56 protein-coding genes (1 of these 56 running past the window's edge) are annotated in these 55856 nt (G+C 69.1%); 21 read left to right on the forward strand and 35 right to left on the reverse strand.

Annotated features, from left to right (window positions below):
* Positions 1–606 precede the first annotated feature (606 nt).
* The 4 genes from AB0395_RS00005 (at position 607) to AB0395_RS00020 (ending at position 2941) form a co-directional block, all read left to right on the forward strand.
* Complete coding sequence (locus AB0395_RS00005) at positions 607–990, forward strand: helix-turn-helix domain-containing protein (protein WP_366275499.1); 384 nt, start codon at positions 607–609, stop codon at positions 988–990.
* A gap of 150 nt (positions 991–1140) precedes the next feature.
* Entirely contained in the window at positions 1141–1920 is a 780-nt protein-coding gene (locus tag AB0395_RS00010) for a Bax inhibitor-1/YccA family protein (protein ID WP_366275501.1), read from the forward strand.
* Between the two features lie 308 nt (positions 1921–2228).
* Entirely contained in the window at positions 2229–2456 is a 228-nt protein-coding gene (locus AB0395_RS00015; RefSeq protein ID WP_366275894.1) for a DUF4287 domain-containing protein, read from the forward strand.
* A 74-nt stretch (positions 2457–2530) separates the two neighbouring features.
* Positions 2531–2941, forward strand: coding sequence for a PPOX class F420-dependent oxidoreductase (locus AB0395_RS00020; RefSeq protein WP_366275502.1), 411 nt, complete (start codon positions 2531–2533; stop codon positions 2939–2941).
* Positions 2942–2990: 49 nt separating this feature from the next.
* Here AB0395_RS00020 and AB0395_RS00025 read toward each other — a convergent pair whose 3' ends face one another.
* From AB0395_RS00025 to AB0395_RS00035, 3 genes are all read right to left on the reverse strand, one after another.
* Complete coding sequence (locus AB0395_RS00025; RefSeq protein WP_366275504.1) at positions 2991–4211, reverse strand: acetyl-CoA C-acetyltransferase; 1221 nt, start codon at positions 4209–4211, stop codon at positions 2991–2993.
* 117 nt (positions 4212–4328) lie between these two features.
* Positions 4329–5678: a PQQ-binding-like beta-propeller repeat protein gene (locus tag AB0395_RS00030; protein ID WP_366275506.1), complete on the reverse strand. Its 1350-nt coding sequence runs from the start codon at positions 5676–5678 to the stop codon at positions 4329–4331.
* A gap of 53 nt (positions 5679–5731) precedes the next feature.
* Positions 5732–6706, reverse strand: a complete 975-nt coding sequence (locus AB0395_RS00035; RefSeq protein WP_366275507.1) for an SGNH/GDSL hydrolase family protein — start codon at positions 6704–6706, stop codon at positions 5732–5734.
* Positions 6707–6842: 136 nt separating this feature from the next.
* Here AB0395_RS00035 and AB0395_RS00040 point away from each other — a divergent pair, with 136 nt between their 5' ends.
* Positions 6843–8213, forward strand: a complete 1371-nt coding sequence (locus AB0395_RS00040) for a cystathionine beta-synthase (protein WP_366275509.1) — start codon at positions 6843–6845, stop codon at positions 8211–8213.
* 7 nt (positions 8214–8220) lie between these two features.
* Here AB0395_RS00040 and AB0395_RS00045 read toward each other — a convergent pair whose 3' ends face one another.
* Positions 8221–9435, reverse strand: coding sequence for a histidine kinase (locus tag AB0395_RS00045; RefSeq protein WP_366275510.1), 1215 nt, complete (start codon positions 9433–9435; stop codon positions 8221–8223).
* 137 nt (positions 9436–9572) lie between these two features.
* On the opposite strand from AB0395_RS00045, the gene AB0395_RS00050 reads away from it, so the two are divergent.
* The 3 genes from AB0395_RS00050 (at position 9573) to AB0395_RS00060 (ending at position 12608) form a co-directional block, all read left to right on the forward strand.
* Positions 9573–9785, forward strand: a complete 213-nt coding sequence (locus AB0395_RS00050) for a hypothetical protein (protein WP_366275512.1) — start codon at positions 9573–9575, stop codon at positions 9783–9785.
* A 155-nt stretch (positions 9786–9940) separates the two neighbouring features.
* Positions 9941–11080, forward strand: a complete 1140-nt coding sequence (locus tag AB0395_RS00055) for a cystathionine gamma-synthase (RefSeq protein ID WP_366275514.1) — start codon at positions 9941–9943, stop codon at positions 11078–11080.
* Between the two features lie 301 nt (positions 11081–11381).
* Positions 11382–12608: an acyltransferase gene (locus AB0395_RS00060; protein WP_366275516.1), complete on the forward strand. Its 1227-nt coding sequence runs from the start codon at positions 11382–11384 to the stop codon at positions 12606–12608.
* A gap of 117 nt (positions 12609–12725) precedes the next feature.
* Here AB0395_RS00060 and AB0395_RS00065 read toward each other — a convergent pair whose 3' ends face one another.
* Entirely contained in the window at positions 12726–13151 is a 426-nt protein-coding gene (locus AB0395_RS00065) for a hypothetical protein (RefSeq protein ID WP_366275517.1), read from the reverse strand.
* A 455-nt stretch (positions 13152–13606) separates the two neighbouring features.
* Between AB0395_RS00065 and AB0395_RS00070 the strand changes: the two genes are divergently transcribed.
* Entirely contained in the window at positions 13607–14029 is a 423-nt protein-coding gene (locus AB0395_RS00070; RefSeq protein WP_366275518.1) for a DUF6292 family protein, read from the forward strand.
* Positions 14030–14056: 27 nt separating this feature from the next.
* Here AB0395_RS00070 and AB0395_RS00075 read toward each other — a convergent pair whose 3' ends face one another.
* Together AB0395_RS00075 and AB0395_RS00080 are read right to left on the reverse strand one after the other, a co-directional pair.
* A complete protein-coding gene (locus AB0395_RS00075) occupies positions 14057–16003 on the reverse strand; it encodes a hypothetical protein (RefSeq protein ID WP_366275520.1) in 1947 nt (648 codons plus the stop codon).
* A gap of 70 nt (positions 16004–16073) precedes the next feature.
* Positions 16074–17471, reverse strand: a complete 1398-nt coding sequence (locus AB0395_RS00080) for a sigma 54-interacting transcriptional regulator (protein WP_366275522.1) — start codon at positions 17469–17471, stop codon at positions 16074–16076.
* A gap of 153 nt (positions 17472–17624) precedes the next feature.
* Here AB0395_RS00080 and AB0395_RS00085 point away from each other — a divergent pair, with 153 nt between their 5' ends.
* Both AB0395_RS00085 and AB0395_RS00090 read left to right on the forward strand, forming a co-directional pair.
* Positions 17625–18824, forward strand: a complete 1200-nt coding sequence (locus AB0395_RS00085; protein WP_366275524.1) for an FIST N-terminal domain-containing protein — start codon at positions 17625–17627, stop codon at positions 18822–18824.
* Positions 18825–19835 (forward strand): ROK family protein, encoded by a 1011-nt coding sequence (locus tag AB0395_RS00090; protein WP_366275525.1) that lies wholly within the window; start codon positions 18825–18827, stop codon positions 19833–19835. It begins immediately after the preceding gene.
* Between the two features lie 18 nt (positions 19836–19853).
* On the opposite strand, the gene AB0395_RS00095 is transcribed toward AB0395_RS00090, so the two are convergent.
* A complete protein-coding gene (locus AB0395_RS00095) occupies positions 19854–20651 on the reverse strand; it encodes an alpha/beta hydrolase (protein ID WP_366275527.1) in 798 nt (265 codons plus the stop codon).
* A gap of 281 nt (positions 20652–20932) precedes the next feature.
* Here AB0395_RS00095 and AB0395_RS00100 point away from each other — a divergent pair, with 281 nt between their 5' ends.
* Positions 20933–21724 (forward strand): GNAT family N-acetyltransferase, encoded by a 792-nt coding sequence (locus AB0395_RS00100; protein WP_366275529.1) that lies wholly within the window; start codon positions 20933–20935, stop codon positions 21722–21724.
* Entirely contained in the window at positions 21721–22827 is a 1107-nt protein-coding gene (gene menC / locus AB0395_RS00105) for an o-succinylbenzoate synthase (RefSeq protein ID WP_366275531.1), read from the forward strand. The genes AB0395_RS00100 and menC overlap by 4 nt, the downstream gene beginning before the upstream one ends.
* A 51-nt stretch (positions 22828–22878) precedes the next feature.
* On the opposite strand, the gene AB0395_RS00110 is transcribed toward menC, so the two are convergent.
* From AB0395_RS00110 to AB0395_RS00125, 4 genes are all read right to left on the reverse strand, one after another.
* Entirely contained in the window at positions 22879–23412 is a 534-nt protein-coding gene (locus tag AB0395_RS00110; RefSeq protein ID WP_366275532.1) for a GNAT family N-acetyltransferase, read from the reverse strand.
* Positions 23413–23468: 56 nt separating this feature from the next.
* Positions 23469–23786 carry a DUF6204 family protein gene (locus tag AB0395_RS00115; protein WP_366275533.1) on the reverse strand — a complete coding sequence of 106 codons (318 nt, stop codon included), beginning with the start codon at positions 23784–23786 and terminating at the stop codon, positions 23469–23471.
* Positions 23768–24406, reverse strand: a complete 639-nt coding sequence (locus AB0395_RS00120) for a TetR/AcrR family transcriptional regulator (RefSeq protein ID WP_366275535.1) — start codon at positions 24404–24406, stop codon at positions 23768–23770. The genes AB0395_RS00115 and AB0395_RS00120 overlap by 19 nt, the downstream gene beginning before the upstream one ends.
* Positions 24407–24544: 138 nt before the next feature.
* Positions 24545–25237, reverse strand: a complete 693-nt coding sequence (locus tag AB0395_RS00125; protein ID WP_366275536.1) for a GntR family transcriptional regulator — start codon at positions 25235–25237, stop codon at positions 24545–24547.
* Positions 25238–25298: 61 nt separating this feature from the next.
* Here AB0395_RS00125 and AB0395_RS00130 point away from each other — a divergent pair, with 61 nt between their 5' ends.
* Together AB0395_RS00130 and AB0395_RS00135 are read left to right on the forward strand one after the other, a co-directional pair.
* Complete coding sequence (locus AB0395_RS00130) at positions 25299–26057, forward strand: sulfite exporter TauE/SafE family protein (protein WP_366275538.1); 759 nt, start codon at positions 25299–25301, stop codon at positions 26055–26057.
* Between the two features lie 179 nt (positions 26058–26236).
* The gene (locus AB0395_RS00135; protein WP_366275540.1) at positions 26237–26623 is read left to right on the forward strand and encodes a hypothetical protein; all 387 of its coding nucleotides are present in this window, start codon (positions 26237–26239) and stop codon (positions 26621–26623) included.
* A gap of 114 nt (positions 26624–26737) precedes the next feature.
* Here AB0395_RS00135 and AB0395_RS00140 read toward each other — a convergent pair whose 3' ends face one another.
* The 8 genes from AB0395_RS00140 to AB0395_RS00175 form a co-directional block, all read right to left on the reverse strand.
* Complete coding sequence (locus AB0395_RS00140) at positions 26738–27373, reverse strand: helix-turn-helix domain-containing protein (protein ID WP_366275541.1); 636 nt, start codon at positions 27371–27373, stop codon at positions 26738–26740.
* Between the two features lie 32 nt (positions 27374–27405).
* Positions 27406–28605 (reverse strand): cytochrome P450, encoded by a 1200-nt coding sequence (locus tag AB0395_RS00145; RefSeq protein WP_366275542.1) that lies wholly within the window; start codon positions 28603–28605, stop codon positions 27406–27408.
* 95 nt (positions 28606–28700) lie between these two features.
* Complete coding sequence (locus AB0395_RS00150; RefSeq protein ID WP_366275543.1) at positions 28701–31652, reverse strand: hypothetical protein; 2952 nt, start codon at positions 31650–31652, stop codon at positions 28701–28703.
* A 244-nt stretch (positions 31653–31896) separates the two neighbouring features.
* Positions 31897–32346, reverse strand: coding sequence for a hypothetical protein (locus tag AB0395_RS00155; RefSeq protein WP_366275544.1), 450 nt, complete (start codon positions 32344–32346; stop codon positions 31897–31899).
* A 182-nt stretch (positions 32347–32528) separates the two neighbouring features.
* A complete protein-coding gene (locus AB0395_RS00160) occupies positions 32529–32735 on the reverse strand; it encodes a DUF397 domain-containing protein (protein WP_366275546.1) in 207 nt (68 codons plus the stop codon).
* An 81-nt stretch (positions 32736–32816) separates the two neighbouring features.
* Positions 32817–33023, reverse strand: a complete 207-nt coding sequence (locus AB0395_RS00165; RefSeq protein WP_366275548.1) for a DUF397 domain-containing protein — start codon at positions 33021–33023, stop codon at positions 32817–32819.
* Between the two features lie 75 nt (positions 33024–33098).
* Positions 33099–33305, reverse strand: coding sequence for a DUF397 domain-containing protein (locus AB0395_RS00170; RefSeq protein ID WP_366275550.1), 207 nt, complete (start codon positions 33303–33305; stop codon positions 33099–33101).
* A complete protein-coding gene (locus tag AB0395_RS00175; RefSeq protein WP_366275551.1) occupies positions 33296–34123 on the reverse strand; it encodes a helix-turn-helix transcriptional regulator in 828 nt (275 codons plus the stop codon). The genes AB0395_RS00170 and AB0395_RS00175 overlap by 10 nt, the downstream gene beginning before the upstream one ends.
* Positions 34124–34421: 298 nt before the next feature.
* Between AB0395_RS00175 and AB0395_RS00180 the strand changes: the two genes are divergently transcribed.
* Positions 34422–34685 (forward strand): hypothetical protein, encoded by a 264-nt coding sequence (locus tag AB0395_RS00180; RefSeq protein ID WP_366275553.1) that lies wholly within the window; start codon positions 34422–34424, stop codon positions 34683–34685.
* A gap of 430 nt (positions 34686–35115) precedes the next feature.
* On the opposite strand, the gene AB0395_RS00185 is transcribed toward AB0395_RS00180, so the two are convergent.
* The 4 genes from AB0395_RS00185 to AB0395_RS00200 all read right to left on the reverse strand — a co-directional run bounded on the left by AB0395_RS00185 (position 35116) and on the right by AB0395_RS00200 (position 40197).
* Positions 35116–36630, reverse strand: coding sequence for an alpha/beta hydrolase (locus tag AB0395_RS00185; protein ID WP_366275555.1), 1515 nt, complete (start codon positions 36628–36630; stop codon positions 35116–35118).
* Positions 36631–36990: 360 nt separating this feature from the next.
* Positions 36991–37773 carry a nucleotidyltransferase domain-containing protein gene (locus AB0395_RS00190; protein ID WP_366275557.1) on the reverse strand — a complete coding sequence of 261 codons (783 nt, stop codon included), beginning with the start codon at positions 37771–37773 and terminating at the stop codon, positions 36991–36993.
* Between the two features lie 375 nt (positions 37774–38148).
* Positions 38149–38769 carry a hypothetical protein gene (locus AB0395_RS00195; RefSeq protein ID WP_366275559.1) on the reverse strand — a complete coding sequence of 207 codons (621 nt, stop codon included), beginning with the start codon at positions 38767–38769 and terminating at the stop codon, positions 38149–38151.
* A gap of 477 nt (positions 38770–39246) precedes the next feature.
* Positions 39247–40197 (reverse strand): SGNH/GDSL hydrolase family protein, encoded by a 951-nt coding sequence (locus AB0395_RS00200; RefSeq protein WP_366275560.1) that lies wholly within the window; start codon positions 40195–40197, stop codon positions 39247–39249.
* A gap of 380 nt (positions 40198–40577) precedes the next feature.
* Here AB0395_RS00200 and AB0395_RS00205 point away from each other — a divergent pair, with 380 nt between their 5' ends.
* A complete protein-coding gene (locus AB0395_RS00205) occupies positions 40578–41216 on the forward strand; it encodes a DUF899 domain-containing protein (protein WP_366275562.1) in 639 nt (212 codons plus the stop codon).
* Between the two features lie 52 nt (positions 41217–41268).
* Here the strand turns inward: AB0395_RS00205 and AB0395_RS00210 are convergent, their stop codons facing one another.
* The 8 genes from AB0395_RS00210 to AB0395_RS00245 all read right to left on the reverse strand — a co-directional run bounded on the left by AB0395_RS00210 (position 41269) and on the right by AB0395_RS00245 (position 48817).
* A complete protein-coding gene (locus AB0395_RS00210) occupies positions 41269–42450 on the reverse strand; it encodes an ABC transporter permease (protein ID WP_366275564.1) in 1182 nt (393 codons plus the stop codon).
* Positions 42451–42505: 55 nt separating this feature from the next.
* On the reverse strand, positions 42506–43180 hold the full coding sequence (locus AB0395_RS00215) for an ABC transporter ATP-binding protein (protein ID WP_366275566.1): 675 nt from the start codon (positions 43178–43180) through the stop codon (positions 42506–42508).
* Positions 43181–43210: 30 nt separating this feature from the next.
* Entirely contained in the window at positions 43211–44959 is a 1749-nt protein-coding gene (locus AB0395_RS00220) for a peptidoglycan-binding protein (RefSeq protein ID WP_366275568.1), read from the reverse strand.
* A 68-nt stretch (positions 44960–45027) separates the two neighbouring features.
* Entirely contained in the window at positions 45028–45930 is a 903-nt protein-coding gene (locus tag AB0395_RS00225; protein ID WP_366275570.1) for a hypothetical protein, read from the reverse strand.
* A gap of 140 nt (positions 45931–46070) precedes the next feature.
* Positions 46071–46955 carry a hypothetical protein gene (locus AB0395_RS00230; RefSeq protein WP_366275572.1) on the reverse strand — a complete coding sequence of 295 codons (885 nt, stop codon included), beginning with the start codon at positions 46953–46955 and terminating at the stop codon, positions 46071–46073.
* Positions 46956–47040: 85 nt separating this feature from the next.
* On the reverse strand, positions 47041–47973 hold the full coding sequence (locus AB0395_RS00235) for a hypothetical protein (protein ID WP_366275573.1): 933 nt from the start codon (positions 47971–47973) through the stop codon (positions 47041–47043).
* The gene (locus tag AB0395_RS00240; RefSeq protein WP_366275574.1) at positions 47970–48311 is read right to left on the reverse strand and encodes a PadR family transcriptional regulator; all 342 of its coding nucleotides are present in this window, start codon (positions 48309–48311) and stop codon (positions 47970–47972) included. The genes AB0395_RS00235 and AB0395_RS00240 overlap by 4 nt, the downstream gene beginning before the upstream one ends.
* A gap of 59 nt (positions 48312–48370) precedes the next feature.
* Positions 48371–48817, reverse strand: a complete 447-nt coding sequence (locus AB0395_RS00245) for a MarR family transcriptional regulator (RefSeq protein WP_366275575.1) — start codon at positions 48815–48817, stop codon at positions 48371–48373.
* Positions 48818–49017: 200 nt separating this feature from the next.
* Here AB0395_RS00245 and AB0395_RS00250 point away from each other — a divergent pair, with 200 nt between their 5' ends.
* Positions 49018–49461, forward strand: a complete 444-nt coding sequence (locus tag AB0395_RS00250) for a nuclear transport factor 2 family protein (RefSeq protein WP_366275576.1) — start codon at positions 49018–49020, stop codon at positions 49459–49461.
* Positions 49462–49563: 102 nt separating this feature from the next.
* Positions 49564–50772, forward strand: a complete 1209-nt coding sequence (ilvA, locus tag AB0395_RS00255; RefSeq protein ID WP_366275577.1) for a threonine ammonia-lyase — start codon at positions 49564–49566, stop codon at positions 50770–50772.
* Between the two features lie 33 nt (positions 50773–50805).
* Here ilvA and AB0395_RS00260 read toward each other — a convergent pair whose 3' ends face one another.
* The 3 genes from AB0395_RS00260 to hppD form a co-directional block, all read right to left on the reverse strand.
* Positions 50806–52266, reverse strand: coding sequence for a M1 family metallopeptidase (locus AB0395_RS00260; protein ID WP_366275578.1), 1461 nt, complete (start codon positions 52264–52266; stop codon positions 50806–50808).
* 85 nt (positions 52267–52351) lie between these two features.
* Positions 52352–52861 carry an RDD family protein gene (locus AB0395_RS00265; protein ID WP_366275579.1) on the reverse strand — a complete coding sequence of 170 codons (510 nt, stop codon included), beginning with the start codon at positions 52859–52861 and terminating at the stop codon, positions 52352–52354.
* A 45-nt stretch (positions 52862–52906) separates the two neighbouring features.
* Complete coding sequence (hppD, locus tag AB0395_RS00270; RefSeq protein WP_366275580.1) at positions 52907–54016, reverse strand: 4-hydroxyphenylpyruvate dioxygenase; 1110 nt, start codon at positions 54014–54016, stop codon at positions 52907–52909.
* Between the two features lie 102 nt (positions 54017–54118).
* On the opposite strand from hppD, the gene AB0395_RS00275 reads away from it, so the two are divergent.
* Together AB0395_RS00275 and AB0395_RS00280 are read left to right on the forward strand one after the other, a co-directional pair.
* Positions 54119–54598 (forward strand): Lrp/AsnC family transcriptional regulator, encoded by a 480-nt coding sequence (locus AB0395_RS00275; protein WP_366275581.1) that lies wholly within the window; start codon positions 54119–54121, stop codon positions 54596–54598.
* Between the two features lie 103 nt (positions 54599–54701).
* Positions 54702–55856: the 5' portion of a transglycosylase domain-containing protein gene (locus AB0395_RS00280; protein ID WP_366275582.1), read on the forward strand. Its footprint extends 1065 nt past the window's final position; 1155 of the gene's 2220 nt are visible here — the first part of the coding sequence; its start codon is at positions 54702–54704; its stop codon lies beyond the right edge, outside the window.

Consider the following 55856-nt stretch of genomic DNA (forward strand, 5'->3'; position numbering starts at 1 on the left):
GAGGTGCAGTCCCAGGACCCCGTGACCGGGAAAACCCGGTCACGGGCCGAATCGTTGAGGGGAAAAGCCGGTCGTGGGCTGTTCCGCGTTGCCTGGCCCTTTGCGGGGAGCGCCGATCGTATACGGTGCGCGCCGTCAAAAGCCGCTACGGCAAATCCAGCCCGCCGAGATCGCCGTCACGGCTCTAAGGGCGGCGGAGAGAGCGGCCAGGCAGCGTGACGACCTGACCATGACGACCGAAGGGAATCTCGGTATGACCGGAGATGGAGGTTCCCGGAGGAAAGAAGCCTCTTTCGCGGCGGAAGCCGTTCCGCTCTCCGAGGCAATCCCTGGATCTGGAAGAACCCGAGAACGGGTGCCGTCGGCCGTCATGTGGTTCTGAGCGTCAGGGGTCTCCGGAGTGGACGCCCAATGTTCACGGAGATCATCCCGAATGGCCGACGGAGCGCCGAGTTCTCCGCTGTCGATCGGGTTGTTTTACGAAAAACACCGGATAAATCCTGACCCGAATCACTTTCTGGAAGCCCGGCGACGCCTCGTTCCCGGCGGTGGGATTTCTCCGGACCGCGGTGGGATTTCACGCGACCTAGGTATAAAATAGTAACCATGGGTGACGAGGGAAACTTGGACGAGGTGCTGCGGGCCAACGGGGTCGCCCGGCAGGTCATCGGGCACATCGGAGACAAGTGGTCGCTCCTGGTCATCGCGGCCCTCGGAGACGAGGCTCAGCGGTTCTCCAGGCTCAAGACTCGGGTCGAGGGGATCAACCAGCGCATGCTGACCCAGACCCTGCGCGCCCTTGAGCGTGACGGCATCGTCGAGCGCAACGTCTATCCGACCTCGCCCCCCAAGGTGGAGTATGTGCTCACCGGGATCGGACGGGAGCTTTTCGTCACGGTGACCGGCATCTGCGAGTGGGCTCGGCGCAACCTCGCCGAGGTCGAGACGTCCCAGCGCCTGTTCGACCAGCGGGCTGTGATGCCCTTGTGAGGGCGGGGAACCGAGCGTGGTGGCCGTTCGTTGGAACTTTTCGGCGGTAGCCGTACGGCCGCTTGCCCAGAAAACGGATATCAACACGATACGGCCGTGTGACAACCGATCTAATACGCTGATCGCGTAGGTCGCAGCGTGGAGGCAGCGATGGAAAGCAAGAATCCCGTGTTCAGTCGGCAGACCAACGGCCGTCAGCAGGCCTGGGGAACGCCGACCCCCGAACAGCTTCGAGGAATGTACGACGCGCCGTCCTACGCGCCTCCCGCGCAGCGGGCGATGACCATCGACGACGTGGTCGTGCGCGGCTTCATCACGCTGGGCACGCTGGTCGTCTCCGCCGCGGTGGCCTGGGCGCTCAACCTCGGGGTCGCCGCGATGGCCATCGGCGCGATCGTCGGCCTGGTGCTCGCGTTGATCGTCTCGTTCAAGCAGAGCACGAACCCGGCGTTGATCCTCGGCTACTCGGTCGCGTACGGCGTGGCTGTCGGCGTCGCCAGCCACATCTACAACGACCTGTACAGCGGTGTCGTCTTCCAGGCGGTGGTCGGCACGGCCCTCGCCTTCGGCGCGATGCTGACGGTCTACGCACTGCGCATCGTCCGTGTCACGCCGAAGTTCACCAAGTTCGTCGTGGCGGCAGGTCTCGGTCTGATGGGCCTCGTGCTCGTCAACTGGGTCGCGAGCTTCTTCATCGCCGACGGCATCGGCATCCGCTCCGGCGGCCTGATGGCGTACGGCTTCAGCATCGCGGCGATCCTGGTCGGCTGCTTCTTCCTGCTCCTCGACTTCGACTCGATCGAGCAGGGTGTGCGGGCCGGTGCCCCGGAGAAGTACTCCTGGCTGATGGCCTTCGGCCTGACGGTCACCCTGGTCTGGATCTACCTGGAGATCCTGCGCTTCCTGAGCTACTTCACAAGCAACGATTAACGAAAGGCGCGCCACCGCGCGTGAGGCCCCCGCCGTGACCGGCCTCGGTCACGGCGGGGGTTTTCCTTTTCCCCGAGGGGTTCCCCGCTTCCTCACCGGGCCCGGCTCCGGCACGGTCGCGCGGCGGGCCGTACGGCTCTCACGGCGGGCGGAACGCGGGCGACTGTCGGACGGGCAGAGGGCTGGAAAGTGAACGGAAAGCTACAACAGGGCGACGAAGAATGATGGATGACCAGGTGGTAAGGACTTGCCATCTGGGAGTTCGTGAGGCACTGTCGAGCAAAGGAGCCCTATCCGTGGAGGTGCCCATGTCGTTGAGCCACTCACTGGAGACGCAGAGCAAGTTGATCGCTAGAGTCTCGGATATCACCGGCCGCGCACTCCCAGAGTGGTTCCAAGCCATCGACAACGGCCCGTCTTTCCTGCGCTGCGAAGAGCGGGCCAACTGGCTCGCCGACGAGCACGGGCTGTCCCACGGCTACGCCGCCGCCATCGTGCGCGAGCACGAGCGTCACCGTCACAGCCGTCGTCTGTAAGTCATCGCCGTCTCCGTGAGCCCGCGCCCCCGTCCGGGGGTGCGGGCTTTCACGTCCCCGGCCATGATGGGATCATGGATCTCGACAAGGCACGTGACTTCATCCGCGACAACCACCGCGCGGTCCTGCTGACCTGGCACTCCGACGGCCGGCCGCAGCTGTCCCCGGTGACGGTCGGGCTGGACGCCGAAGGAAACGCGATCATCAGCACCAGGGAGACCGCCGCGAAGGTCCGCAACCTCCGCAGGGATCCCCGAGTCGCGCTCTGCGTGACGACCGACGCCTTCTTCGGCGCCTGGATCCAGATCGAGGGCGAAGTGGAGATCGTCTCACTGCCTGAGGCGATGGAGACGCTGGTGAGCTACTACCGCGACATCTCCGGGGAGCACCCCGACTGGGACGACTATCGGGGCGCCATGGAGCGGGAGCGGCGGGTGATCCTGCGGATCGGGATCACCCGCGCGGGCCCCGACATCCACGGCTGAGCCACGCACCCAAGCCCGCCCCGCCGTCAGGCGTCGCCATCGACGCAACCTAGCTGAGGCGCTCCAGGACCATGGCCATGCCCTGGCCGCCGCCGACGCACATGGTCTCGAGACCGATCGTCCTGTCGTGGAAGCGGAGGCTGTTGATCAGCGTGGAGGTGATCCGGGCGCCGGTCATGCCGAACGGGTGGCCGACCGCGATGGCGCCGCCGTTGACGTTGAGCCGGTCGAGGTCGATGCCGAGGTCTCGGTACGACGGGATGACCTGGGCCGCGAAGGCCTCGTTGATCTCGACGAGGTCCACGTCGCCGATGGCCATGCCCGCCCGCGCCAGGGCCTGCCGTGAGGCCTCGACCGGCCCCAGTCCCATGATCTCGGGGGACAGGCCGGTCAGGCCGGTTGAGACGACCCTGGCCAGCGGGGTGATGCCCAGCTCCGCGGCCTTGGTGTCGCTCATCACGATCACCGCGGCGGCGCCGTCGTTCAGCGGGCAGCAGTTTCCGGCCGTGACGGTCCCGTCGGGGCGGAAGACCGGCTTGAGCTGGGAGACCGCCTCGTAGGTCGTCCCGGCGCGAGGGCCGTCGTCCTTGCTGACCACGGTCCCGTCCGGCAGGGTCACCGGAGTGATGTCCCGCTCCCAGAAACCGTTGGCGATCGCCTTCTCCGCGAGGTTCTGCGACCGGACGCCGAACTCGTCCTGCTCCTGGCGGGAGATGCCCTTCAAGCCGGCGAGGTTCTCCGCGGTCTGGCCCATGGCGATGTAGACGTCGGGCAGCGCGCCGTCCTCGCGGGGGTCGTGCCAGATGCCCCTGCCGCCCTCCGCCGCCCCGGCCGTACGGCCCTGGGCCTCGGCGAACAGCTCGTTGTGCGTGTCGGGCAGCGAGTCGGAGTTGCCCTTCGCGAACCGTGAGACGCACTCGACGCCCGCCGAGATGAAGACGTCGCCCTCTCCCGCCTTGATGGCGTGCAGGGCCATCCTGGTGGTCTGCAGGGACGACGAGCAGTAGCGGGTGACGGTCGTGCCCGGCACGGTGTCCAGCCCGAGCAGCGTGGCGACGACACGGCCCAGGTTGAACCCCTGCTCGCCGCCGGGAAGGCCGCAGCCGAGCATCAGGTCGTCGACGGTCGCCGGGTCCAGCTGGGGAACCTTGGCCAGGGCGGCCTTGATGATCTGGACGGTCAGGTCGTCGGGCCGGATGTCCTTGAGGGATCCCTTGAAGGCACGTCCGATGGGCGAGCGCGCGGTCGCGACGATGACTGCCTCGGGCATGTGGCTCTCCTGGATTGGTTGGTCGCTCTCCTGCGGAGGTTACTCCGTGGTAGGGCGGAAATCGCGGCCGGGGTGCCACAAAACAGAACTTTGTACGGGAGGGGGGCGTCGCTCGCGTCAGCCGTACATCCCGGGGGAGGTCCCGGTGTCGTCCTTGATCCCGTGCAGCCCGCCCGCCTCGTCGCGCCAGATCCGCCAGCCGTCCTGGCTGCCGGTGAACCAGGAGGGGGGCGCCTCGGAGCCGGTCGTCTTCCTGCCGCTCGCCAGGTCGAACTCGCAGAGGGAGGCCACCGAGTAGAACCCCGTGATCTGGCCCTTGAGCGCGAGCGGCTTGGGGTCGGTGACGCAGAAGGACCAGCCGTGTTCGTTCTTGATCTCGGCGCTCCGTCCCGTGGCCAGGTCGAAGGCGTTGCCCGGCTGGTCGTGCTTGAGAAAGCCGAGCTTGTCCATCCGGCTGGGGAAGGCGAGCCACCACCCGGAACCGGGGACCTGGGCCGCGGCGATCTGGCCGAGGACCCGTCCGTTCTCGGCGTCGAGCCGGGCGAAGCCGCCGTACTGGCCCTGCTGGTCGACGGGACGGACGACCGGCGCGAGCCCCGGGCTGCCGCTGGGGTAGACGCGCACCACCGAGGGACGCAGCCAGTTGACCGCGCCGTCGGCGAGCCTGACCGAGAACAGGCCGAAGGTGGAGACCTTCTTCGTCTCCGGGTTGGTGTAGGGGGCGATGTAACCGGTGAGGTTGTCGGCCGTCGCGCCGAACGACCACCCGCCGGACAGGTCGACACCCGAGCCGAGCGCCTGCTCGACGGGGAGCTGCCACGAGCGCTTGCCGGACTTCAGCTCGTAGGACTCCAGAACGGGATGCCGGGCCATGCGGAGGAACACGGCGTGGGAGGCGTCGGACCACTCGACCTCCGCGATGCCGGGGAGCTGCCACAGCGGTTCGCCGGTTTCCGGGTCGAGCACGGAGAGGCGGGCCTTGGCGAGCGCGGTGTGTTCGGAGACGCACACGAACGTCCCGCACCGCTGCGGCCCGAAGGTCGAGTGCAGCGGGCGGGCCCACCTCTGCGTCCCGGTTCTCGCGTCGCGGCCGATGAGCGTGGCGTTCCAGCGGTCCTTGCGCGCGGGGTCGACCGCGACGGCGACGGCGTGTCCCGAAGCGGACTCGACGATCGCCGGGGCCGGGACGCCCATCCCCGGCAGCCGTCCCGCCATGGTCGCGGGGTGGGCCCACAGTTTCCTGCCGCTGGCCAGGTCGACGGCCACCGTCTCGAGCGTGCCGTCCGGCCTCATGGAGGTCGTCATGGCGACGCCCGCGGCGGAGGTGGTGCGGCTCACCGCGTTCACCTCGCCGTTGTGCCAGGTGGGATGGGCGGGGGTGGCCGCTTCACTGCCGGAGCAGCCAGCCAGGGCGAGGACTCCGGCGAGGGCCGCAGTTACTTTCGCGTAAGGCCGGATCACGGGCATTGCACTCCAAAGGGGGCGAGGCGTCACGACTCCGCCGCGGAGGGTAACCGTGTTCAGGCGTCGTGAGGCAGCACCCCAGGCCTCCGACGGAGCAGCGTCGCCCACCGTCCGTGGGGTCCGGTTGCTCGGCCGGCGACGCGGGTTGCGGAGACTTCGGCGCCGGGTTCCTCCGCGGCCTTAGCCGCCGCGAGGTAGATCGACTCACCGCGCTCGGAGTGCGGTTCTGGCCACAGTCCAAGTGCGGTGCACACAGAAGGTAGCACTGCATAAGCAATCTGTAGATAACCTTGGACAGATGGATGGAAACGATCCGGTCCGAACATTTCGCCCGGGTTTGCATCGAATTCGGCGCCCAGCAGGTCGGCGAAGGCGACCGTACGGCCGCCCGCCTCGACCACGGCGACCGTCTGCGCCGCGGCGAGCTGACGGCTCCAGCGCCGGGTCACCCAGCGCAGCGGCTGCGCGATCGGCCTGACGGTTCCCAGGTCGGGGCAGGTGCCGACGACCACCTCCGCTCCCGCGTCGCGCAGTCGCCGCACCGCCTTCTGCAGGTGCCGCACGGCGTGCGTCGGCATCGTCTGCGTGGTGACGTCGTTGGCGCCCACGAAGACGACCGCGATCTCGGGGGCGGCTTCGAGCGCCAGGTCGACCTGGTCGTCCAGGTCGGCCGAGACCGCGCCCGACCTGCCGACCACGGTCAGTCGAACGGGGCGTTCCGCGATGACGGCCAGTCCCGTGGCGATCAGCACGCCCGGGGTCTGCGCCGCCTCCGTCGTGCCGAGCCCGACCGAGGTCGAGTCGCCCAGCATGACCATCCGGACCGGCTCACCCGCGAAGTCACCGTAGACCCCGTTCGACGGCGGTCCCTCCATGCCGTGTGGACGGCCCACGATGCGGCGGGCCAGCAGGGCCTCACCGATCAGCAGTCCGTATGTGACCGCGCCGAGAACGGTCACCCCACCTCCGCCGACGGCCGCGGCGGCCGCGATGCGCCGAGCGGCCCGCGCCGCCCCCGGTGTCCAGATCACGTGGCGATGCCCCTTCGGTACAGCGCGACGGTAGCGTTGCCTTGAAACCTAGCCGAGTCCCACCCACCCCCATGGGGGCCGCGGCGCTCTACACAACAAGCCGACCAGGCTTTGGTATTTCGAGGTGATCGTCGCGATGCGTGTGTATGACTCGCTTGTCGAGCTGATGGGAAACACCCCGCTCGTCCGGCTGCACAAAGTGGCCGCGGGAGTGCCCGCCCAGGTGCTCGCCAAGGTGGAGTACTTCAACCCGGGCGGCTCGGTGAAGGACCGGATCGCGGTTCGCATGATCGACGCCGCGGAGCAGTCGGGGGCACTGGTCCCCGGTGGCACGATCGTGGAGCCCACGTCGGGCAACACCGGGATCGGGCTGGCCATGATTGCGCAGCAGCGCGGCTACAAGTGCCTGTTCGTCGTGCCGGACAAGGTGGCACAGGACAAGATCGCGGTGTTGCGCGCCTACGGGGCCGAGGTCGTGGTCTGCCCGACCGCGGTCTCCCCCGACAATCCGAACTCCTACTACTCCGTCTCCGACCGGCTGGCCAAGGAGACGCCGAACGCCTGGAAGCCCGACCAGTACTCCAACCCGAACAACCCCGAAAGCCATTACCACTCGACGGGCCCGGAGCTCTGGGAGCAGACCGAGGGGCGGATCACCCACTTCGTGGCCGGGATCGGCACGGGCGGCACGATCAGCGGCGCGGGCCGCTATCTCAAGGAGGTCTCCGGCGGCCGGGTCAAGGTCATCGGGGCCGACCCGGAGGGCTCGGTCTACTCGGGCGGCACCGGCAGGCCGTACCTCGTCGAGGGCGTCGGCGAGGACATCTGGCCCGCCACCTACGACACGACGATCTGCGACGAGATCATCGCGGTCTCCGACAAGGACTCCTTCGGCATGACCCGCCGCCTGGCCCGCGAGGAGGCGCTCCTGGTCGGCGGCTCCTGCGGCATGGCGACGGTCGCCGCGCTGCAGGTGGCCAGGCAGGCCGGTCCCGAGGACGTGGTCGTGGTGCTGCTGCCGGACGGCGGCAGGGGCTACCTGTCGAAGATCTTCAACGACGAGTGGATGGCCGACTACGGTTTCCTGACCACCTCCTCAGAAGAGGGCCTGGTCAGGGATGTGCTGGTCCGCAAGGGTTCCGGGCTGCCCGAGTTCGTGCACACCCACCCGCACGAGTCGGTGGACACCGCCATCTCCATCATGCGGGAGTACGGCGTCTCGCAGCTCCCGGTGATGAAGGAGGAGCCGCCGGTCATGGTCGCCGAGGTCGTCGGCTCGATCCTGGAGCGCGACCTGCTCGAGGCCCTCTACCGGGGCCGCGTACGGCCGACCGACCCCCTGGCCGAGCACATGTCCCAGCCGCTGCCCATGATCGGCGCGGGCGAGCCGGTCTCCATCGCGATCGAGGCCCTGGAGAAGGCCGACGCCGCGGTCGTCCTGGAGGACGGCAAGCCCGTCGGTCTGGTCACCCGCCAGGACCTGCTGGCCTTTTTGGTCAATAACTGATGAGGGGTTAGGCGGGGAACTCGGCGATGACCTCCCAGGCGCCTTCCGGGGTATGGCCCGCGGTAAGGCGCCCGCCGAGTGCCTCGACGCGTTCGGCCATGCCGACCAGGCCGAACCCGCCGCCCAGGCGGGAGATCCTGGCGTCGACCGCCGAACCGTAGTTGCGCACGCGCAGCCACACCCGGCGTGCCCCGGGGCGCTGGTCCCGCCTGGCGCCGGGGGCCGGGTTCTCCGACCTGGCGTGCCGATCCGAGCCGTGGCTCAGCCGTAGGTCCGCCTCGACCCATCCGGTGCCGGGGGCGTGCCTGCGCACGTTGGTGAGCGACTCCTGCAGGACCCGGTGGAGAGTGGTCATCACCTCGGGGGCCAGGGTCTCGTCGGTGATGCCCTGGCCGATGTCGAAGGCGACCTGGGGACCGCCCGCGGAGAAGCGCTCGACCATCGTGCGCATGTCCATGAGCGTGGTGCCGGGGGAGCGCGCCGCCTCGTCCTGGGCGCGCAGCACGCTGACCAGGCGGCGCATCGAGGTCAGCGCGTCGGCACCGGCCCCGGCGATCGCGTCGAGCGCGGGGACGACGGCCTCTGGCTTGTGCTCGGCGACGACCTTGGCGGCCTGTGCCTGAACGACGATCCCGGTGATGTGGTGGGCGACCAGGTCGTGCAGCTCCCTGGCGAGCTCAAGGCGTTCGGCCCGCCGTACCGAGTTGACCGCCTCCTTACGGCGTTCGAGCTGGAAGCGGAGGTAGGAGCCGACCCCGGCGGCGACGGACCAGCCGATGAAGATGAGGAACCCGACGGCCAGGGACGGGGTGTCCTCGTGCAGCCGTCCCGCGGCGCTCTCCAGCACGATCACCGACGCGACGGCGAACACCACGGCTCGGCTTATCGGCTCGATCCAGCGCAGGCCCGCGATGGTCAGGATCAGCAGCGCCCCGGTCTCCGCCAGGGACGGCATCCCCCTGGAGCCGCTGAATCCGACGATCATGGAGGTGACGAAGGAGACGACGAGGAGGGTGGTGAACCCGCTGACCCGGCGGGTACGGCGCCACAGCACGGCCAGGACGCCGACGGCGCCGCATACCGGGCTGAGCCACATGAAGCCGCCGTCATCGTTCGCGATCACGGCCATTATGTCGATCAGGAGCAGCAGAAGGAGCCAGCCGATCAGCGCCAGCTCGCTGAGCCGCTGGATCCAGTAGACGATGCGATGTGTCTCCCCCACGGCCATTGAGCCTAAGCCTCTCGGCTACATGGAGCATCAGCCGATCGGCTGAGGGAGCCGCCCCCGAACCGGTCCTTCAGGGGATGCCGGGTCAGGGGCCTGCGGCCGATGCTTGAGAGGTCGAAGGGGAGAGAGAAATGACCGTCATCGGGGTTGCACTGCTGGTCGCCGGATTCGTCGTCGCGCTGGCTCTGGCGCTGGCCGACCCGGTCCTCCTGTCACGCATCAACGGGGAGCGGGCTGAGGGCGGCAGTGGCCGTTACATCCAGGCGCCACCGGTCGAGGCCGGTGGTGAGGTCGTGTGGCTGCGGGGGCGCCACTCGCCGGGCCGCGAGCGCCAGGCCGCCTGAAGGCCGTCGCAGGGGCGCGCCGGTCGGAGCTCATGGGCCCGTGGAGGGGGCGGGCCCATGAGCTCCTACCGGCGTACGGCATGGAGACGCCGATCGGTCCGCGGCCGACGCGGCGGTGGGATTGGGGCCGGCCCTTTTGCGAGTAGCGTGGCCTTATGACTGATGGATTCGAGACGCTGGCCATTCACGCAGGTCAGGAGCCTGACCCTCACACCGGGGCCGTTGTTCCGCCGATCTACGCGGTGTCCACATACAAGCAGGACGGTGTGGGCGGCCTGCGAGCCGGATATGAGTACAGCCGGTCGGCCAACCCGACCAGAACCAGCCTGGAGGAGGCCGTCGCCGCGGTCGAGGGCGGTGTCCGGGGACTGGCCTTCGCCTCAGGTCTGGCGGCCGAGGACGCGGTGTTGCGCACGGTCTGCAAGCCGGGTGATCACGTCATCATCCCGAACGACGCCTACGGCGGCACCTACCGGTTGTTCGCCAAGGTGCACCAGCCGTGGGGCCTGCACTACGACCCGGTCCCGCTTGGGAACCTCGCCGCGGTCGCGTCCGCCATGACGCAGAAAACCAAGATCGTCTGGGTGGAGACGCCCACGAACCCGCTGCTCGGCATCGCCGACATCGTAGCCCTGGCCGAGCTGGCCCACGAGAACGGCGCGCTGCTGGTCGTGGACAACACCTTCGCCTCGCCGTACCTCCAGCAGCCGCTGACGCTGGGCGCGGACATCGTCGTGCACTCGACCACGAAGTACGTCGGCGGCCACTCCGACGTGGTCGGCGGCGCCCTCGTCACGGCCGACGCCGAGCTTGGCGGCAGGCTCGCCTTCAACCAGAACGCCATGGGCGCGGTCGCGGGGCCGTTCGACGCCTGGCTGACGCTGCGCGGGCTCAAGACGCTCGCGGTGCGCATGGAGCGTCACTGCGACAACGCAGAACGGGTGGCCGACCTGTTGCTCGCCCACCCCAGGGTGACCTCGGTGCTCTACCCCGGCCTGCCGGAGCACCCCGGGCACGAGATCGCGGCCAAGCAGATGAGGCGCTTCGGCGGCATGGTCTCCTTCCGGGTCGCCGGGGGAGAGGCCGAGGCGGTCGAGATCTGCAACCGGACCAAGCTGTTCACGCTCGGTGAGTCCCTCGGCGGGGTCGAGTCGCTGATCGAGCATCCGGGGCGGATGACTCACGCCTCCGCGGCGGGCTCGCCGCTCGAGGTCCCCGCCGACCTGGTCCGCCTCTCCGTCGGCATCGAGTCGGTCGACGACCTGCTCGCCGACCTCACCCAGGCGCTGGGCTGAGGTCCGCCCTCCCCGCCGGAGGCCCGAACCGAGCCCCGCTCGACGAGCGTCCTCGTCTCGCGTGAGTGCGCGAGACGAAACGGCGGGGGTGGCCCACGGGGCAGGGAAATGTCGCTCGTCCGATCCCGTGACGTTTCCCGGCCCCGGCGCGATTCTGCGCGGGTCTGTCCTGGTGTCAGAAATCCCCGCAGGGAAAGGTGTTTTTCACCCTTCTCATACCAGGAACGGGGAAAATGCTGCCGATATCATCAGGAATCCTTTTTAGGGAGGGGTAATCCTTGAAGATCGGCGGTAGGCGACTTTGACCTCGTCCCTCTCGGTGCCCGAGGCCGTCTCCCCCCGGCACGAGGCGCCGCGTCTCGGCTGGCTGGACGCCCTGCGGGGAGTGGCCGCGGTCGCGGTCGCGGTGCATCACGCCACGTTCGTGTACACACCTCACGCGCGCCAGGCGACGCTGACGCTGTTCAACCCCGGGCTCTGGGGCGTGATGGTGTTCTTTCTGGTCAGCGGATACATCATTCCGGCGTCGCTGGAGCGGCACGGTTCGGCCAAGCGCTTCTGGATCAGCAGGCTGTTCCGGATCTACCCGCTCTGGGCCACGGGAGCCGTCGTGCTCCTGGTGCTGGCGGTGGCCGGGGTGAGCCGGCTGAGAGGCGAACTGGACCGCTTCGACCCGGTGACCGCCGCGTTGGCCCATCTGACGATGATGCAGGACCTGCTGACGGTGCCGAACGCGGTCAACGTGCTCTGGACGCTGTCTTACGAGATGGTCTTCTATCTCGTGGTCGCCGGGCTGTTCGCGGTCCGGCTGCACGGTCGCTCGATGTCCACGGTCGCCGTCTTCGTGCTCGGCGGGCTGGTCCTGGGCTTTCTCGGGCCGATGACCTTTCTCACCGGGGCGGTCGGCGCTCCGGTCACGGTCGCCGTCACGGCGCTGGTCATGGCGGTCGCGATCGGCGCGGCGTATGTCCCGAGACCGGCGCTGCGCAGGGGCGGCATGCTCGCCGGAGCCGTGTTCGCCCTGGCCCTGGTGGTGCTGAACGGCAGGCTGTCGCCGTGGTTCGGCCTCTCGGTTCTGGCGATCATGTTCACCGGCACCGTGCTGTACCGCGCGGAGCGTGGACAGCTCCGGTGGCGGACGGCCGCGCCGGTGTGCGTGGCCGTGCTCGTGGTCACGGTCGCCCAGGGCTGGTGGCATCCGGACGAGGTCGAGGGCGGTCCCGTCTCCTGGACGGTCTCGATGGTGCTCGCGGCCTGCGCGTTCGGCGTGGGCATGGCCGTACGGCACCGCGGGACGCCCCGCTCGCTGGCCCGCCTGGGGATGATGAGCTTCTCCGTCTACCTGCTGCACCCGATGCTGCTGAAGATCTCCGACGCGACCGTCGGCCGGTGGCGGGACCATGACAACCCCGTTCCCCTGGTCGTCTTTCTCCTGATCCTGCTGCCGGTGTGCTGGGTGAGCCATCGCTGGGTTGAGGAGCCACTGCAGCGAAGAGGCCGTGATCTGGCCCGCCGGTTCACCGGCTGACCTCTGCCGGCGCCTCCGCCGTTCCCGGCAGGGCCGCCGTCCCCTGGCGGGTCCGGCATCCCGGAACCGGTGGTTCCAGGATGTCCGGAGTCCGTGGTCCCTCAGGGCGACGGGAGGTCAGGACGGGTTGCCCCAGACCATCAGTGCCAGGATGACCAGCCAGATCAGGGCGACCACGCCGGAGAACGCGGCGATCCGTCCTCGCTGCGCCTTCGTGTCGTCGCCAGGGGGGTCCGTGCTGAGCACCCTGATGGCGGTCGCCTGGTCGCGGTCCACCATGACCAGGAGCACCGCGGCGACGATGAAGAGCGTCATGGAGATCGACAGGTAGGGCTTGCCGAGGAACTCGCGGCCCAGCGCCAGGCCGAACACGAACACGCCGATGGCCGCGATGGCGTAGATGCGGGTCGTTGTGTGCAGGTAGCGCAGGACGTTGACGTCCTTGGCGCGGATGAACCTCGGCGTGGACATCGTCACCGCGGTGAGCGGCCCGAGCGCGAAGATCGCGAAACCGATGTGCAGCCAGAGCAGCAGTTCTGTCATGAGATCAGACATTAGCCCTCAGTGATCTCAGCTGGGTACGGCGCGCCTTGATCCGCTCATTCGGTGGTGAAGACGTCCTGCCGGTCGCGGCCTCTGGAGGCCGCGCACACCTCGAAACAGGTGCATGCGATGAGCAGGAGCACTCCGAGGAGCAGCGCGAACATCGGACTTCCTCACATTTGGTTCCGTGGTGGCGGCTATGGTGAAGCCACCGTTGAGAGAGACGGAACCTCAGGGGAAGAAGTTGGGGACAGAACATCACAATTTGGATAACGCGCATTTATGGTGATGTGCGATGGTAGATCTTCTTATCTCTGCTCTAAGCACCCCATTGAAGTGAGTAGGATCACTAATGGGCTCGCTCCTGTGTGATGGGGCCGTCGGCGGTGAAGTCGCGGTCGTGCCGGGCGAGCATCAAACCAGGTCGTGCACGACGGCACAAGGGAGTGCCCGCTGTGGGTGTGAAACATGTTGAGCCGTACACCGAGGAATGGCGGCGGCAGCCGGCTTTCTACGCGAGCCACGTCGTCGAGGCGCTGGGCGCCGAGGCCACCGGCTGGTGGGAGGGTCCCTGCGACCCGCGCACCGTCACGGTCCTGCTGACCGGCGGGGACGCCCTGGTGTGGGACGAGGAGAGCGGCTGGCGCCGTGGCCGTTACGTGTCCGGCGACCGTGACCGCTGTACCGTCCTCGCCGACGCCCGCTATCTGGGCGGCGGCCTGCTGCTCAACCCCGAGCGGGTCCCCGCGGCGGTCGAGGACGCCCGCGCCGGGGTCGGCAACAGCACGGCCTGGCGGCCCTGCTACCGCTCCTACCGCCACTACCGCGACGGCTTCGACCTCGCGCTCAACGGCTACCTCGCCTACGCGGACGTCTGAGGGACCGACCTCCCGGATGCCGCCGGGTCAGCGTGTTCTGCGGGTTCGCAGGAAGTCGCTGACGACGTACTCGCCCAGACGGTCGGCGCTGGAGGAGAAGACCCGGCCGCCGTTGCGCCTGGCGACCTCGTTCACGAACTCCTTCAGGCGTTCGTCCTCGGCGAGCATGAACACGTTGAGCGTCGCCCTGCGCCGGGTCATCTTGTCGACCTCGGCCAGCGTCAGTTCGAGCGTCTCGCGCGTCGGTGGCCACTCGAAGGCGGCTGAGCCGTTGCGTCGCAGGTGGGCGGTCGGCTCACCGTCGGTGACCACGAGCACGACCGGCTCGAAGTCGGGATGGCGGTCCAGGTGGCGGCCCGCGATCAGCAGGGCGTGGTGCAGGTTCGTGCCCTGGACCATGTCCCATTCGAGGCCGGCCAGCTCGTCGGGCTGTAGGACGCGGGCGTAGTTGGAGAAGCCGATGATCTGCACCGCGTCCTGGGGGAACTTCGTGGCGACCAGCGCCTGCAGGGCCAGCGCGGTCTGCTTGGCCGCCGCCCAGGTGCCGCGCAGGGCCATCGAGTAGGACAGGTCGACCAGCAGGCACACCGCCGCCGCGGTGCGCCGCTCGGTCTCCGCGACCTCGAAGTCGTCGACCGACAGGGTCACCGTTCCCGCCGCTCCGCCGCGCCGTACGCCGTTGATCACCGTACGGACCACGTCGATGGGCTGCTCGTCCCCGAACCGCCACGGGCGGGAGGAGCCGGTCAACTCCCCGGCGGAGCCCGCGTCGACCTGGTCGTGGTCCCCCCTGCGGCCCGAGTCGAGGGAGGCGAAGACGCGGCGCAGCGCGGTCTCGCCGAGGCGGCGCACCGCCTTCGGGGTGAGCTCCAGCTTGCCGCGCTGGCGGCGGAGGTAGCCCTGCTGCTCCAGCTCGCGCTCGATCTGCTTGAGCGCCTCCAGGTCGTCGACGGCCGAGCGGCCGAGGGCGCGGCGGATCGCCGCCTCGTCGACGTCGTCCAGGCGGGCACCGGGGTAGTCCTGGCGGAGCGCCGCCTCCAGCTGGGTGAGGTCCGCCAGCTCCTCGAGCGCGGTCACCGCGTCGCCCATCCCCATGGAGTCCTCGCCGGTGAGCCGTTCCGGGGTGTTCCAGGCCAGGTCGGGACGGCGGGCGTAGAGGGACTCACCGAGGCGGCGCATCTGCTCACCGAGACCGGCCTGGTCGAGCGTCTGGTTGATCAGCTGGTTGAGCTCCTCGCGCTGGCGGGGGGTCAGCGAGGCCAGCAGGCGCTGGGTGGCCGCCGCCCTGCGGGCGAGGGCGTCGACCAGCTCCTCCAGGTTCCTCGGTGACTCCGGAAACATGTCCCCATATTTCGACATAAAGGCGTCGAAATCTTCCTGGGTGTGTTCGCCACGCGCGTCCCGGTCGAGCATGTCGTTCAGCGCGGACATCATCTCCCTGACCCGCTCCATCGCGGCCGGGTCCGGGTTGGCCAGTGCCTCCCGCATCCCGCGGAACTGGCTGTCCAGCACCTCCCGGCGCAGCAGGTCGCGCAACTCCTCGAAGGTCTGTCGCGCGGCGGCGGACCGCCACCGGTAGTCGTTCAGCTCCTGGATCGCGCTCGCCGTGTCCGAGGGGAGCCCGTCGAGCTCGGCCTCGCGCAGCCTGGCGTCGTCGGACGGGTCGGGGAACAGCTCGGCCCGTTCCTGGCCGATCGCCTTGTCCAGCAGGGCCCTGGCGCGTTCGAGCGTCCCGTCGAGCCGTCCGCGCTCGCGCAGCTCGCGCCTGCGCCGCCGTACCTCGCGCAGCAGGTCGTCCAGGCCACGCCGGTCCTGCGCCCCGGGCAGGCCCTGCTTGAGCAGGTCCCGCAGGGCGTGGTCGGGGTTGGACCCGGACAGCACCGCGTCGCCCATCTGGTCGAGCGCGGAGCGCACGTCGTACGGCGGGGCGAGCGGGTCCGGCCCCTCCCGGTACTCGCCATAGCGATAGCTCATCGAACGCCCCTCCAACGCGCGGCCCCGGGTTCTGACCCGGGGAGGAAGTCGGGTTGAGACCCGCCGGGCCTCAGGTGCGGTAGACCGTCGTGCCGTCCACCTCGTCCTTGGACAGGCGGCGCAGGAGGTAGAGCCCCTCCAAGGCGAACTCCAGCGCGGCGGCGGCGTGCCCAGGGGACTCGTCGCCGATGCCGAGCCTCGACATGATCTTGGCGAGGCCGGGCACGGGGCCGATCCTGCGCAGCAGCTCCGCGGCCGGGATCAGGGTCCCCGACTCGACCTGGACGCCCTCGGAGAACTTCTCCAGCAGCGGGTTCAGATCGGTGCCGCCGAGCGTGCCGCGGAACGTCTCCGCCACGGCCCTGCGAAGCAGATGGGCCAGGACGTCGGTCTCCCTGCCCTCCTCGCTGACCTCGAACTCCACCTTGCCGCGCAGGGTGTGCACGATGTCCGGCAGGTCGGCGACCCGGGTCACCGCGTGCTCCTCACCGGTCAGCGCCGCGCGCCGTACGGCGGAGGCGGCGGCGGTCTCCGCGGCGGCGATGGAGAAGCGGGCGGAGACCCCGGAACGCGCGTCGACCGCGGTCGACTCGCGGACCAGGCGGGTGAAGCGGGCGATCACCTCGACCAGGTGCTCCGGCAGGTCGGCGCCGACGTGGTCGAGCGCGGCCTCCTGGCGGATGAGCCGCAGCTCGGTCTCGATCGACAGGGGGTAGTGGGTGCGGATCTCGGCGCCGAAGCGGTCCTTCAGCGGGGTGATGATCCGGCCCCGGTTGGTGTAGTCCTCCGGGTTGGCGCTGGCGATCAGCAGGATGTCCAGCGGCAGGCGCAGGTTGTATCCCCTGACCTGGATGTCGCGTTCCTCCAGCACGTTGAGCAGCGAGACCTGGATCCGCTCCGCCAGGTCGGGCAGCTCGTTGACCGAGAAGACGCCCCGGTTGCTCCTGGGGACCAGGCCGTAGTGGACGGTCTCCGGGTCGCCGAGCGTGCGCCCCTCGGCGATCTTGATGGGGTCGACGTCACCGATCAGGTCGCCGACGGAGGTGTCGGGGGTGGCGAGCTTCTCGCCGTACCGCTCGTCCCTGTGCCGCCACGAGACGGGCAGATCCTCGCCCGCCTCCCCGGCCAGGCGGCGGCAGCGGGTGCAGGAGGGCTCGTAGGGGTGGTCGTTGATCTCACAGCCGTCGACGACCGGCGTCCACTCGTCAAGCAGGCCGGTCACCGTGCGGATGAGCCGGGTCTTGCCCTGACCCCGCTCACCCAGCAGGACCAGGTCGTGCCCGGCGAGCAGGGCCCGTTCCAGATGGGGCAGGACGGTTTCGTCGAAGCCCACGATGCCGGGGAACCGCGGCTCTCCGGCCCGGAGGCGGGCCAGGAGGTTCTCGCGGATCTCGGCCTTTACCGTACGGTGGATATGGCCGCTCGCGCGAAGCTCGCGCAGAGTACGTGGCTCTGGGATTTGAGGCACGGGATTGAGCCTACGTCCCCGAAGCCGAAACCGGGACTCTTATCCCAGTTTCGGATCTTGGGCATCGTGTGACGTTCGGTGCGCGTGCTTGTCCTCACAGTGGGGAGAATCGCTCCAAGGCAAGGCTTCGGACAAGAAGGGGAGGTGAGACGAGTGGCACTCTTGACGAGCTGCTTCTCCGACGGTCTCGCCGTGGGATCCGACCTGGTCGCGGCGGCGGAGACCGCGGTGCGCCAGGCCCTCTCCGGCCTGACCGGGCCCCCTCACCTGGTCTGTTTCTTCATCTGCGGCGACGATCCCGACGATGTCTCTCGCGCCGGGCTGCGCGCCATGAGCATGGCTCCCGGCGCCGCGGTGATCGGCTGCAGCGCGACGGGGGTGATCGGCGACGGGCGGGGAGTGGAGGTCACCCCCGCGGTGAGCGCGTGGGCGGCCACCCTTGACGGAGCCCGGCTGACGACCTTCGCGCTGGACACCCTGAGGGCCGATGACCGTTTTGTTGTGGTCGGGCTGCCTGAACCCCAGGAGGATGACCACGCGGCCATCCTGTTCGCCGACCCGTACAGCTTCCCGACCGACGGCTTCGTCGAGCGCTCGGACGAGGTGCTGGGCAACCTCCCGCTGATCGGCGGCCTGGCGAACGCACTCCAGGGCAGGGGCGCGGTACGTCTGTTCGCCGACGGGGAGATCTACACCGAGGGCGCGGTCGGCGTGCTGCTCGGCGGTCCCATCGACGTCAGGGCCGTGGTCAGCCAGGGGTGCCGCCCGATCGGCCCGAGCATGGCCGTCACCGGCGTCGAGGAGAACCTCCTGCTCGAACTCGCGGGCCAGCCCGCGCTGGCCAGGCTCGAGGAGGTCGTCAGCGCGCTGGACGAGGACGAGAGGGAGCTGGTCGCCTCGGGGCTGCAGATAGGCGTCGCCATGAACGAGTACGCCGAGCGGCACGAGCGCGGCGACTTTCTCATCCGCGGCGTGCTCGGCATCGACCCGGAACGGGAGGCCGTGGCCATCGGCGACGTCGTCGAGGTCGGCCGTACGGTCCGCTTCCAGGTGCGCGACGCCGCCACCGCGGACGAGGACCTCTACGAGCTGCTCGACGCGCACCGTGAGGAGCACGGCAGGGCGGACGGCGCGCTGCTGTTCTCCTGCAACGGCAGGGGGTCGGCCATGTTCGGCAGCGCCGACCACGACGCGGTCGCGGTCAGGGAGACGCTCGGCCCGATCGGCGTGGCCGGGTTCTTCGCGGCGGGGGAGGTCGGCCCCGTCGGAGGGCACAACCACGTGCACGGGTTCACCGCCTCCATCCTTGTCTTCTCCTCCCGCCCGGCGACCGACAGACCATATGATCGCTAGATGCCCGGATCGGTGCTCGCCGTCGACATCGGCGGGACGAAGTTCGCCGTCGCCCTGGTCGGAGGGGAAGGCCAGGTCCTGAAGGCCCGCAGGGTCGCGACCCCCCAGAGCGGCGACGCCCCGACCCTGTGGAAGACCCTCGTCGACCTGATCGACTCCCTGCTGGACGGCCCCGCGCCCGAAGCCGCTCAGGACGCGGGCTCCGTGGGGGAGAGTTTTCTGATCGAGGGCGTCGGAGTCGGTTGCGGCGGCCCGATGAGCTGGCCGGAAGGCGTGGTCTCGCCGCTCAACATGCCCGGTTGGCGCGGTTTCCCGCTCAGGGCCATGCTCGCCGAGCGCTTCCCCGGGGTGCCGGTGCGCGTCCACAATGACGCCGTCTGCCTGGCCGTCGCCGAGCACTGGAAGGGCGCGGGCCGCGGCGGTGCCAACATGCTCGGCATGGTGGTGTCCACCGGTGTGGGCGGCGGGCTCATCCTGGGCGACCGGCTGATTCACGGCGGAAGCGGCAACGCAGGCCACATCGGGCACGTCGTGGTCGAGCCCGGGGGGCCGGTCTGCGGGTGCGGTGCCCGAGGCTGTCTGGAGGCCGTCGCGCGGGGCCCCGGCCTGGCCGCCTGGGCGGTCGGGCAGGGGTGGATTCCGGGCGCCGCCGTACCGGTCACGGCCGTCTCCTACGAGGAGGCGGCGACGGCCAGCGGGCGGCAGCTCGCCCTGGACGCGGGGGCGGGCGACGAGATCGCCCTGGCCGCGATGGAAAGGGCGGGCCGGGCCCTCGGCCTGGCCATCGCCTCCGTCGTCAATCTCTGCGACCTCGACGTCGTCACCATCGGCGGTGGCCTGTCCCAGGCCGGGCGCCTGCTGTTCGGCCCCCTGGAGGCCACCCTCCGCGACCACACCCGGATGGAGTTCGCCCGGCGCGCCCGGGTCGTCCCCGCCTCCCTCGGCCAGGACGCGGGCCTGGTGGGCGCCGCCGCCCTCATCCTCGCCGCCGACCACTACTGGCCCCACTGAACCCGGCCGACGGCGTCATCAGCCGTTCTGTGCCCTAGGGGCGTCGAGGAACTCCTCGATCATCGGGGCCAGCCAGTCGGCGCGGTACGCGATCGTGATGTGGGTCGTGCCGGGCAGCACCGCGAGCCGGGCGTTCGGCCGACCGGCGATGTCGCCCGCCACGCCGCCGCCGGACAGCCGGAACATCTCCACCGCGTGCTCGGGGCGGACGATGTCGGAGTCTCCGATCACGGTCAGCACGGGCGCCTGGATCGAGCGGAGGGTCTCGGCGGGCCAGTCGTTGTTCTCCCGGTCGAACCGCTTCACCTTGGCGACCAGCGCGGGAAAGTCCTGCGGGTTCGGCGCCGTGTCGAGGTACTCCCGGTGGAACGGGGAGCCCTCAAGGTGCGCGGGCTCCAGGTGTTCCATGCCCCCCGCCATCTCCGGGTGGAGGCCGTCCCTGGTGAGGCTGAGCGAGATGAGCACGAGCTTGCGCACCAGTCCGGGGTGGCGTAGTCCCAGCTCGAGTGCGACGCCCGCGCCGAGACTGTAGCCGAGGACGTCGGCGCCGGTGAGGCCGAGGTGGCGCAGCAGGGCCGCCACGTCGTCGGCCAGGTGCGGGATGGTCAGCGGGCGGTCGATGTCGGCCGTGCGCCCGTGCCCTTGCAGCTCGACGGCGATCACCTGCCGGTTCTTCGCGAGGATCGGGAGCAGTGTGCCGAACGAGGTGCCGATGCCGGAGAAGGCGCCGTGGATCAGGACCAGCGGTGCGCCGGTGCCGTGAACCTCGTAGTACATCTCAAGGCCGTTGACCGGTGCGTAGCCGTTCGTCGTCATCTTCGTGCTCCCTGTCGCCGTTCGCTCTGTGACGCCTCCATCCTCTAGCCGACGATTTAACCTGTCAAGACAAATTTTTTTTTCGGTGCCATGCCCGACATCCGTCGTCGTGGACGCCAAACCGGGGGCGCCAACCTTTGCGTCCGCGGCCAAAAGGTTCGCCACGTCGCGTCGTGATTGGGACACAGAGCGTCCGTGCTGGGCCGGGCCACAAAGCCGGATGGGTGAAGTTCGGCGTTCGCGCCAACGCGACGGACGCGTCCCGGCGGGATGCTGTAGACATGGTTAAACTTCTCACCTCGGCTCAGACCGAGATACGTCTTGTTTCTCTGCACGGCACCCCCGACCTCCAACGCGCCGCCCTGCTGCTGCGTCAGATCTGGGGGACCAGGCCCGGCGACGATCCGCCCCTGCCCCTGGACGTGATGTGCGCGCTCGCCCACACCGGCGGCTACGTCGGCGGTGCCTTCCTGGACGGCGAGCTGGTCGCGGTCGCCGCCGGATTCCTCGCCTCGGGGGAAACCCTGCACTCCCACATCGCCGGGGTCGCCTCCCACGCGCAGGGACGGGGCATCGGCCTGGCGCTCAAGGAGCACCAGCGCGCCTGGGCGGCGGAACGCGGCCTGAACGCGATCTCCTGGACCTTCGACCCGCTCGTCCGCCGCAACGCCTACTTCAACCTGGACAGGCTCGGCGCGACAGCCGTCGAGTACCTTCCCAACTTCTACGGTCCGATGAGCGACGGCATCAACGACGGTGACGTCTCCGACCGGCTGTTCGTCACCTGGCCCGTCACCCCGGCCCGTGTCCCGGCCGTGGAGCCGGAGACGCTCGCGGCGGCCGTACCGATCCTGGAGGAGACGGGGGTCCCGCGGCACGGCGGGGGCGCGCCGTCACTGCGCTGCGCGACTCCGCCCGACATCGAGCGGCTGCGCGAGGACGACCCCGAGGCCGCCAGGCGCTGGCGAGCCGCGCTGGGCGACGCGCTGGGTGGCGCGCTCGCCGACGGCTACCGGATCACCGGCTTCACCAGGTCCGGGTGGTACCTGCTGGCGCGGGGAGGTGTGGCATGAGGCTCGAAGGCGTAGAGCTGCGCAGAGTCGCGCTCCCGCTCGTCAGCCCCTTCCGCACGTCGCTGGGCACCCAGACCGTGCGCGACGCGCTGCTCGTGCGCGTGGTGACCGACGAGGGCGAGGGATGGGCGGAGTGCGTCGCCGAGGACGAGCCGACCTACTGCCCGGAGTACCTGGAGGGCGCCGCCGACGTGATACGTCGCTTCCTGCTGCCCGCGCTCTTCCCGATCGAACTGGACCCGGCGGCCGTCGCCCCCGCCTTCCAGCACCTGCGGGCCCACCAGATGGCCAAGTCCGCCGTCGAGACGGCCGTGCTGGACGCCTGGCTGCGGGCCCGTGACATGTCCCTGGCCGCCTACCTGGGCGCGGTACGGCGCAGCCTCCCCGTCGGCGTCTCGATCGGCATCAAGGACACCGTCGACGAACTGCTCGACACCGTCGACAGGAGCCTGGCGGACGGGTACGCCAGGGTGAAGCTGAAGATCGAGCCCGGCTGGGACCTGGAACCCGTCGGGAGGGTCCGCGAGACGTTCGGCGCGGACGTGATGCTCACCGTCGATGCCAACACCGCCTACGGGCTGAGCGACATCGTCCACCTGACCAGGCTCGACGCCTACGGCCTCGCGATGATCGAGCAGCCCTTCGCCCCCGGCGACCTGTACGCGCACGCCCGCCTCGCGGCCAGGATGAGCACCCCGATCTGCCTGGACGAGAGCATCACCTCGGCCCGCGACGCGGTCGCCGCGATCCGGCAGGACGCCTGCTCGATCATCAACATCAAGCCGGGCAGGGTCGGCGGCTATTTGGAGGCACGCCGCATCCATGACGTCGCCCACGCCAACGGCCTGCCCGTGTGGTGCGGCGGCATGCTGGAGACCGGGCTCGGCAGGGCCGCCAACCTGGCCCTCGCCGCGCTGCCGGGGTTCACGCTGCCCGGCGACATCTCGGCCACCGCGCGCTACTACGAACGGGACGTCACCGCGCCGTTCACGCTGTCCGGGGGAGAGATGGCCGTACCGACGGGGGCGGGCATCGGCATCGAGCCCGACCGCTCCTCCCTGGAGGCGCTCACCACCGCGACCGAGTGGATCCCGGCCCCCTGAGCACCCCTCGGGGGGAGCCCGGGAAGCCGGGGAACCGGCCGCGACCCGGCTCTACCAGACGTCGCCGTCGCGCCAGTCGCAGACCAGTTCCCCCGACAGTTCGAGCGGGACCGTCACCGGGAGGACGTGGACGCCGTCGTCGTCCTCCTCGGTGCGCACGAGGCCGGTCGGGGTGAGCGCGAAGGTCGGCCCCTGCCATCGCTGCCAGCCGCGCACCTCGTAGAAATCCACGGCCTCGTCGGCGGCGCTCAGCGCGCCCAGGTCGTAGGCGTCGCGGATCACCCGTTCCAGCGCGTCCATCAGGGCCGCGCCGTACCCCCGCCGCCGCAGGTCCTCACGCACCCCGACGGCCTCGACGTAGCCGACGCGCAGGGCCCTGCCGCCGTGCAGCAGCCGCCGCTGGACCACCGACGCGTGCCCGGCCAGCTCTGCGCCGTCCCAGGCCAGGGCATGCATCCCGCCCAGGGCGTGCTCCCAGTCGTCGTCGCTCAGGTCCCCCTCGAAGGCCTCGTCCAGGAGGGCGCGGACGGCCGTGCGGGTTTTCGTGTCGAGTTCGGAGGTGTGGACGGTTTGTACCTTGATCATGTCACCATCCTGGCGCCGCGAGCCCGGACGCGCGTCGCGGGCGGGGGCACACCTGGTCAGCGGCGGCGGATCTTGATGTCACGCATGTCGGTCGCGGACACCGAGAGTTCGCCGTGGCCGTACGCGCCCAGTCTCGACTTCGCCTTCGCGAGCGCCCGCTCGACCGCCTCCCTCTCGCCCTCCTCGTCCTCGACCGTGACGACGTAGCGGAAGGTGAACGGCCCCAGGTCGGGGAGGTAGGCGAAGCCGCCCTCCTTGCTGAAACCGTTGCCGCTGAGCACGTCGTGCTCGGCCAGCCTCGCCGTCAGCTCGGCCTTCTGCCCGTCGCTGAGCCCGGCGAACCTGCCTCTGACCATCACTCGGTAGTCGTGCATGAGCCGTTCCTTTGGTTGTCGAGTGCCGCCCAGGAGTCGAGGAGGAGATCGACGGCGTCGACCACGGCGCGGTCGCCGACGCCGTCGGGGGTGAGCAGCCCCTGGATGAGCAGGCCGTCCTCCAGGGCGTGGACGATCAGGGAGAGGAACTCCGGGTCCGCGGGCGGCTGTGCGTCCCGGTCGGCCAGTCCCCGCAGGACGCCTCCGGCGATCGCGGTCCTGGCGAACAGCTCTCGCTCGGCCAGCAACGGCCGGATCTCCGGGGCGCGCAGGGCGTAGAGGACCAGTTCGAGGCGCAGTGCCAACCAGCCCTCCAGGTGCTCGGCGCGGGCCCGGTGCCAGGCGCGCAGCAGGTCCGCCATGTGGGTGGGCGAGGTGGCCTGTCCGCCCAGCTCGACGATCTCCTCCCGCTCTCGCTCGGTGCGCTTGGCGAGCAGCTCGACGATCAGCTCGTGCTTGTCGTCGAAGTTGCCGTAGAAGGCTCCCCTGGAGTATCCGGCCCGCTCGGCGATCCGCTCGACGGAGGTGCCGTTGACGCCGTGCTCGGTGAACAGCTCGGACGCCGCCGCGAGCAGCCGCTCCCTGGTCTGCCTCCGGCTGTGCTCCCTGGACAACCGCATTCATACACCTCCGTATCTGAATACAGGAGTGTATATGAAATGCGGGAGGGCCGGCCGGGCCAACAGGGCGTTCGGGGCGTTCTGGCGGGAGGGTGTGGTGGTGGCCGGGTGGTCCTGGAGTCCGGTGTGGCCGAACTGTCAGAACTCCTCCTCCCGCGTCTGGGAGCCGCTGTAGACGACGGCGGCGCGTCTGATGTGGTGGCGGGCGACCTCGGCGGCCAGGGCGGGGTCGCCGTCGGTGACGGCGGCGACGATGTCCCGGTGGTGGCGGTGCACCTCGTGACTCCACTCGGCGTCCGCGGTGAGGTTGCTCAGGCTGGAGATCGCGATGCGGTCCCACAGCCGGGTGAGCGCCTCCGTGGCGAACGGGTTCGCCGCCAGAGTGCAGATCCACTGGTGGAAGCGGAGGTTGGCGACCGTGGCGCGGCGCTGGTCACCCTGCCGCGAGTGCTCCTCGACCTTCTTGGCCCTGGCGTCCAGCTCGGCCAGCTGAGCCCTGGACAGCTCCCCGTCCCGGGAGCGGACGGCGGCGAGCTCGGCGGTGAGCGACTCGAGCGCCGCGCGGTACTCGTAGGCGTGCCGGACCTCGGCGACGCTCAGCCCGCAGACGACGACCCCCGAGCCCCTGCCGCCCGCGGTGACCAGGCCGTCGCGCTGCAGTCGTTTGAGCGCCTCGCGGACTGGAGTGCGGCTCATGTTCAGCTCGTCACTGAGCTGTCGCTCCGACATCTGGGTGCCCGGCGGATGGTCGCCGGACAGCAACAGCTCGCGGATGCGCAGGTAGGCCTCTTCCGCGTGGTTCAGCACACCCGGCGCCTCGGTCCATTCCATAGAGGTGGTATACCAGGTATCCCTGGTGCACCGCCAGCCGCCATGTGGAAGGACCCCCGCCGTGACCATTGCCAACGCCCTCCTGGTGACCGTGGCGGGACTGCTCGCCGGGGCCGTGAACACGGTCGCGGGCGGCGGGACCCTCATCACCTATCCGGTGCTGCTGCTCTGCGGCCTGCCGCCCGTCTCGGCGAACATCACCTCGGCGATCGGCCTCGCGCCCGGTTACGCGGGCGGCGCCTACGCCTACCGGCGTGAGCTGCGCGGCCAGCGTCACCGCCATCTCGCGCTCGGCCCGACCGCGATCGTCGGCGGGATCGCCGGGGCGGCCCTCCTGCTGGTCACACCCCCGGGATCGTTCCAGGTCGCGGTGCCCTTCCTGGTGCTCGCCTCGTGTCTGCTGCTGCTGGCCCAGCCCGCGCTCGCCGCGGCCGTCGCGCGTCGCGCGGGCGAGGAGCGCGACCGGGTGACCCCGCTGGCGCACGCCGGGATCTTCCTCGCCTCCGTCTACGGGGCCTACTTCAGCGCCGGGCTCGGCGTGCTCATGCTCGCGGTGCTCGGCATCGTGTTCGGCGACGGCCTGCAGCGGCTCAACGGCCTGAAGAGCTCCCTGTCGCTGGTCATCGTGCTGACCGCCGTCGGGATTTACGCCGTGTCGGGGCAGGCCGCCGTCGGTTACACCGCGCTCCTGCTCGTCGCCTCCTGCCTCGGCGGTACGGCGGGCGGCGCGTTCGCCCGCAGGCTCGATGCGGGGGTGCTGCGCCGTACGGTCGCCGTGCTCGGCATCGCACTGGCGGTCGTGCTCTTCCTGAAGAGATGACCCTCCGGACCGCGCGGGACCACGGCAGATCAGGGCAGATCAGGGCGGATCAGGGCGGACCGGGGCGGGATCGCAAAGACACGCCCGTCGGCCGTCCCGGCGGGAGGCAAGATCTCACCGGTCCCGGTGACGCTCCGACGACCGATGGGGAGCAAAGCCCTATGGCACATGAAACACGAGTGACCGGCTGGGTTGGCTGGATCTGGTTCGCGGGCATCATAATGATCATGGACGGCCTGTTCAACGCGATCTCAGGCCTCTACGCGATCTTCCATAACGACCTCTACGTGCAGGTCCGCAACAAGCTTCTGGTGTTCAACATCACCGGGTGGGGCTGGATCCACCTGATACTCGGCATTCTGCTCGTGGTCGTGGGCATCACCCTGCTACTTGGTCAGACCTGGGCACGGATCGCGGCCATCATCCTGGTGGTGATCAACGCCGTGACCCAGATGGCGTGGATCGCGGCCAACCCCTGGTGGTCCCTGATCGTCATCGCCGTCGACGTGGTCGTCCTGTACGCGCTGATCGTGCACGGCCGTGAGGCCGAGGCGGCGCGGTTCTGACTCCTGGACCACTTTCCGGGCGGGGACGGGTTCGGGGGCGCTCTGAGGCCGGTCGGTGAGCCCGGCGCGGAACACCGGGCGGAGAGTGCCACGCCACGGTGACGCGGCGGCCGTTCAGGCGTCGCGCCGGGAGGCGAGGGGACAGTTTTCCTTCTCGTCCAGGAAAGAGGAGGCGAAGGGGCGGGGGAGCGGCTCCGGTGAGGGGCGGGTGCCGTCCAGAAGGAGCGCCAGGTAGCGCCGGTGGTCGGTGCCGTCACGATCCGGCCGGTTGACGGTCGCCAGCGCCATCACCACGATCGCCGCCAGGTCGCGGACCAGCAGGTCGGCCCGGACCAGCCCGTGCCGCTGCGCGTCGGCCAGCACGTCGCCGAGCGGTTCGGCGAACCGCTCGGCGATGGCTATCGTGAACGCGCCCGCCTCCTGCGCGGCGGCGAGCAGGGCCTGGTGGGCGGCCAGCGTGTCGACGATGGCGGCCAGTGCCTCGGTGAGCCCCTCGCGAGGATCGGCGGCTTCACGGGCCGCCAGTGCGAGGGGCTCGACCTCCTCGGTGAAGTACGTCTCGAAGCAGGCCCTGATCACGCTGTCGCGGTCGCCGAACCGCCGGTAGACGGTGGCGATCCCGACGCCTGCCCGGCGAGCGATCTCCTCCAGGGGGACGGTGACGCCGGTTTCCCGCAGGGCCGCGATCGCCGCCCTGACGATCCTGTCGGAGTTGCGCAGGGCATCGGCTCGATGTCGTTGCTCTGGCACACACAGAACGCTAGCAGCCCGCATGCGGACGGTTACCAGGCGACCTGCAGGGACGAGACGCCGTACACGACGTGGAAGGAGCGGAAGTGCGCCTCGGGCTCGGTCGCGCGCAGCTCGGGGAAGCGCCGCAGCAGCGCGGGGAAGGCGATGCGCATCTCCATCCGCGCCAGCGGCGCGCCCAGGCAGTGGTGCACGCCGTGCCCGAAGGCCAGGTGGCCGTGCGCGCCCCGGGCGATGTCCAGCGTCTCCGGGTCGGGCAGGAGCGCGGCGTCGCGGTTGGCGACGGGCAGGGAGCACATCACCAGCTCGCCGGGCCCGATGACCTGGCCGGCGATCTCGACCTCCGTCGTGGTCAGCCTGAAGGTGCCGGAGTGGACGATGCTGAGCCAGCGCAGCAGCTCCTCGACCGCCGCGTCGATGTGCTGCTCCGGCTCCTTCCTGAGCAGCTCGAGCTGGTCGGGATGGCGCAGCAGGGCCAGTGTGCCGAGCCCGAGCATGTTGGAGGTGGTCTCGTGCCCGGCGACCAGCAGCAGGCCGCCGATGCCGATGAGCTCGTCCGTCGTCAGGTCGTCGCCGTGCTCGCGCACCAGCATGCCGAGCAGTTCCTCACCCGGGTCGGCCTGGACGCGGGCGACCAGCTCGGCCATGTAGGCGCGTGACTCCTCCTGCGCCGCCGTACGCTCCTCGGGGGGTGCCGAAACGTCGAGGAGCTTGCCGGTCCTGCGCTGGAAGTCCTCCCGGTCGGCGTACGGCACGCCCAGCAGCTCGCAGATCACCAGCGAGGGGATCGGCAGCGCGAACGAGGACACCAGGTCGGCAGGAGACCCGGCCCGTTCCATCGCGTCCAGGTGCTCCTCGACGATGCGGGTGATCCGCGGCTCAAGCCTGCGCATCCGGCGGAGTGTGAACTCCGGTGTCAGCATCCGGCGCAGCCGAGTGTGGTCGGGAGGATCGGAGGCGAGCAGGTTGCCCGCGCGCAGCCTGGCGAGCTCCTCCTCGGTCTTCCCCGCGGTGCTGGGCAGCGGGAAACGGCTCTGCCAGTCGTTGCTGAACCGCTCGGCGTCCCCCAACACCGCGCGCACGTCCTCGTATCGGGTCACCAGCCAGGCGTCGAAGCCCAGCGTTGTCTTGAAGTTTCTTACGCCTTCCTCGTCCCGCAGCGTCCCCAGCTCGGGAGCGGGATCGAACCCCGCTCGCCGCATGTGCAACGGCAGCGTCATGGACTCGTTCATGCAACCCCCTGAATGACTCGCCTTTCTGACCGTTCTGACCGCTCTGCAAAAACGATAGCAACCTATCGCTTAGCCGCAAAGGATCCGGCGAGTGATCATTGGGCGCCCGCCGGGCCCGCCTTCCCCGCGGGCTTGCGGGGGCAGAGGTTGCCGGTGGCCGTGTTTCCCTTCGCGTAAGCCCTCTTGTAGAGGCAGGTCGGGGGCCCCGCGGGGTCGAGGATGTTCTTCATGTGCAGGATGGCCAGTTCGGCGCCGTCCTGAACTCGCGAGGTGTCGAACCTGAACGTCTCGGTCACCCCGGGGTACGGCGTGTCGCGCAACTGCTGCGCCACCGCCGCCCGGTTGGGCTCGTAGCCGACGCCGAGCGCTTCATAGCGGGTGGGATACGGCGCGTCCGCCGCCTTGAGCAGCATGCCCGCCGCGTCGTAGGCGAGCCCGATCCGCTCGCCCGCCCAGCGCGGAATCCTGATCCCGGACGATGGGGGCGTGGTCCGCCCGCGCTCCGCGTACAGGGCGCTCAGCCGCACGCAGAAGGTCGCAAGGGCGTTGCTCTCCTCTCCCGTTGGCGGCGTCGTGCCCGGGTAGAGGCAGTGCCGCCCCTCCAGCACGACCTTGCTGCCCTTGGAGACAAAGCCGACGTCCACGTTGGCGGGGATGTCGTCGGGGTTGTTCCCTGCGTCGGCGAGGAACCGGGTGATCGCGTCGTCGGCGATGATCGGTATGGTCTGTCCCGTCGTGTTGCACTGGCTGAAGATCTCGGTGAGGAAGTCGGCGAACTGCTCGTGACGTCCCGCGTAGAAGATCATGTCTTGCAGCTGGTCGGAGCACGCTCTGGGGAGTTCCTTACCGGAGTCCGTTTTCTTGCCGGTCCAGGGAAGGTCCTCGTATGTGATGCCGGCCGCTTTGAGTTCGTCTGTCAGGCTCTTGACGAGTGACGCGACGTAGAGGTCGTCCAGTGCGCCGGACGCGTTCCTGCTGACCGGAGGGTGGACGATGTGGACACGGCGGATGGGGCGTCTGCTGGAGGCCGTGCTCTTCGCGTAGTCGACGACGAGCCTCGCCTGGATCGGATTCGAGGGCACCATCTGGAAGTAAAGCGGCGAGTCGTGGGTGAGGTCCGTGCCGGAGAGTGTGGTCGTGAGCACCGGCACCCCGAGGATCCCCAGCGCCGCGATGGCCCTCTCGGTCTGGTAGATGCTCCGGTCGAGGCCGATGACGCCGATGACGTACGGGTCGTCACGGATCAGCCCGCTGAGCTGGTCGTCGACCACGAGGTCCGCGTACCGCATGCCGGGGCCGCCGTTGGCGACGACGATCCGCAGATAGGGACGGTCGGCGGCGGTCAACCGGCACCCGTCGTCGGCGAAGGCCTCGCCGTTCTGCTCGATCTGCTTCAGGAGCAGTCCCTCCAGCTCCTCGGCCTGGGCGTAGCTCCACGCCTGGCCGTTCTTCTCGTCACTGGCGAAGCCCGCGAGATAGACGATGGTGAGCCGTTTCCGCGTGGGGTCGTCCGCGAGGGCCTTCTCGACGCAGGCGTTCTGCCGGAAGATCGCCTGTTCGGCCCAGAGCAGCCGGGCGGCCGAGCTGTGGTCACTCGCGGCACTGGAGAAGAGCCGGTCGGCGGCGTCGCTGTAGCCGACACAGATGCCGTCGATGAGCGTGACGGAGACGCCGTCGTGGTTGAGCAGCGGCACGCACCCGGTCCTGAGGTACGGCGTGCCCGCCCACAGCAGGCCGCCGCCGGCCAGGAGCACGGTCGCCGTCGTCAGGGAGAGGAGCACGTGGGGACGGGCGAGGAAGGACGGCCTTGGCGGGGTGAAGGACGCCTGCCTTCCGGCGGCCCCGTCCCGTACGACGTCGGACGCGACGGTGAACGCCAGCCGCCAGGCGTCCGGCCTCATGAGATGACGGCGGGAGTCGAGGCCGTCCAGCCACTCGCGGGCGGCGTCCGCCGCCTTCACCGTCGAACGCTCCGCCGTCTTCCGCTTCTCGGCCCCGGAGGCCTTCGCCGCCCCCGCGACGGGCTGGTACGGCCCGCCTGCCCACGTGCCCGCCGGGTCGTCGGACTCGGCTACCACCAGGAGAGGGTCGTCCTCCCCGGTCTCGTTGCGCACGTCGTTGATCAGGGACAGCAGCTCCTCCCCCTGGTCGCCCCGCGCCGTCCCGTCGATCAGGGCGACCGGGTTGGCGGTGCGCCGCCACGTGGACGGGCGCCACGGTGAGCGCCGGTAGGCGGTCCTGAGATCTTCGAGGAAGGCGTGCACCAGCAGTAACCGGATCTGCCGTGGTCTCTCGCCGGAGGGGCTCCTGACCGTCAGCTTCAGGGCGAATCCCAGGAAGTCGCCCGCCGGTCGCGGTGACATGTATCTCTGCCGTACGAACCACCGCGTCTGCCGTCCCCAGCCGGGCACCGCTCCACTCAGCCACAGCCAGGTGCGGGCGACGGGCCAGAAACGGGCGAGGAACGACAGGGCGACGCGGGCCGGGATGCTCGGGGCGCTCTCGGCCGCCGACTTCGCCAGCGAGACGGTCGTCCCCGACCCCGCCCTGTTGACCATCAGCCCGAGCAGTTCGGCCCGCCGGTCCGCGCTGTCGTCCGAAAGGGCCTGCCGCGTCAGCCAGTCGGCCAGCCGGTAGTGCGGGAAACGCAGACGGTCCCCGCCGAACTCGTCCGCGAGCTGCTCGCACAGCTCGTGCAGCAGCGGCAGCACGGGTCCGGAGCCGGTCGTTTCCGGAGAGCCGGAGCCGGTCGTGCCCAGGGAGTCCGGGCCGGTCGCGCCGGGGGAAGGGGCGGCGATCACGACGCGGGCGCAGGGCACCGCGACCGGCTTCGCTCTGTGCAGTTCCTTCTGGAACACCGACGTCAGCCGTCTCGCGTCGTCGTGTTCACCGGGCTCGTGGGGCGCGGGGGCTTCGTGAGGTTCGCGGCGTTCGTTGAGCAGACAGACGATGGGCAGCGGCAGCCGGCCTCGTTCGCTGTCACGCATGATCAGCGTGCGAAGTGTGGAGACCAGCTCGGCCACATCGACGTATGAGGGAAGCGCCATGAACTCACCCCGTTGGGACGACTCAGAAAACAGGCATGCTCGCGCCGTACTCCTGTCCCCGAAAATCGGAGGGGCGTATATCGAGCGTTCACCCTAACTCTGATGCATCCACGGCACCGGCGAGTGATTAATTGCCAATCACCCCTTCTGCCGCTGCCGATCCACCTCGCGACAGAGGGGTGAAGTTCCACTCATCCACAAATAGGAAATCAGGGTATTCGCTGGATGATCTGTGCGTGGTGTCTCAATCGGGGGCCGAAGAGCGGGCCGCGTCGACCACGAGCCGGACGCTGGTCGCGCCGAGGGAGGCGGTGATATGCCAGCACCCCAGGTGGGGAAGCGCGAGCGCGACGGGCTGGAGTCCGGGGGCCGGATAGAGGCCGGGAATCTCCCCCTTCACGGTTTCCCCTGTTTTCGGGGATATGGCGTTGATTGTCAGCATCCCGTCCTGATCGCGCCACCACACCATTTTGAGGGTCACTTTCCCGTTGGGGCGCGCGTAGCCGAGAGTCGCCGTATCCGGCAGGGTCCAGAGACCGCCGCCGCCGTACCACTCGTCGGGGTTGAGCTGCTCCGCCTTGAGCTGTGCTTCCACCTCCGGCGGCAGCTTGGCCCGTTCGCGGACCAGGGTCACCCGGCACCCCTCGGTCTTCTTGTCGGGCTTGCCGGTTGGCGCGTCCGGTCCGACCGTCACCGCCGCCTGGGGTGTCAACGACGAGGACGGCGAGGATGACGAGGACGCCGATGGAGACGGCGAAGAAGACGGCACAGAAGGAGGAGGCGCGGCACTGACGGCACCGCCACCGCCGCACGCAGAAACCGCCGCCAGCAGAATGAGAGCGCCCACCCCTGCCAAGGGTCTCGGGCTCCGGGAGATCAAGACAGCTGGTCGAACTGGCCGGTCTTGATGCCGTCGGTGAAGGTGCCCCATGCGCCGGGGGTGAAGAGGAGGGCGGGGCCGTGATGGTCCTTGCTGTCGCGGATCGCGACCGTGCCGGGGAGATTCGTGGCGACCTCGACGCACTGCCCGCCGTTTCCGCCGGAGAGCGAAGATTTTCGCCATACGGCAATGCTCACGTTCACTCCTGTTTCCCTTCCTCTGGCTAATGGGCTGTCATCGACCCGTGTTTTGCGGGTTGGTGGCCCGGATAACGTGAAGGTTGCTCAAGTCAGCCGGTCGAACGCGCCGGTTTTGATGCCGTCGACGAAAGCATGCCATTCGGAGGGGGCAAAGAGGAGGGTGGGACCGTGGGGGTCCTTGCTGTCACGGACCGCGACTGTTTCGGGGAGATTTGTGGCGACCTCGACGCACTGTCCCCTATTTCCGCTGGAAAGTGAAGATTTCTGCCATGCGGCGGTGCTCAGGTTCATTCCGTTCTCTTCCTCTGGCTGACGGGTGACACCGGTCCCCGCTCTGCTGGTTGGGGGCCGACGCCCTCGAGATGCTTAGCCCAGGTGGTCGAACTGTCCGGTTTTGATGCCGTCGACGAAGGCGTTCCATTCGGTGGGGGCGAAGAGCAGCTTGGGGCCATTGGGGTTCTTGCTGTCACGGACCGCGACCATGCTTGACAGATTGCTGGCCACCTCAATGCACTGTCCGCCGTTCGGGCCGGAAAGCGAGGACTTTCGCCATGCGGCGGTGCTCAGGTCCATTCCTGTTTCACTTCCTCGATCATTCGGAGTGATATGTGCTCAGGATAGGCCCAGAGTCGTATGGCTTCATACTGGTTCCAGATGGACGTAACGATGTCGTGCTCGGACGAGACTTGTCCCCTGGCTGAAGAGTCTGCGTGAATGATGTCCGGCTGTCCGTTGGGAAGTTCGGCGATCATGAAAGCCCCCAACGTTCCGACCAGGCAATGGGAGTCGACAACTTGAATGGAGACGGCGGGACACTGGGCGCTCTCAAGCAGGTAGTCGAGCTGCTCGCGCATCACTTTGGAGTCGCCGACAAGGCGGTGTAGCACACCTGCGTCGATAAGGACCATGAGCGAAGGAGGGTCCTCCTTGTCCAGGATCTGCCGACGCCGCATGCGAGCTTGGACGCGTTCCTCCACCTTCGTGGGGGTGACTTTGGGCTCTCGGCTGAGGACCTCGCGAGCGTAGGACTCGGTCTGGAGGAGTCCTGGAATGAGGATCGGATCCCAAGACCGGAGGATGAGAGCGTTGGGCTCGATCTCCTCAACCCAGCTCATGAACCACTTCGGTCCGCCGGGGCGGGCCAGGATGCGGCGGTGCAGGCCCATGAAGTGCTGCTCGTCGGTCAGGCCGAAGATCTTGTCGAGCTTCTCCGCGTCCGACCTCGACGGGGTGCGCGTGGCCATCTCCAGGCGGCTGATCTGAGTTTGAGTGCACCCGAGCCGGGCGCCCACGGCCGACTGGGACAGCTGCGCGGCCTCGCGCAGGCGGCGCATCTCCGTGCCGAAGCGCACGCGGGGAGACCCGGGGTCGGGAGTGGAGTCATTGCCCATCTCAACCTCCATGAATTAGGGAAAACCGGGCATTCAATAAGGCGTTCACGCCGGATCCAAACCAGAATTCGTCCCGGAAAACCAATGGGTTGTCATTGTCCGGACTGCTCTGACGTGGGAATCCGCTTACGGGTGCTCCAAGCTTAAAGGCAATCTGAGAAAACATCCATAACTCTCAGTGAGGATGATGGCACCAAGGGTTTATCTCCCTTGGGTCGCGAGGTTGATGGCGCATGACCGGCATGGCAATTTTTCATGCACCGGCCGTGCTCATTCAAGGCGCCCGGAGGGCTGGATTATGGCAATGCTCGACGAGCAGGAGCGGTTCATTCATCTGGTACGGCCGGCCTGGGATCTGCACGCAACGGGGCTGAGCGCGGCGGTCGACCTGCCGAAGGGCGGAAAACCCGTCGTGCTGGTTCTGCGGGCGAAAGGGGCGTTCCGGATCGAAGCGGCGAAGTACGCCACCGGCTGGTTCTTCACCTGGGGCCGGAGACAGGACCAGCGGGTGCGGGCGCTCGACATCAACGCGTTCCGGCGCATCTGGGAGGCGGTGCAGTGAGAACGAAGGAACCACCGGACCAGGCCGACCACATGGATTTGGCGGCCCATCCGATCGCGTCGTCATTCGCCCGCAGGCTCGTGGAACGCACACTGGCGAAATGGGGGCTCGAATCGGGCGGAAAGGTCGTGTGGGCGAGGCTGGACCCGCCTTTCTGACCCTCCGGTCTCGTCGGCGCCGGTGACCTCGCGTGGGTGGAGCCACGCACGCGGACGCCGCACAGCAGACGCCGTAAACAGAAACGGCCACCGCCGTGACCGTTCGGGTGACGAAACCGAACGATCACACGATGGCCGTTTCGGCCTAGGCGGAACATCTCACGAGGAGAAGAAAGGCCGGTATATGGCGCCGCCGCCGGGGAGGATCACCGTCTGTCAGGCCGGATCGGTCCACGGGCAGGCGGCGAGGCGGTCAGGGAGATCCTGGATGATCAGGCGGCCGGGCAGGAGGTTCCCTTGGCGGGCACCTTGCCGTTCAGCAGGTAGCCCTCGACGACGCCCGCGATGCAGGGGCCGCCCGCCGGGTAGGCGCCGTGCAGGTTGCCTCCGTAGGTGACCAGCACGCCGTTGGTGAGCTGCCTGGCCAGCTTCGCGGCCTCCTGGGTCGGCGCGGCCGTGTCCTTCTCCGAGCTGATCACCACGATCGGGGCCGGGCCGGTGTGCTTGACCGTGCGACCTTCGGGGTCGACGGGAACCGGCCACTGTGCGCAGACAGGGATCAGGAAGGCGGTCGTCGGGCTGAGCTGGCCGAAGATCGGGGAGATGCGGGTCAGCTCGGCCTCGATCCGGGGCAGGTCCCGCACGGCGGGCCGCTCGCGGTCGCGGCAGTAGACCCCACTGTTGTACGGGACCGAGCCGAAGATCCCGAAGGGGTCGTAGGTGTTGTCCTGGCGTCCGAGCATTCCGTCGGCCAGGTCCAGCAGGGGTTTGCCCTCACCCTTGATCGCCTGGGCGAGTCTGGTCTCCAGCTCCTTCCAGTACTCCACGCCGTTGCCCGCGCCCACCAGGGTGGTGATCGCTGAGCTGGCGCCGAGCCGGCGGTCGCCGACCTTGAGCGGCTTGCGCTTGAGCTGCTCGATCAGCCCCTCGACGGCGCTGTTGGCCTCCTTGGTGTCCTTGCCCAGGTCGCAGCCCTTCTCGACGCACCAGGCCAGGAAGTCCTCGTAGGAGAGCTGGGAGGTGCGGACGAGCTGCTTCTCCACCTCGACCACCGACTGCCGGGGGTTGAGCCCGGCGTCCAGCACGATCCGGCCTGCCCGCTGGGGATGCAACGTGGCGTAGACGCCGCCGAGGACGCTGCCGAGGGACAACCCGTAGTAGTTGAGCTTGTTCTCGCCCAGCGCCGCGCGCAGCCGGTCCATGTCCCTGGCCGTGTCGCCCATGCCCGCGTGCGGCAGGAGCTTGCCGGACCCCTTCTCGCACTCACGGGCGAAGGCCGCGGTCTCCCGCAGGAAGGCCTTGCGGTCGGCCGGGTTCCTGACGCCCGGATTGACGGCGAACAGGCGGTCGATCGTGGCGTCCGAGCCGCAGGCCATCGGGGAGGTGTCGCCCGAGCCGCGCGGGTCGAAGCTGACCAGGTCGTAGTGTTCGCGCAGGGCCGCGTACTTCTGGTGGGTCGCCGCCAGGATGACGACGCCGTCACCGCCGCCGCCGAAGTTCATCACCAGCGAGCCGGTCCTGGTGCCGGTGGCCTTCGCCCTGATCACCGCGACGTCGACGGTCCCGGGGTTTGGCCTGTCGTGGTCGAGCGGAACGGTCAGCTTGCCGCATTCCAGGCCCGTGGTGGGCACGGGCAGTCCGGTGCACGCTGCCCAGGAGATCGCGGTCGCGGTGGTGGCTGTGGTGGTGGCCGTGCCGGCGGTCGCGGCGACGGCGGCGGTGGCGGGAAGGAGTCCCAGCGCGGCCACCACCGGCAGCACCAGGGATTTGGGGGATCGGAGAATCAACGTGATCGCCTTCCGAGTCGAGAGAGACCTCTCCGTCGACACTCCCAGTGACCTGCGCCCAGTTCTTCCCCAGCCGGGATGAAGCGGTTTTCCGCGTCCCCTCCTCATGACCGACGTCAAAGTGCTGCGAATTACCAGGAAAATGCATACCAAAGGCGATTTGGGCGTATACCAAAGGCTCTGCGGCCCCTCCGGCGCCTCACCGGTCCACCACTCATGATCGACAGTCTGGCGTCGGCTCCCGGGCTGAAACAGCCGACGGCCCAAGCGGAGGTGGGCCGGAACGGAGCGGAAAGACCTTCAAGAAGCCGTCGGGGCCGGTGCTTGATCGTCGTCGAGTGCCCTGTCTCGCGGCCGGGGTCAGGGAGCGGACTCCGAAGGCGAGGCAGCGGAATGCGCGGCCACGAGTCCGTCGATCCCGGCGGTGAGAAAGGCGAGGGTCAGCTCCGCGCGGAGGGCGAGCCACTGCTCGGTTGCCGGGGCGGGAGAGCCGTAGCGCCGCCGTTCGATGTCGTCGACGACCTCCGCCGGAGCCCGCATCTCCCGGAGCACGGTGAGGGCCTCGCCCTTGGTGATGAGCCTTCCATCTCGCAGCGTCACCGTCGCCCTGGCCAGGACCAGCATTCCGGCGTCCACCCAGATGTCACGGAGCCACCGCTCCCGAGGTTCAAGGGACGGTCGCCAGAACTCCTTCATGTCCCTGACGACGAACGCGGCGAGTTCCCCGTCGGCCAGCGGCGGCAGGACGGCCGCGGGGGGAGCGCCGTACAGGACGAGCCCGAAGTCGTGGAGCTCGCGCCGGGTCACCGGCGTGATCGGCCGATGCATGAGCTCCTCGTGCGCCCAGGTGAGATGAGACCGCGCCGAATCGGGCAACTCGGCCACGGCGGCGTAGCTGCAGTGGAGTTTCGCCGCGAGGGGGACGTCCTGCCCCAGGCGCTCGTGTGCCTGCGCGAGCCGTCGTTCCTCCTCGGGAAGGCAGTGCCGGTCCAGAACGGCGATCAGGTCGAGGTCGCTGCGGCCCGGCCGGTAGTCGCCTCCGGCGAGGGATCCGTGCGCCCACACCGAGGTCAGCGGTACGAGCGGTGTGATGTCGTTGACGAACCGGTCGAGGAGCGCGGTGGTGGGGGCGTGATCGGTCATGCGGCCAGTCTCTTCCACCCGGAAAGGCGCGGCCTGCTTTGGCGCACTTCGGCCACATCCCGGGAGTGGGGGCGCCTGCGCGGTTTCGGCTACGCCGAGTGAGCAACCGGCGTGGGACTACCGATCCCGGGCCGGAGGCCGCGTGCCGTTACCCGCTTCGGGACGCGTGGGGGTCGTCCAGAACGCCGGTACGGCGGGCGGTGAGACGGGCCCGGGTTTCGGAGGTCGTGTGCCCTCTCCCCGCTTCGGGACTCGTGTACCTGCCTCAGGACTCGTGGGGGGTGTCCGGAGTGCCGGTATGGCGGGCGGTGAAGCGGGCCCGATCGGCGCCGATGGGCGGTTTCCGGTCCGGTGGGGCGTTCGCGGGGAGCGGCATCAGCCTGGCTGGTACACCTGGATCTCGGCGTTCGGGGGCAGGCCGAACGTCTTGCGGCCCTCGACGCGGTTCTCCTCGCTCAGGGCGGAGAAGCCGGAGTCACTGATCTCCAGGGCCTTGGGCGCGCCGTCGGCGGAGAACATCTCCCGCACCGAGGAACGCAACAGGTCGCCCTCAAGGGCCTCCTGGATCTCCACCACCTGGTAGCGACCATCGGTCGAGTCCACGGTCAGGAGCGCCAGGTTCTTGTACTGGCTGCTCGCCAGGAGCTTCTGCCCGACCTTCGCGTACTCCTCGCACGAGGCGGCGAGACCGACCAGTTGCTGGTTGTTGCTCTTCTGGCGGACCTCGACGAGGTTCTCGTGACAGAACATCTTGGGTTTGAGCTCGGGCTTCAGCGCCGCCAGGACCTGTGGCTTCTCGCGCTTGGGGTCCGTCGTCTCCAGGTACTGGTCCACCGCGGTCATCAGGTCTGCGCGCGTTTTCGGGCCGATGACGACGACGTGCTCGCGCGCGAGACCTGTCGAGTCCGGCGTTTGTAACTGCCAGATCAGCCAGCCCGCGAGGCCGAGTGCGAGCGCGCCGCCGAGGATTCCCGACGCGAGGGGGAGCGATTTCATCGCAAGATGATTGCCTATCCGCAACCCAGCGTCCATAGGTCCGGCACAGGGAGTTCATGATTTCGGACAAAACATCGTGATTCATCCTCCGGTGGACGCGGTGCGGAAAGCGGGGACGAAGAACTGATCTTCGTTTCAGGCGAATGGGTGACTTCATATGGGATCGTGAATGAGATTGTGAATACGCTGCTTCTGACCTGCTCTTTCATTGTCTCCTGAAAGTGCGGGCAGGCGGTGAGATCTCCCTCCCGGCGCCGCGGCGTTCGGGGAGCGGCGCCGTTCTTCACCGGGTTGCGCACCGCTCGCCGGCGCCGGTCGGGTTTTGGTCCTGCTCGCCGTACCGGCGCCGTGAGAGACCTCGGACGCGGTGAAGGTGATCACCGCGTCGGCGGATCGCTGTACCGTGGATGGTCGTCGTCGTGCCGTGGATGGCCGTGGATGGGCTCGGATGGCGCGGACGGTTTCGGCGTCGCGCGCCTACAGGCCGAGGATGGCGTCCCTGACCAGGGTGGCGGCGTTGGCGTGGCCTCTGGCGTTGGGGTGGACCAGGGCGAAGCGGGCCGAGGTGTCGAGGATGCCCTCAACCCAGTTGTTGCCGCCTGCCTTGTCGCACACGCTGTGCCCACGGCTGGAGGTGTACAGGTCGACGTAGGTGTCGCCGTGCTCGGCGGTGCGCCTCCTGATCAAGGCGTTGAGCGGCTCCAGGGCGTTGGTGCGCAGCCAGTCGAGGTCACCCCGGGTGATGGTGGAGAATCCGACGAGGCTGCCGAAGACGCACTTGGTGGTCTCCTCGGGAATGATGTGGGGGTAGCCGACGGTGATCACCTTGGCGTGTCGGGCCCTGGCGTTGATCGCGGTGAGCATCTCGTCGTACTCGCCGCTCACCTGGGCGAGCCGCTCCTCCAGCTCGTCGCCGTAGTGGTCCTTGCACGGGGTGCCCCGGCCGAGCGTGTTCTGGCCCAGCTCGATGCAGGTGAAGAGGATCTGGCCGAACCCCAGGCTGTTGCCGCCGATGCCGACGGTCACCACGTCGGTGTCGGGGGCGACCGACTCCAGCTGGGGCGGCACGGCGGGGAACGGGTAGTCGGGGTCGGTGGAGAAGGGCGGCAGCTGGTGGCCGATCGGCTCCTGCGGCTCGTCGACGATGTTGGCGATGGTGGCGTTTCCACAGCTCACGTTGCGTAGGTCGACCTGGTCGCCCAGCTCGTCCTCGATCACCCTGGGGTAGGACAGCGCGGTGCGCGCGCAGCCGTCGCGCGGCCTTTCGTATTCCGGTCCGGCGGCCTGGATGGCTCCTGCGGTGTAGGAGTCGCCGAGCGCGACCCAGTCCAGGGGCGCCCGCGCGGCGTTGGCGGGAGTGGCCGCGGCCACGGTGCCGCAGGCGGTGAGGGCGATGGTCAGGGCGATGGCGGTGATCTTTCCGCGCATGCGGAAGTCTCCTTCGGCTGGAAGGAACAGCCGGGGACACCGTGTGCGCGTCCTCCGGCCAGAGCGGATTCGTCACACAAAATAAGCGATCAGTAACTGTGGGTAGCTATAGCTGGTGGGTGAGCTAACCCTTACCGGCGCCCCCGCCGGTGTCGCCGCCTGCCGTGCCGTACTCCGGCTCTTCGGGGGCATGTCGCCGCTTTTAGTCCTTTTTTAGGAGTTATTGCTTGTATAGTAGGACTAAGATGCCTACGGTGAGGCTGTGAGCGCATGGGGTGGCGGATCCGTCCCGGCCGCGTTCCTGCCCGGCGGGTAGTGCGAAGAAGATCCTGAAAGGCGGCGTCGAGGAAATGGTTTCTCATACCGATCAACTGCCGGCCGTGGTCTCGCCCGAGGAGTGGCGGGCCGCACGCGACGAGCTTCTCGCGAAGGAGAAAGAGCTGACCCGCGCGCTGGACGCGCTGGCCGCTGAGCGTCGCCGGCTGCCCATGGTCCGCTTCGACAAGGAGTACGCCCTGGAGGGGCCGGAGGGCACGGCGGGCCTGCGCGACCTGTTCGAAGGCCGTCGCCAGCTCGTCGTCTACCACTTCATGTGGCATGGCGACGGCCACTACTGCCCCGGCTGTTCGAGTTTCACCGACAACATCGCCAATCTCGCCCACCTGCACGCGCGCGACACCTCGCTGGCCCTGGTGTCCAACGGCCCGTTCGACGAGATCGAGCGGTTCAGGAAGCGCATGGGCTGGACCCTGCCGTGGTACTCCTCGCTGAACACGGACTTCAACGCCGACTGCGGGCTCGGTGAGGGTTTCGGCCTGAGCGTCTTCCTACGGGACAACGACAGCGTCTACCGCACCTACTTCACGAACGGACGCGGCGTCGACCGGCTCAGGATCGACTTCAACCTTCTCGACCTGACCCCGTACGGCAGGCAGGAGACCTGGGAGGACTCCCCCGAGGGATGGCCGCAGACCCCGCCGTACGCGTGGTGGCGCCTCCACGACGAGTACGACGGTTAGGGCAGCCCGGCGGACGGAAACCGGCTCGGCACGGCCGCTCCCGCGACCACGGTCAGCGCAGGGCGTCCACGGGTTCCATGCGGGCGGCGCGCAGGGCCGGGTAGAGGCCCGCGAGGAGGCCCACCAGCGCGCCCGCCAGTGGGGCGGCGAGCGCGAGGCGGACGTCGAGGACGGGCGTCCACTGCCTCGCGGCGGAGACGGCCACGACGACGACCAGGCCTAGGCAGGCGCCGATCACGCCGCCGGTCAGGCCGGTCAGCGTTGACTCCAGCAGGAACTGGGCGGCGATGTGCCTGCGGGCGGCTCCCAGGGAGCGACGCAGGCCGATCTCGGCGACGCGTTCCATCACGGTGACCAGGGTGACGTTGGCGATTCCCACCGCCCCCACCACCAGGGAGACCAGGCCGAGAACCAGGAACAGGCCGTTGACGTCGTCCTGGACCCCGTCGCGGGCGTGCTGGGGGCTGGGCGGGGCGACGACCCGCAGGACGCCGGGCCGGTTGGGGCTGAGCGCGACGGGCGCCTGGGTGGCGATCAGGCCGGCGGCGCCGAGGGTGGTGTTGACCAGGACGCGGGTGACGTTCTTCAGCCCGAAGTCCGCGCCGATCGTGGACGGCACGATCACGGCGGTCGACAGGACCCTCTCACGCCGCAGGTCTCCAAGGATGCCGATGACGGTGTAGGCGCGGCCGCCGATGAAGATCGCGGGAGAGCTCTCCAGGCCGGTGACGCCGAGTATCTTGGCGGCCTGGTCGCCGAGCACCGCCACACGGTCGTGGCGTTCGACGTGACCGCGGTCGAAGAAGCGGCCCCTGGTCATCCGGCCGTGGGTCGCGCGGGGGAGTTCGGGGCCCGAGCCCACCACGACCAGGCTTTTGCCGGTGACCCGGGTGGGGTCCACGAGCGTGTTGGCCGTGACGATCAGGTTGGAGCTCTTGTCGTTCTGGGCGAGGGCGGCGGCCGAGGTGACCCCGCGCAGCCTGGTGAGGGCGGCGGGGGCGTCCCAGGCGACCAGGCCGGCGGGCTTGTCCGGCACCTCGACCGTGATCGCCGTGGCGATGAGCTCGTCGAACCGGCCGACGATCTGGTTTCCCGCCGTGGCCGCGACCCCCAGGGTGACGACCAGGGTGGTGATGCCGAGAACGGTGCCGAGCGTGGTCAGCGCCGAGCGCATGGGCCTGGCGAGCATGCCGGCCAGGGCCTCGATCCACAGGTCGCGGATGTCCACGATCACGCCCTCCGGCTGAGGGGGCGTGGGAGGCCGTTGGGGAAGGGACGCGGGCGCATGATTACTCCTCGGTCAGGACGCCGTCGTGGATGCGGACCCTGCGGTCCGCGCGGGCGCTCACCGTGTCCTCGTGGGTGATGACCACGAGGGTGAGTCCCTGATCGCGCAGGTCGTCGAACAGGTCGAGCACCGCCTCGGTGTTCCCGCTGTCGAGGTTGCCGGTCGGCTCGTCGCACAGCAGCAGCGCGGGGGAGCCCATCAGGGCGCGGGCGATGGCCACCCGCTGGCGCTCGCCGCCGGAAAGGCGCCCCGGTACGAACTCGACGCGGTGGCCCATGCCCACTCTCTCCAGGGCGTCGAGCGCCCGTCGCCGTCGTCCCCCGCGGGGGTGCCCGCCGTACACCTCGGCGAGCATGACGTTCTCCGCCACGCTCCGGTGGGGAAGCAGGTGGAAGGACTGGTAGACGAATCCGATCTCGCGTCCGCGCAGCCTGGTCCTGGCGCCGTCCCGCAGCGTGGTCGTCTCGACGCCGTTCAGGATGTAGGAGCCCGAGGTCGGCCGGTCGAGCAGGCCCAGCGTGTTGAGCAGGGTGGACTTTCCCGATCCCGAAGGGCCCACGATGGCCACGTAGTCCCCCCGCCCGACACGCAGGTGGATTTCGCGGAGCGCGTACACGGGCGGTTCGGTGGGGAAGACCCTGCTGACGTCGTCGAGGTGGATGACGTCGGTGCTCATCACCGCTCACCGCCCGGTCGTCCGCCGGTGTCAGGAGTCACCGCTCACCACCACCCGGTCGCCCTCTTTCAGGGTGCCCGGCCGTATCGGTTCGACCTCCACGGCGCCGTCGGCGGTGAGGCCGGTTCTGACCTCCACCTCACGGGGCGTCCCCGCACCAGGACCGTTGTCGGGCGGCGCGACCCTGACCCGGGGGCGGCCGTCGGCGGAGGTGATGACCGCCGCCACCGGCACGGTGAGCACGGTGCCCCCGGTGGCGCCGACCGTGATCTTCACGGTGAACGGCGTGTCGACCATCCGGCGCAGATCCTTGCCGGTCGCCGGGGTGAGGAGCACGGGTATCGCGCCCGTTTCCCCGGTCGTGCTCCCCTCCGTCTGCGCGCCCTTGTCCTTCTCGTCCTCCGGGGGCCTGGCCGCCTCTCCGACGGCGCTCAGCACGGCGGGGAAGTCGTCTCCCTCCGAGGACTCCATGGTGGCCTTCATTCCCTCGCGCAGGAGTTTGGCCTCCTGGACCTCGACGGAACCGGTCATCGTGAAGGTCGAGCTCGTCACCGTCGCGACCTTGTCCTTGACGGTGTCGCCGGGCTTGACGTCGGCCTTGTCCAGCCGGGCGGGGAGCGTGGGCAGGAAGACGATCTCCCCGGGGGGCACGCCGGTCCCGTAGGTCCTCATGTACTCGGCCAGGATCGCCCTGGCGCTCGCCACGTTCTTCTCGCCGTTGGCGATCTTCAGTTTGAGCGGGGAGTTCTGGCGGGCCTGCCGCAGTGCCTGTTCGGTGGTGAAGATGTTCTCCTGTGCCAGCCGCAGGGCCTTGCGCAGATCCTCAAGACGCTTGCTCCGGTTCGCCTCCGCCTGCTCCCCGAAGTCCGCCAGGGCGGCGCGCGCGGACTCCAGGTCCTGTCGGGCGTTGGACGCCCTCATCTCCAGCAGTCGCTTGTCGTCCTCGGGTTTGGCCGCGGCCAGTGCCTGGTCGGCGGCCAGCGCGGTCTCCTCGGCGGTCCGTACGGCGCGGCGCAGATCCTCAAGCTGCCTGGTCTCCTCGGGGCCGAGGTCGCGGGACTCCTCCTCCTCAAGCGCGCCCTCCGCGGCCCGCAGGTCCTCGCGGGCGTTGTCGAACCTCAGCTTCAGCGGCATGACGTCGCGTCCGGCGTCGAGGGCCTTGCGGTCGGTGAGCAGGGTCTCCTCCGCGCTCTGCACGGCCTGGCGGAGGGTGTCCCTGGCCTGTTTGACGGTGAGGTCGGGCTCCTGGGCCACATATCCCCGTCCGGCGTACCAGCGCCGCACCGCGGCGGCGGTCGCCGCGTCGAAGACGCCCGTGCGCGGCGCGCCCAGCCCCAGGCGGCGCAGTGCCGACTGAAGCTGCTCGACGTCGGCGCCCTCCGTGCCGGGGGCCATGGTCCGGTGCATCGGGACTTTGCCGCGCAGGGCGAACACCGGGCGGCCGTTGACCTCCATCAGCACCGAGCCCTCGGTGATCTTCCCCGGGTGCGGGGCCCGGGTGACCCGCTGGGTCTCCGCCGAGCCGCCGCCGGCGCCGCCGACGACCCCGGCGAGGGTGACGGGCAGCGGTGAGCCGTAGGCCAGGGTTCCGTTGACGGCGACCATGCTGGTCAGCTTCCGCCGTGTGACGGGAAAGGTGATCAGCGACGGTTCCGGCGGTCTGCGTGCGGCGGCCTCGTCGGCGGGGGAGCGCAGCCGGGTGCCGACCGCCCACCCGAGTCCGGCGATCGCCACCGTCCCGGCCACGATCCCGGCCAGCACCTTGCGTCTCGACCTCACCGCGGCCGACCCGCCGGGACGCGGGGCACGGGTGCCCCGGCCTGCGGGGGAGGGAGCCGGGGGGTGGCTCACTGTAGTTCGTCCGTCTCGCCGGACTCCCGCTGTACCTCTGCCTTGATCTTCTGTTCCTTGGGCAGGAACGCGGCGTAGAAGTCCTTGCCGCACTCCAGGTCGTCGAGCGCGGCCTTGCGCTCCTTCACGAAGTACGGCCTGGCCGTCTCGGGGGTCAGCTCATCGGAGGAGGCGGTCCCTTCGTCCTTCATGGCCATCAGCTCATCGATCGCCTTGAAGAACTCGGCGTTGAACCTGTCCTCGCCGCTGGTGCTGATCGCGGTCGGTTTGAGGGAGGGGACCGGATATCCCTTTCCCTTGAGGCAGTCGCCGAAGGCCGCCGCCAGTTCGACCAGCCGGGCGTCGCCGTCGAGCTCACGGGTCCTGGCCCGCGCGCGCAGGGCGTCCACCTGATCGGCGCGGTTCTCCCGGGAGGTGTACCTCTTGCCGGTGATCTCATTGAACGCCGCCGTGTAGCAGGCGTCGTCGGCCACCTTCCGCGCCTGCTGCTGGGTTGATGAGAGGCTGTCGTGGAGCTTGTTATTCGGGTCCTGGGTCATCTGCGACTCCTTGAGGACGTGCCTCGGGTCGCCGGGATAGACGTAGGCGAAGAAGACGTCGAAGCCGTACTTCTCGCGTTCCTCGCGCATCGCCGCGTAGTCGCCGTTCATCATCTTGGCCTTCTGAGCGGAGGGCTTCTCCAGAGGGGGGACGTACGGTATGTGCTTGAATCCCTTGGATTTCATGCAGTCGGCCCGTATCGCCTCCATCCTGTGGCGCTTGGCCTGGGGATCGCCGGTCGCGGACGCGGTGTCCGCGTTCGGAGTGGACGTCCCGGACGCGTCCTGAGCCAGGCCGCATCCGGTCAGGACGGTCAGTGCGAGGGCGATCGCGGGCATGGTCGTGAGAACTCGTGACATCGGTGACCCCGTTTCAACGTGCGGGCATGTTCGCGAGAGGCGGTGGCGCCGCCCGCGATGAAGTGGGAAAGGTGATTAGCGATGGTTCCGGCGGTTTGCGTGCGGTGGCCTCGTCGGTGGGGGAGGGAACGGGAGGCGGTTCACCACAGCCCGTCCTTCGCGCCGAACGCCTCGTCCATCTCCGACTGGATCTTCTCTTCCTTGGGCAGGAACGCGGCGTAGAAGTCCTTGCCGCACTCCAGGTCGTCGAGCGCGGCCTTGACCTCCTTCAGGAAGTACGGCCTGGCCATCTTGGGGGTGAAGGCCTTCTCTTCCTCCCCCAGGTCTGTCATCTCCTTCAGCACCCTGAGCAGTTCGGCGTTGAACCTGTCGTAGCCGCTGGTGCTGATCACGGTCGGTTTGAGGGAGGGGACCGGATATCCCTTTCCCTTGAGGCAGTCGCCGAAGGCCGCCGCCAGTTCGACCAGCCGGGCGTCGCCGTCGAGCTCACGGGTCCTGGCCCGCGCGCGCAGGGCGTCCATCTGATCGCCGATGTCCTGCCAGGAGGTGTACCTCTTGCCGGTGAGCTCGTTGAACGCCGCCGTGTAGCAGGCGTCGTTGGCCTCGTTCCACGCATTCATCTGGGTGTTCGAGAGGCTCGTGTAGATCTTTTCGTTGGGGTCCACGCGCCGGACGTTGGTGTCGCGCTCCCGGGCGCCGGGATAGGCGAAGGAGAAGAAGACATCGAAGCCGTACTTCTCGCGTTCCTCGCGCATCGCCGTGTAGTCGCCGTTTCTCGCCCTGACCTGCTGGGCGGAGGGCTTCCTCAGCGGGGGGACGTACGGCAGGTACGTGAACCCCTTGGATTTCATGCAGTCGGCCCGTATCGCCTCCATCCTGTGGCGCTTGGCCTGGGGATCGCCGGTCGCGGACGCGGTGTCCGCGTTCGGGGTGGACGTCCCGGACGCGTCCTGAGCCAGGCCGCATCCGGTCAGGACGGTCAGTGCGAGGGCGATCGCGGGCATGGTCGTGAGAACTCGTGACATCGGTGACCCCGTTTCGGCGTGCGGGCATGCTCGTGAGAGGCGACGGCATCGCCCGTGGAGAAGTGGGAACGACGCGGGGAAAGAACTACAGGACGATGTGCTGCTTCGCCCGGTACGGCACGGCCGCGGCCAGCAGGGTGAGCAGGACGAGGGCGGCCAGGTGGGCCTCGTCCCGTTCGGAGTGGAGACCGAAGTTCTCGGCGTACACCGTCAGTATCGGCACCAGACGGACCCCGGCGGCCACCGCCCAGCGCGGGTCGCGCGCCGTGTGACCGGCCCAGACGGCGAGCAGGAGCACCCCGATCTCCAGGCTCACCCTGATCGCCGTGTGCGGCCAGGGCCCGTCGGAGAAGTCGAACCCCGCGGGGTCGGCCCCCGCCAGCGGCGGGACCGCGAACAGCCAGAGCCAGGAGCGCCGGCCCAGCCCGCGCTGCCGGGGGGCGAGCACCAGCAGGCCCAGGACGACCAGCGCGTAGCCGACCATCGGCGCCACCGGGCCGCCGCCGCCGTACAGCGCCTTTCCGCTCCAGGGCGGGTCGGGCATCGCGGGCAGCAGGGTCAGGTCGAGCCAGGGCCGGCCGAGGGTGATCGCGCAGACCTTGACCGCGACCAGCGTGACCACCGGCAGCGCGAGCCGTACCCGCCCCCGCATGATCAGCACGACGGCCAGCGCGGACAGGCCCACCCACAGCGGGATGGACGTCGCGTACGGCACCAGCGTCGCCAGGTGGGCGATCGAGAGCACCAGGACGCCGAGGTGGATCCCGTCGGCCCAGGCAGGGCGCCCGGTCATGTGGATCATCCTCGTCCGCAACCCGCTCGTGACCAGTGAGAAGGACTCGCGGGCCGAGGGCAGGGTGCGTTCCGGCTCCGCCACCTCCAGCAGGGTCGCCAGGAGCTCGCGGCCGTAGGCGTCCCGGTAGGCCCGGGGATAGCTGCGCAGCAGCCGCCGGTAGCGTCGCTCCAGGGGCCCCGCGCCCGCCCCCGAGCGGACACGGGGACCCGTGGTGACGGTCACGAGAACGCCGACCCTGGGCGGAGGATCCGCCCGGTCACGACCGAGGACGCCTGCTGCATGCGCAGGGCCTCCGCCGTCACCAGGCCTTTCCCCTCGTCGGTGAGCCGGAAGTATCTCCTCGGCCTGCCGTCGACGATCTCCTCACGGTCCACGGTGATCAGCCCGCTCGCGGCGAGCCGGTCGAGCGCGCCGTAGAGCGTGCCGACCGGCAGCTTCACCCGGTTCTCCGAGAGCTCCAGGGTCTGCTTGATGATCCCGTGGCCGTGCAGGGGGCCGTCGAGCAGGCAGGCGAGGATGAAGTAGGTCGGCTCACTCACCGCCGGTGATCCTTTGGCCATGAGGGAAACCATACTTCGCCGAGCGAAGTATGGTCAAACATGTGCCACGCGAGGACGGCTCAGTGGGGGAGTTTCGCGAGCAGGGTGCGCAGGGTGTGCAGTTCCTCCGTGTCGAGGCCGAGCAGCTCGGGCGGTGTGGCGTTCATCCCCCGCACCATCTCCTCCCTGGTCGTCACCCCCGGCTCGGTCAGGAACACGAGTCTCGCCCGCCGGTCCTGGGGGTGCGGGCGGCGCTCCGCCATGCCCAGCCGTTCGAGCCGGTCGACGGTCCAGGTCGCGGTCGAGGCGTCACAGGTCCACTCGGCCGCCAGTTCCTTCATGGTGCGGCCCGTCTCCCCGTCGAGGGAGTCGAGCGCCTTGGCCTCCGTCGGGGTCAGGCCGAGGTGGGCGAGCACGGCGTCCCTGCGGGGCCGGGTGTGCATGAGGAACCCGAACATGCTGCGCCACACCTGCTCGGCGACGGCGGCCTTGCCGCTGTCGGTGCCGTCGTCGCTGTCGTCTGCCATGGCCCGAGCATACTGGCGCGCGCGAAGAAGTTTGAGTCATCAAAATATTCGATCAGCTATATATTTTGACTACTCCAAGCTTTTGGGCGTACGGTCGTGACGTGCCCGAGGGAGCCGCGGCTCGCGGTTCCTCGCCAAGCCGTCCACGACACCGGTGCGGGCACCGGAGAGCCGGTGTGACACCGGAAGGAACGTCCACGATGAGCGTCAACGGCACCGAACGCGACGTCCTGGAACTCGTCGGACACTGGGCCGCCGCGGAGGGGGCCGGTGACGCGGTCGCTCTCGACGGCCTGCTCGCGGCGGACTTCGTCGCCGTCGGCCCCAGGGGTTTCGTCCTCGAGAAGGAGCAGTGGCTGGCCAGATACCGCACGGACGCCCTGCGCAACACCGCGTTCCGCTTCGAGCACCCCCAGGTGCGCGACTACGGCGACACCGCGGTCGTCGTGGGGACGCAGATCCAGGAGGCCACTTTCCAGGGGAACGACGCGGGCGGCCGGTTCAGGGTCACCCTGGTCGCCGTACGGCACGGCGAGCGCTGGCTGGTCGCGGGCGCCCACCTCAGCCCGGCGGCCGAGGCGGGCGCGGCGGCCGCGGCAGGTACGGGCTCCGGGGGCGGCGGGAACGGCAGGGATGCCGGGTAAGTTCGGGGGTGACCGGAATGAACCGATGCGGCGCGGGGTGAGCGGGGGCGAGCCGTTCCGTCCGCGGCGCGTGGGCCGGGCCGGGGTGGGAGGATGACCCGCATGTCAGACCGTCAGGTGACCTACGACGATGTGGTCGCCGCCCGTGAGCTCCTGGCCGACGTCGCCCTGCGGACCCCGTTGGTGCACTCGCACGTGCTGTCGGCCGCCATCGGCGGCCCCGTCTACCTCAAGTGCGAGAACCTCCAGCGGTCCGGGTCGTTCAAGGTGCGCGGAGCCTACGTCAGGATCGCGGGCCTGAGCGAGGCGGAGCGGGAGCGGGGCGTGGTCGCGGCCAGCGCGGGCAACCACGCGCAGGGCGTGGCGCTCGGCTCCGGCCTGGTCGGAATCTCCTCGACGGTCTACATGCCGGAGGGAGCGCCGCTGCCCAAGGTGGCCGCGACCCGTTCGTACGGCGCGGACGTGGTCTTCGCGGGCCACACCGTGGACGTCGCGCTGGCCAGGGCCGTCGAGCACGCCGAGCGGACCGGGGCGGTGTTCATCCATCCCTTCGACCACCCGGATGTCATCGCGGGGCAGGGAACCATCGGCCTGGAGATCCTGGAGCAGCTCCCCGAGACGGGCACGATCGTGGTGTCCCTCGGTGGCGGCGGTCTGGCCGCCGGGGTCGCGCTCGCGGTCAAGTCGCTCAGGCCCGGCGTGCGGATCATCGGCGTGCAGGCGGAGCGGGCCGCCGCCTACCCGGCCTCGCTGGCGGCGGGGGAGCCGGTCATGGTCCCGCCCGCCGCGACGATGGCGGACGGCATCGCGGTCGGCCGCCCCGGGGAGCTGCCCTTCGAGCTGATCCACTACCTGGTGGACAGCGTCGTCACGGTCACCGAGAGTGAGATCTCCCAGGCGCTGCTGCTCTGCCTCGAACGCGCCAAGCAGGTCGTCGAGCCCGCCGGGGTCGCCGGGGTCGCCGCGATCCTGGCCCACCCGCACGTGTTCGAGCCGCCGGTGGTCGCCGTGCTCTCCGGCGGGAACATCGACCCGCTGCTGCTGTCGAAGATCCTCAGGCGAGGGCTGGCCGCCGCCGGGCGCTATCTGACCCTGCGGGTGCCGCTGCCCGACCGTCCGGGGGCGCTGGCCCACCTGCTGGCCAAGCTGGCCGGGCTCGGCGCGAACGTGCTCGACATCGTGCATGAGCGGCTCGGCATGCACCTGGGCGAGGCCGAGGTCCAGCTCCAGCTGGAGACCAAGGGCCCCGCCCACTCGGACGAGGTGCTCGAATCCCTCCGCAGGGAGGGATACAAGATCGTCTGCGGCTGATCCCGGGTCCCCGAGGCCGGGTTCAGCGGCACGTCACCAGGTGGTCGGCTTCTTGGCGGTGAACAGCCAGGCGTCGAAGAGGCTGTCGAGCTGCTTGCCGGAGATCTTCTCGGCCAGCGCAACGAACTCCTCGGTCGTGACGTATCCGTACCGGTGCTCGGCGTTCCAGGTCTTCAGCAGCCTGAAGAACGCCGGGTCGCCGATCCGCTGCCTGAGGGCGTGCAGCGTCATGCCGCCCCGGGTGTAGACCGAGTCGTTGAACAGGTCGTCCGGCTTGGCGCGGCCGGGGGCGTACTTCCAGATGGCGGAGTCGGCGCCCATCGAGTAGCGGGTGTGGAAGATCTTCTCGGCGCTCGCGTTGCCCTTGTGCTCCGACCAGAGCCACTCGGCGTAGGTCGCGAACCCCTCGTTGAGCCACAGGTCCTTCCACCGCCTGATGCTCATGCTGTCGCCGAACCACTGGTGGGCCAGCTCGTGGGCGATGACGTCGTCGCCCGGGTTGAAGCCGCCGTACATGGGCTTGGTCTGGTTTTCCAGGGCGTAGCCCGCGGGGAAGTCGTCGATCACGCCGCCGGTCGAGGAGAACGGGTAGGGGCCGAACACCGTGCTCCAGTAGTCGGTGATCTTGCCTGACAGGGTGTAGAGGTTGTCGAGCGAGTCGCTGTAGCGCGGGTCGACGGCCGCCACGTTCCTGATCCCCGCCGGGGTCTTGCCCTCGCGCATCTCGAACTTGCCCATCGTCACGGTGGCCAGATAGCTCGCCATCGGATGGGTCTCCCGCCAGGTGTAGGTCGTCTTGCCGTCCGAGGTGCTCGGGCTGCCGACCATCTCGCCGTTGGCCAGGGCGGTCACCCCCTCGGGGACGGTGATCTCGAAGTCGTAGCGCGCCTTGTCGGCGGGGTGGTCGTTACCGGGGAACCAGGTCCTCGCGCCGTTGGGCTGGCAGGTCACGAACGCGCCGTCCGAGGTCGGGATGAACCCGTACGTGCCAAGGTTGGGGGAGTCTCTGACCGGCTTCGGCTCCCCGGCGTAGGTGACCTGGACGGTGAAGGCGGCCTTGTCGGAGATCGTCTTGGCCGGGGTCACGATCAGCTCGTCGCCCGAGCGCTCGAACCTCGCCGCCGTTCCGTTCACGGTGACCTGGCCGACCTTGAACCCCGACAGGTCCAGGTCGAACCTGGACAGGTCCTGGGTCGCCTTCGCCTCGATCCCCGCGACGCCCGCGAGGTGCTTGCTGCCCGGATCGTAGTCGATCTTGAGGCGGTAGTGGCCGACGTCGTAGCCGCCGTTGCCGTCGTTGGGGAAGTCGGGGTCGCCGATCCCTGAGGCGCCGATCCTGCCCGCGTGCCGCTGAGCGGACGCGTCGCCCGGGGACACCCCGTCGGCGACGGCTGAGGACGAGCCGCTTTCCCCCCTCGACGCCGCGCACCCGGCGGTGCCGAGTGTCCCGATGAGCACTGCGGTTGCCGCGATGGCCAGCCGACCAGACCCCATGATCGTGAACCCCCCTCTCGCGCCCGGTTACGCCGGGCCGTCGTTAGTCGCACCCTACGCGAGCGGAGCGGGGGACCTCCGAGGATCAGGCATCTACGACCAGTGTCCTGGCCGCCATGTCGTGGATGGCCTGTTTGCGGCTGGTGAAAAGGATGAAGGAGAGGTTGATCCAGCCCAGGCAGCAGGTGGCGTACAGCACCCACGCGACCAGCTCGCGGAGCGCGGCCTGCCCGACGCCGACCTTGCGCCCGCTGACGTCGACCACGCGCAGCCGGAACAGCTTCTTGCCCAGGGTCTGGCCGTTCCAGAAGGCGGTCAGCAGCCAGTAGTACAGGAAGCCGACCAGGCTCGCCAGCAGCGTGTGCTGGACGGGGACCTGGACGAAGACGTTCTTGCTCTTGTCCCACGCGGTGGTGAACGACTGGTAGGTGAACGGCGAGGAGATGATCCCGACGATGATGATGTCGAGGATCCCGGCGAACAGACGGCGCCAGCGCCCGCCGAGCTTGTCCGGGGGGCCGGCGCCGTACCCCGGGCCCGGGGGCGGGGTGGACCAGGAGACGGGCCCTGAACTGTCCGTTGGTGGTGATCCCATAAGTCGTAGATCACCACCAACCGGCCATTCCAAAGCCAAGGGGTGTTACAGGTTGCCCCTGAGGTCCTGTTCGCGCTCGATCGCCTCGAACAGCGCCTTGAAGTTGCCCTTGCCGAAGCCGAGCGAGCCGTGCCGCTCGATGAGCTCGAAGAACACCGTCGGGCGGTCCTGCACCGGCTTGGTGAAGATCTGCAGCAGGTAGCCGTCCTCGTCGCGGTCCACGAGGATCTTGCGCTGCTTCAGCTCCTCGATCGGCGCCCTGACGTGGCCGATGCGGGCCCGCAGCTCGGGGTCGTCGTAGTAGGAGTCGGGGGTGTCGAGGAACTTCACCCCGGCCGCGCGCATGTGGTCGACGGCGGTCAGGATGTCGTTGGTGGCCAGCGCGATGTGCTGCACGCCGGGGCCGCCGTAGAACTCGAGATACTCGTCGATCTGCGACTTCTTCTTGGAGATCGCGGGCTCGTTGAGCGGGAACTTCACCTTGCGGGTGCCGTCCGCGACCACCTTGGACATCAGCGCGGAGTACTCGGTCGCGATGTCGTCGCCGATGAACTCCGCCATGTTGGTGAAGCCCATGATCCGCCCGTAGAACTCGACCCACTCGTCCATCTTGCCGAGCTCCACGTTGCCCACGCAGTGGTCGATGGCCTGGAACACGCGGCCGTTCTTCACCTCGGGCGCCGGGACGATCGGCTCGGCCGCGACGTAGCCGGGCAGGTAGGGGCCGCTGTAGTTGGACCGGTCGACCAGGGTGTGCCGGGTCTCGCCGTAGGTGGCGATCGCCGCGAGCACGACCTTGCCGTGGTCGTCCTCGATCGTGTGCGGCTCGACCAGGCCCTTCGCGCCCCTGGCGACGGCGCCGGTGTAGGCCGCCTCGACGTCCGGGACCTCGATGGCCAGGTCGATCACACCGTCGCCGTGCTCGGCGACGTGACGGGCCACGCCGGTGCCAGGCCGTACGGCGCCGCGGAACTCGAACCTCGCACTACCTGAGGTGAGGACATAGGCGACCTCGTCGCGGCTGCCGTTCTCCGGCCCGCGGTAGGCCACGAGCCGCATGCCGAAGGCGCTGGAGTAGTAGTGGGCGGCCTGCTTGGCGTTGCCGACGGCGAAGACCACGGCGTCCATGCCGTTCACGGGAAAGATGTCGCTCATGTCGATACTGTCGGTTTTTATGGGCTGGTTGTGCAAGAGTTACGTTAATTAGTGGACAACCTGCACACTCAGCAAACGCTTCCACGGGAGTATCTGTACATCATGACGATTGATCACCTCGACGCCCGGCTTATCGCCCTGCTCGCCGCCGAGCCCAGACTCGGCGTGCTCGAGTGTTCGAGGCGGCTCGGGGTGGCCAGGGGGACGGTCCAGGCGCGTCTCGACCGGATGTCGGACAGGGGCGTGATCACCGGCTACGGCCCCGACGTCGACCCCTCGGCGCTCGGCTACGTCGTGACGGCGTTCGTCACCCTGCAGATCCGCCAGATCAGCGGGCACGTCCCGGTCGCCGACCAGCTCGCGGGCATCCCCGAGGTGCTGGAGGTCCATACGATCACCGGCGGCGACGACATGCACTGCAGGGTCGTGGCGCGCAGCAACGCCGACCTGCAAAGGGTGATCGACCTGATCGTCGAGGTCCACGGGGTGGTCAGGACCTCGTCCGTGATCGCCTTGGACACACCCGTGCCATACCGGGTCCTTCCCTTGGTGGCCGATGCGCCGCGCCAGGGGAGGAGCTAGCCGTACTATCCCAAGCAGGGTTCAGACACCGTTATGCATCGTTTACCCTTACGGTTCCGTGCGGCCGACGGGGGTCGGCCGCGGACGGGACGGGGGATCACGAGTGGTGAAGGGCGCAGAGAAGGCGGGCAAGGCCAGGCCCAGGAGAAGAATCCTGCGGATCGCGCTCATCGTCTTCGGGGTCCTCTCGGTCTCCGTGGTCGGCGCCGTCGCGGTCGCGTGGGCGATGACGCCGATCCCCGACAGCACCCAGCCGAGGGCGACCGCCCAGGGGTCGGTGATCTACTACCGCGACGGCAAGACCGTGCTGGCCAGGCAGGGCGTGAACCGTAAGAGCGTGTCGCTCGACCAGGTGCCGCAGCACGTCAGGAACGCCGTCATCGCCGCGGAGAACCGCTCGTTCTACGAGGACAAAGGCGTCTCCCTCACCGGCACCTTCCGCGCCATGTGGTCGACGGTCACCGGGCAGCAGCTCCAGGGCGGCTCGACGATCACCCAGCAGATGGTCCGCAACTACTACAGCGGCCTCAGCCAGGAACGTTCCATCGTCCGCAAGCTCAAGGAGGTCATGATCTCCTTGAAGGTCGACCAGTCGAAGTCGAAGGACTGGGTGCTTGAGCAGTACCTCAACACGATCTACTTCGGCCGCAACGCCGACGGGATCCAGGCCGCCGCGGACGCCTACTTCCGCAAGGACGTCAGCGAGCTGACCCTCGCCGAGGGCGCCTACCTCGCCGCCGTGATCCAGCAGCCCTCACGCTTCGCCGACCCCCAGGGCGCCGACCTCGGGGCCGCGAAGGCGCGCTGGCAGTCGGTGATCGACGGCATGCGGCAGACCGGGGTCATCACGGCGGAGCAGGCGGCGGCGACCACGTTCCCCGAGCTCAAGAAGCCCAGGCCGATCTTCGCGCCCAAGGGTCAGGAGGGCTACATGCTCGACCAGGTCGCGGCCGAGCTGAAGCGCAGGGGATACACCGACGAGGTCATCAACCAGGGCGGTCTGAAGATCGTCTCCACCTTCGACAAGGGCCTGATGGCCGTCGCGGAACGCGCCGTCACCTCCGTCCTGCCGGAGAGCACCCCCAAGCAGGTCCGCACCGGCCTGGCCGCGGTCGACCCCGCGACCGGTGAGGTCGTCGCCTTCTACGGCGGCCGCGACTGGCGGACCCAGTCCTACGACAACTCCTTCGGCGCCAAGGTCCAGGCGGGCTCGACCTTCAAGGCCTACACGCTGGCCGCGGCCCTGGACAACGGCTTC

Source organism: Streptosporangium sp. NPDC051023 (assembly GCF_040689595.1).
In the GTDB taxonomy this organism is placed as follows: domain Bacteria; phylum Actinomycetota; class Actinomycetes; order Streptosporangiales; family Streptosporangiaceae; genus Streptosporangium.

What these genes read in the sequence shown, in the direction of transcription:
- hppD (WP_366275580.1), bottom strand. Translation starts at nt 54,016, where the DNA reads ATGAGCGACATCTTTCCCGTGAACGGCATGGACGCCGTGGTCTTCGCC.
- AB0395_RS00065 (WP_366275517.1), bottom strand. Translation starts at nt 13,151, where the DNA reads ATGACAGAACTGCTGCTCTGGCTGCACATCGGTTTCGCGATCTTCGCG.
- AB0395_RS00010 (WP_366275501.1), top strand. Translation starts at nt 1,141, where the DNA reads ATGGAAAGCAAGAATCCCGTGTTCAGTCGGCAGACCAACGGCCGTCAG.
- AB0395_RS00245 (WP_366275575.1), bottom strand. Translation starts at nt 48,817, where the DNA reads ATGGCAGACGACAGCGACGACGGCACCGACAGCGGCAAGGCCGCCGTC.
- AB0395_RS00230 (WP_366275572.1), bottom strand. Translation starts at nt 46,955, where the DNA reads ATGTCACGAGTTCTCACGACCATGCCCGCGATCGCCCTCGCACTGACC.
- AB0395_RS00145 (WP_366275542.1), bottom strand. Translation starts at nt 28,605, where the DNA reads ATGAACGAGTCCATGACGCTGCCGTTGCACATGCGGCGAGCGGGGTTC.
- AB0395_RS00030 (WP_366275506.1), bottom strand. Translation starts at nt 5,678, where the DNA reads ATGCCCGTGATCCGGCCTTACGCGAAAGTAACTGCGGCCCTCGCCGGA.
- AB0395_RS00110 (WP_366275532.1), bottom strand. Translation starts at nt 23,412, where the DNA reads ATGATCAAGGTACAAACCGTCCACACCTCCGAACTCGACACGAAAACC.
- ilvA (WP_366275577.1), top strand. Translation starts at nt 49,564, where the DNA reads ATGTCAGACCGTCAGGTGACCTACGACGATGTGGTCGCCGCCCGTGAG.
- AB0395_RS00180 (WP_366275553.1), top strand. Translation starts at nt 34,422, where the DNA reads ATGGCAATGCTCGACGAGCAGGAGCGGTTCATTCATCTGGTACGGCCG.
- AB0395_RS00200 (WP_366275560.1), bottom strand. Translation starts at nt 40,197, where the DNA reads ATGCGCGGAAAGATCACCGCCATCGCCCTGACCATCGCCCTCACCGCC.
- menC (WP_366275531.1), top strand. Translation starts at nt 21,721, where the DNA reads ATGAGGCTCGAAGGCGTAGAGCTGCGCAGAGTCGCGCTCCCGCTCGTC.
- AB0395_RS00170 (WP_366275550.1), bottom strand. Translation starts at nt 33,305, where the DNA reads ATGGACCTGAGCACCGCCGCATGGCGAAAGTCCTCGCTTTCCGGCCCG.
- AB0395_RS00125 (WP_366275536.1), bottom strand. Translation starts at nt 25,237, where the DNA reads ATGGAATGGACCGAGGCGCCGGGTGTGCTGAACCACGCGGAAGAGGCC.
- AB0395_RS00165 (WP_366275548.1), bottom strand. Translation starts at nt 33,023, where the DNA reads ATGAACCTGAGCACCGCCGCATGGCAGAAATCTTCACTTTCCAGCGGA.
- AB0395_RS00075 (WP_366275520.1), bottom strand. Translation starts at nt 16,003, where the DNA reads ATGAGCTATCGCTATGGCGAGTACCGGGAGGGGCCGGACCCGCTCGCC.
- AB0395_RS00115 (WP_366275533.1), bottom strand. Translation starts at nt 23,786, where the DNA reads ATGCACGACTACCGAGTGATGGTCAGAGGCAGGTTCGCCGGGCTCAGC.
- AB0395_RS00195 (WP_366275559.1), bottom strand. Translation starts at nt 38,769, where the DNA reads ATGAAATCGCTCCCCCTCGCGTCGGGAATCCTCGGCGGCGCGCTCGCA.
- AB0395_RS00025 (WP_366275504.1), bottom strand. Translation starts at nt 4,211, where the DNA reads ATGCCCGAGGCAGTCATCGTCGCGACCGCGCGCTCGCCCATCGGACGT.
- AB0395_RS00275 (WP_366275581.1), top strand. Translation starts at nt 54,119, where the DNA reads ATGACGATTGATCACCTCGACGCCCGGCTTATCGCCCTGCTCGCCGCC.
- AB0395_RS00100 (WP_366275529.1), top strand. Translation starts at nt 20,933, where the DNA reads ATGGTTAAACTTCTCACCTCGGCTCAGACCGAGATACGTCTTGTTTCT.
- AB0395_RS00050 (WP_366275512.1), top strand. Translation starts at nt 9,573, where the DNA reads ATGACCGTCATCGGGGTTGCACTGCTGGTCGCCGGATTCGTCGTCGCG.
- AB0395_RS00090 (WP_366275525.1), top strand. Translation starts at nt 18,825, where the DNA reads ATGCCCGGATCGGTGCTCGCCGTCGACATCGGCGGGACGAAGTTCGCC.
- AB0395_RS00040 (WP_366275509.1), top strand. Translation starts at nt 6,843, where the DNA reads ATGCGTGTGTATGACTCGCTTGTCGAGCTGATGGGAAACACCCCGCTC.
- AB0395_RS00215 (WP_366275566.1), bottom strand. Translation starts at nt 43,180, where the DNA reads ATGAGCACCGACGTCATCCACCTCGACGACGTCAGCAGGGTCTTCCCC.
- AB0395_RS00265 (WP_366275579.1), bottom strand. Translation starts at nt 52,861, where the DNA reads ATGGGATCACCACCAACGGACAGTTCAGGGCCCGTCTCCTGGTCCACC.
- AB0395_RS00225 (WP_366275570.1), bottom strand. Translation starts at nt 45,930, where the DNA reads ATGTCACGAGTTCTCACGACCATGCCCGCGATCGCCCTCGCACTGACC.
- AB0395_RS00175 (WP_366275551.1), bottom strand. Translation starts at nt 34,123, where the DNA reads ATGGGCAATGACTCCACTCCCGACCCCGGGTCTCCCCGCGTGCGCTTC.
- AB0395_RS00095 (WP_366275527.1), bottom strand. Translation starts at nt 20,651, where the DNA reads ATGACGACGAACGGCTACGCACCGGTCAACGGCCTTGAGATGTACTAC.
- AB0395_RS00055 (WP_366275514.1), top strand. Translation starts at nt 9,941, where the DNA reads ATGACTGATGGATTCGAGACGCTGGCCATTCACGCAGGTCAGGAGCCT.
- AB0395_RS00250 (WP_366275576.1), top strand. Translation starts at nt 49,018, where the DNA reads ATGAGCGTCAACGGCACCGAACGCGACGTCCTGGAACTCGTCGGACAC.
- AB0395_RS00260 (WP_366275578.1), bottom strand. Translation starts at nt 52,266, where the DNA reads ATGGGGTCTGGTCGGCTGGCCATCGCGGCAACCGCAGTGCTCATCGGG.
- AB0395_RS00190 (WP_366275557.1), bottom strand. Translation starts at nt 37,773, where the DNA reads ATGACCGATCACGCCCCCACCACCGCGCTCCTCGACCGGTTCGTCAAC.
- AB0395_RS00005 (WP_366275499.1), top strand. Translation starts at nt 607, where the DNA reads ATGGGTGACGAGGGAAACTTGGACGAGGTGCTGCGGGCCAACGGGGTC.
- AB0395_RS00150 (WP_366275543.1), bottom strand. Translation starts at nt 31,652, where the DNA reads ATGGCGCTTCCCTCATACGTCGATGTGGCCGAGCTGGTCTCCACACTT.
- AB0395_RS00015 (WP_366275894.1), top strand. Translation starts at nt 2,229, where the DNA reads ATGTCGTTGAGCCACTCACTGGAGACGCAGAGCAAGTTGATCGCTAGA.
- AB0395_RS00120 (WP_366275535.1), bottom strand. Translation starts at nt 24,406, where the DNA reads ATGCGGTTGTCCAGGGAGCACAGCCGGAGGCAGACCAGGGAGCGGCTG.
- AB0395_RS00020 (WP_366275502.1), top strand. Translation starts at nt 2,531, where the DNA reads ATGGATCTCGACAAGGCACGTGACTTCATCCGCGACAACCACCGCGCG.
- AB0395_RS00240 (WP_366275574.1), bottom strand. Translation starts at nt 48,311, where the DNA reads ATGGCCAAAGGATCACCGGCGGTGAGTGAGCCGACCTACTTCATCCTC.